The sequence below is a fragment of the Natrinema sp. CGMCC1.2065 genome (genome assembly GCF_051225675.1).
GTDB lineage: Archaea > Halobacteriota > Halobacteria > Halobacteriales > Natrialbaceae > Natrinema > Natrinema thermotolerans.
In genome coordinates, this window is record NZ_JBPJSJ010000009.1 from 1 (window position 1) to 55,391 (window position 55,391).

51 protein-coding genes and 1 pseudogene (1 of these 52 running past the window's edge) are annotated in these 55,391 nt (G+C 66.7%); 18 read left to right on the forward strand and 34 right to left on the reverse strand.

The features are described from left to right. Positions 1-1,360, reverse strand: a 1,360-nt coding sequence (locus ACSBP4_RS10810) for a M23 family metallopeptidase (protein ID WP_435552204.1), incomplete at its 3' end; no start/stop codon positions are given. Between the two features lie 125 nt (positions 1,361-1,485). Between ACSBP4_RS10810 and ACSBP4_RS10815 the strand changes: the two genes are divergently transcribed. The 3 genes from ACSBP4_RS10815 (at position 1,486) to ACSBP4_RS10825 (ending at position 3,743) form a co-directional block, all read left to right on the forward strand. Continuing rightward, entirely contained in the window at positions 1,486-2,352 is an 867-nt protein-coding gene (locus tag ACSBP4_RS10815) for a winged helix-turn-helix domain-containing protein (RefSeq protein ID WP_435552205.1), read from the forward strand. A 105-nt stretch (positions 2,353-2,457) separates the two neighbouring features. Continuing rightward, positions 2,458-3,282 (forward strand): PspA/IM30 family protein, encoded by an 825-nt coding sequence (locus ACSBP4_RS10820; protein ID WP_049964854.1) that lies wholly within the window; start codon positions 2,458-2,460, stop codon positions 3,280-3,282. A gap of 113 nt (positions 3,283-3,395) precedes the next feature. Continuing rightward, positions 3,396-3,743 carry a hypothetical protein gene (locus tag ACSBP4_RS10825; protein WP_435552206.1) on the forward strand — a complete coding sequence of 116 codons (348 nt, stop codon included), beginning with the start codon at positions 3,396-3,398 and terminating at the stop codon, positions 3,741-3,743. Positions 3,744-3,792: 49 nt separating this feature from the next. Here the strand turns inward: ACSBP4_RS10825 and ACSBP4_RS10830 are convergent, their stop codons facing one another. Continuing rightward, entirely contained in the window at positions 3,793-4,302 is a 510-nt protein-coding gene (locus ACSBP4_RS10830; protein ID WP_435552207.1) for an FxLYD domain-containing protein, read from the reverse strand. A gap of 151 nt (positions 4,303-4,453) precedes the next feature. Here ACSBP4_RS10830 and ACSBP4_RS10835 point away from each other — a divergent pair, with 151 nt between their 5' ends. Together ACSBP4_RS10835 and ACSBP4_RS10840 are read left to right on the forward strand one after the other, a co-directional pair. Next, entirely contained in the window at positions 4,454-5,506 is a 1,053-nt protein-coding gene (locus tag ACSBP4_RS10835) for a hypothetical protein (RefSeq protein ID WP_373631271.1), read from the forward strand. 204 nt (positions 5,507-5,710) lie between these two features. After that, a pseudogene (locus ACSBP4_RS10840) lies at positions 5,711-6,156 on the forward strand (AAA family ATPase). A gap of 25 nt (positions 6,157-6,181) precedes the next feature. Here the strand turns inward: ACSBP4_RS10840 and ACSBP4_RS10845 are convergent. From ACSBP4_RS10845 to ACSBP4_RS10855, 3 genes are all read right to left on the reverse strand, one after another. Further along, complete coding sequence (locus ACSBP4_RS10845; protein ID WP_435552208.1) at positions 6,182-7,075, reverse strand: hypothetical protein; 894 nt, start codon at positions 7,073-7,075, stop codon at positions 6,182-6,184. 372 nt (positions 7,076-7,447) lie between these two features. Further along, entirely contained in the window at positions 7,448-8,494 is a 1,047-nt protein-coding gene (locus ACSBP4_RS10850; protein ID WP_006650248.1) for a dipeptide epimerase, read from the reverse strand. After that, positions 8,491-9,510 carry a DUF1611 domain-containing protein gene (locus ACSBP4_RS10855; RefSeq protein WP_049964849.1) on the reverse strand — a complete coding sequence of 340 codons (1,020 nt, stop codon included), beginning with the start codon at positions 9,508-9,510 and terminating at the stop codon, positions 8,491-8,493. Before ACSBP4_RS10855 ends, ACSBP4_RS10850 begins: the two co-directional genes overlap by 4 nt. A 192-nt stretch (positions 9,511-9,702) precedes the next feature. Here ACSBP4_RS10855 and ACSBP4_RS10860 point away from each other — a divergent pair, with 192 nt between their 5' ends. Further along, positions 9,703-9,888 carry a hypothetical protein gene (locus ACSBP4_RS10860; protein WP_006181288.1) on the forward strand — a complete coding sequence of 62 codons (186 nt, stop codon included), beginning with the start codon at positions 9,703-9,705 and terminating at the stop codon, positions 9,886-9,888. Between the two features lie 54 nt (positions 9,889-9,942). On the opposite strand, the gene ACSBP4_RS10865 is transcribed toward ACSBP4_RS10860, so the two are convergent. Both ACSBP4_RS10865 and ACSBP4_RS10870 read right to left on the reverse strand, forming a co-directional pair. Next, complete coding sequence (locus ACSBP4_RS10865) at positions 9,943-10,863, reverse strand: Vms1/Ankzf1 family peptidyl-tRNA hydrolase (protein WP_435552209.1); 921 nt, start codon at positions 10,861-10,863, stop codon at positions 9,943-9,945. A 29-nt stretch (positions 10,864-10,892) separates the two neighbouring features. Continuing rightward, a complete protein-coding gene (locus tag ACSBP4_RS10870) occupies positions 10,893-11,276 on the reverse strand; it encodes a DUF5802 family protein (protein ID WP_006181286.1) in 384 nt (127 codons plus the stop codon). 353 nt (positions 11,277-11,629) lie between these two features. On the opposite strand from ACSBP4_RS10870, the gene ACSBP4_RS10875 reads away from it, so the two are divergent. Both ACSBP4_RS10875 and ACSBP4_RS10880 read left to right on the forward strand, forming a co-directional pair. Further along, positions 11,630-12,460 (forward strand): hypothetical protein, encoded by an 831-nt coding sequence (locus ACSBP4_RS10875; protein WP_435552210.1) that lies wholly within the window; start codon positions 11,630-11,632, stop codon positions 12,458-12,460. Between the two features lie 85 nt (positions 12,461-12,545). Beyond that, entirely contained in the window at positions 12,546-13,205 is a 660-nt protein-coding gene (locus ACSBP4_RS10880) for an ArsR/SmtB family transcription factor (protein ID WP_049964847.1), read from the forward strand. Here ACSBP4_RS10880 and ACSBP4_RS10885 read toward each other — a convergent pair. Both ACSBP4_RS10885 and ppsA read right to left on the reverse strand, forming a co-directional pair. Beyond that, positions 13,202-13,828: a DUF456 domain-containing protein gene (locus ACSBP4_RS10885; protein ID WP_435552211.1), complete on the reverse strand. Its 627-nt coding sequence runs from the start codon at positions 13,826-13,828 to the stop codon at positions 13,202-13,204. The genes ACSBP4_RS10880 and ACSBP4_RS10885 overlap by 4 nt on opposite strands. Positions 13,829-14,079: 251 nt before the next feature. Next, complete coding sequence (gene ppsA / locus ACSBP4_RS10890) at positions 14,080-16,416, reverse strand: phosphoenolpyruvate synthase (protein WP_049964846.1); 2,337 nt, start codon at positions 16,414-16,416, stop codon at positions 14,080-14,082. Positions 16,417-16,619: 203 nt separating this feature from the next. Here ppsA and ACSBP4_RS10895 point away from each other — a divergent pair, with 203 nt between their 5' ends. Beyond that, entirely contained in the window at positions 16,620-17,255 is a 636-nt protein-coding gene (locus ACSBP4_RS10895; protein ID WP_211249091.1) for a hypothetical protein, read from the forward strand. Here ACSBP4_RS10895 and ACSBP4_RS10900 read toward each other — a convergent pair whose 3' ends face one another. The 3 genes from ACSBP4_RS10900 to thiC form a co-directional block, all read right to left on the reverse strand. After that, on the reverse strand, positions 17,256-18,155 hold the full coding sequence (locus ACSBP4_RS10900; RefSeq protein WP_049964845.1) for a PhzF family phenazine biosynthesis protein: 900 nt from the start codon (positions 18,153-18,155) through the stop codon (positions 17,256-17,258). 48 nt (positions 18,156-18,203) lie between these two features. Beyond that, the gene (locus ACSBP4_RS10905; RefSeq protein ID WP_435552212.1) at positions 18,204-19,538 is read right to left on the reverse strand and encodes an alpha/beta hydrolase family protein; all 1,335 of its coding nucleotides are present in this window, start codon (positions 19,536-19,538) and stop codon (positions 18,204-18,206) included. 74 nt (positions 19,539-19,612) lie between these two features. After that, complete coding sequence (thiC, locus tag ACSBP4_RS10910) at positions 19,613-21,058, reverse strand: phosphomethylpyrimidine synthase ThiC (protein ID WP_435552213.1); 1,446 nt, start codon at positions 21,056-21,058, stop codon at positions 19,613-19,615. Positions 21,059-21,295: 237 nt separating this feature from the next. Here thiC and ACSBP4_RS10915 point away from each other — a divergent pair, with 237 nt between their 5' ends. Continuing rightward, positions 21,296-21,994, forward strand: coding sequence for a phosphoribosyltransferase (locus ACSBP4_RS10915; RefSeq protein WP_435552214.1), 699 nt, complete (start codon positions 21,296-21,298; stop codon positions 21,992-21,994). A 103-nt stretch (positions 21,995-22,097) separates the two neighbouring features. After that, a complete protein-coding gene (locus ACSBP4_RS10920; RefSeq protein WP_006650260.1) occupies positions 22,098-22,826 on the forward strand; it encodes a sporulation protein in 729 nt (242 codons plus the stop codon). 62 nt (positions 22,827-22,888) lie between these two features. Here the strand turns inward: ACSBP4_RS10920 and ACSBP4_RS10925 are convergent, their stop codons facing one another. From ACSBP4_RS10925 to ACSBP4_RS10935, 3 genes are all read right to left on the reverse strand, one after another. Continuing rightward, a complete protein-coding gene (locus tag ACSBP4_RS10925) occupies positions 22,889-24,043 on the reverse strand; it encodes a segregation/condensation protein A (RefSeq protein ID WP_435552215.1) in 1,155 nt (384 codons plus the stop codon). Beyond that, positions 24,036-27,626, reverse strand: a complete 3,591-nt coding sequence (gene smc / locus ACSBP4_RS10930) for a chromosome segregation protein SMC (RefSeq protein WP_435552216.1) — start codon at positions 27,624-27,626, stop codon at positions 24,036-24,038. Before smc ends, ACSBP4_RS10925 begins: the two co-directional genes overlap by 8 nt. A gap of 76 nt (positions 27,627-27,702) precedes the next feature. Next, a complete protein-coding gene (locus ACSBP4_RS10935) occupies positions 27,703-28,011 on the reverse strand; it encodes a DUF7518 family protein (RefSeq protein WP_006650263.1) in 309 nt (102 codons plus the stop codon). 147 nt (positions 28,012-28,158) lie between these two features. Here ACSBP4_RS10935 and ACSBP4_RS10940 point away from each other — a divergent pair, with 147 nt between their 5' ends. Next, positions 28,159-29,292 carry a M48 family metallopeptidase gene (locus tag ACSBP4_RS10940; protein WP_435552217.1) on the forward strand — a complete coding sequence of 378 codons (1,134 nt, stop codon included), beginning with the start codon at positions 28,159-28,161 and terminating at the stop codon, positions 29,290-29,292. 5 nt (positions 29,293-29,297) lie between these two features. Here the strand turns inward: ACSBP4_RS10940 and ACSBP4_RS10945 are convergent, their stop codons facing one another. After that, positions 29,298-32,330, reverse strand: coding sequence for a PAS domain-containing sensor histidine kinase (locus tag ACSBP4_RS10945; protein WP_435552218.1), 3,033 nt, complete (start codon positions 32,328-32,330; stop codon positions 29,298-29,300). A gap of 111 nt (positions 32,331-32,441) precedes the next feature. Here ACSBP4_RS10945 and ACSBP4_RS10950 point away from each other — a divergent pair, with 111 nt between their 5' ends. Continuing rightward, complete coding sequence (locus ACSBP4_RS10950) at positions 32,442-33,299, forward strand: SDR family NAD(P)-dependent oxidoreductase (protein ID WP_435552219.1); 858 nt, start codon at positions 32,442-32,444, stop codon at positions 33,297-33,299. A gap of 2 nt (positions 33,300-33,301) precedes the next feature. Continuing rightward, on the forward strand, positions 33,302-35,326 hold the full coding sequence (locus ACSBP4_RS10955) for an AMP-binding protein (protein ID WP_435552220.1): 2,025 nt from the start codon (positions 33,302-33,304) through the stop codon (positions 35,324-35,326). Here the strand turns inward: ACSBP4_RS10955 and ACSBP4_RS10960 are convergent, their stop codons facing one another. Both ACSBP4_RS10960 and ACSBP4_RS10965 read right to left on the reverse strand, forming a co-directional pair. Continuing rightward, positions 35,327-35,761: a type II toxin-antitoxin system VapC family toxin gene (locus ACSBP4_RS10960; protein ID WP_435552221.1), complete on the reverse strand. Its 435-nt coding sequence runs from the start codon at positions 35,759-35,761 to the stop codon at positions 35,327-35,329. After that, positions 35,762-36,007 (reverse strand): AbrB/MazE/SpoVT family DNA-binding domain-containing protein, encoded by a 246-nt coding sequence (locus tag ACSBP4_RS10965; protein ID WP_049964837.1) that lies wholly within the window; start codon positions 36,005-36,007, stop codon positions 35,762-35,764. It abuts the gene before it with no gap. A gap of 113 nt (positions 36,008-36,120) precedes the next feature. Here ACSBP4_RS10965 and gatB point away from each other — a divergent pair, with 113 nt between their 5' ends. Continuing rightward, positions 36,121-37,617 (forward strand): Asp-tRNA(Asn)/Glu-tRNA(Gln) amidotransferase subunit GatB, encoded by a 1,497-nt coding sequence (gene gatB / locus ACSBP4_RS10970; RefSeq protein WP_435552222.1) that lies wholly within the window; start codon positions 36,121-36,123, stop codon positions 37,615-37,617. 8 nt (positions 37,618-37,625) lie between these two features. On the opposite strand, the gene ACSBP4_RS10975 is transcribed toward gatB, so the two are convergent. The 16 genes from ACSBP4_RS10975 to ACSBP4_RS11050 all read right to left on the reverse strand — a co-directional run bounded on the left by ACSBP4_RS10975 (position 37,626) and on the right by ACSBP4_RS11050 (position 53,089). Beyond that, positions 37,626-38,453: a CBS domain-containing protein gene (locus tag ACSBP4_RS10975; protein ID WP_006650271.1), complete on the reverse strand. Its 828-nt coding sequence runs from the start codon at positions 38,451-38,453 to the stop codon at positions 37,626-37,628. Between the two features lie 74 nt (positions 38,454-38,527). Beyond that, complete coding sequence (locus ACSBP4_RS10980) at positions 38,528-40,024, reverse strand: DHH family phosphoesterase (RefSeq protein WP_435552223.1); 1,497 nt, start codon at positions 40,022-40,024, stop codon at positions 38,528-38,530. A gap of 46 nt (positions 40,025-40,070) precedes the next feature. Further along, positions 40,071-41,597, reverse strand: coding sequence for an NADH-quinone oxidoreductase subunit N (locus ACSBP4_RS10985; RefSeq protein ID WP_049964834.1), 1,527 nt, complete (start codon positions 41,595-41,597; stop codon positions 40,071-40,073). Next, positions 41,597-43,120, reverse strand: a complete 1,524-nt coding sequence (locus ACSBP4_RS10990; RefSeq protein ID WP_435552225.1) for a complex I subunit 4 family protein — start codon at positions 43,118-43,120, stop codon at positions 41,597-41,599. The genes ACSBP4_RS10985 and ACSBP4_RS10990 overlap by 1 nt, the downstream gene beginning before the upstream one ends. After that, entirely contained in the window at positions 43,117-45,174 is a 2,058-nt protein-coding gene (nuoL, locus tag ACSBP4_RS10995) for an NADH-quinone oxidoreductase subunit L (RefSeq protein WP_049964832.1), read from the reverse strand. The genes ACSBP4_RS10990 and nuoL overlap by 4 nt, the downstream gene beginning before the upstream one ends. A gap of 1 nt (position 45,175) precedes the next feature. After that, positions 45,176-45,481 carry an NADH-quinone oxidoreductase subunit NuoK gene (gene nuoK / locus ACSBP4_RS11000; RefSeq protein ID WP_006181260.1) on the reverse strand — a complete coding sequence of 102 codons (306 nt, stop codon included), beginning with the start codon at positions 45,479-45,481 and terminating at the stop codon, positions 45,176-45,178. Continuing rightward, positions 45,478-45,873, reverse strand: a complete 396-nt coding sequence (locus ACSBP4_RS11005) for a hypothetical protein (protein WP_049964831.1) — start codon at positions 45,871-45,873, stop codon at positions 45,478-45,480. Before ACSBP4_RS11005 ends, nuoK begins: the two co-directional genes overlap by 4 nt. After that, the gene (locus ACSBP4_RS11010) at positions 45,870-46,142 is read right to left on the reverse strand and encodes an NADH-quinone oxidoreductase subunit J (RefSeq protein ID WP_006650277.1); all 273 of its coding nucleotides are present in this window, start codon (positions 46,140-46,142) and stop codon (positions 45,870-45,872) included. The genes ACSBP4_RS11005 and ACSBP4_RS11010 overlap by 4 nt, the downstream gene beginning before the upstream one ends. A 41-nt stretch (positions 46,143-46,183) precedes the next feature. Then, the gene (locus tag ACSBP4_RS11015) at positions 46,184-46,645 is read right to left on the reverse strand and encodes a NuoI/complex I 23 kDa subunit family protein (RefSeq protein ID WP_006181257.1); all 462 of its coding nucleotides are present in this window, start codon (positions 46,643-46,645) and stop codon (positions 46,184-46,186) included. Then, positions 46,642-47,739, reverse strand: a complete 1,098-nt coding sequence (locus ACSBP4_RS11020; protein ID WP_006650278.1) for a complex I subunit 1/NuoH family protein — start codon at positions 47,737-47,739, stop codon at positions 46,642-46,644. The genes ACSBP4_RS11015 and ACSBP4_RS11020 overlap by 4 nt, the downstream gene beginning before the upstream one ends. A gap of 1 nt (position 47,740) precedes the next feature. Next, entirely contained in the window at positions 47,741-49,396 is a 1,656-nt protein-coding gene (locus tag ACSBP4_RS11025; RefSeq protein ID WP_049964830.1) for an NADH-quinone oxidoreductase subunit D, read from the reverse strand. Next, positions 49,393-50,100 (reverse strand): NADH-quinone oxidoreductase subunit B, encoded by a 708-nt coding sequence (locus tag ACSBP4_RS11030; protein WP_006650280.1) that lies wholly within the window; start codon positions 50,098-50,100, stop codon positions 49,393-49,395. Before ACSBP4_RS11030 ends, ACSBP4_RS11025 begins: the two co-directional genes overlap by 4 nt. Beyond that, positions 50,097-50,504: an NADH-quinone oxidoreductase subunit A gene (locus tag ACSBP4_RS11035; protein WP_006650281.1), complete on the reverse strand. Its 408-nt coding sequence runs from the start codon at positions 50,502-50,504 to the stop codon at positions 50,097-50,099. Before ACSBP4_RS11035 ends, ACSBP4_RS11030 begins: the two co-directional genes overlap by 4 nt. 274 nt (positions 50,505-50,778) lie before the next feature. Further along, positions 50,779-51,420 (reverse strand): AIR carboxylase family protein, encoded by a 642-nt coding sequence (locus tag ACSBP4_RS11040; RefSeq protein ID WP_049964829.1) that lies wholly within the window; start codon positions 51,418-51,420, stop codon positions 50,779-50,781. Positions 51,421-51,472: 52 nt separating this feature from the next. Further along, a complete protein-coding gene (locus tag ACSBP4_RS11045) occupies positions 51,473-51,784 on the reverse strand; it encodes a hypothetical protein (RefSeq protein WP_006650283.1) in 312 nt (103 codons plus the stop codon). Positions 51,785-51,886: 102 nt separating this feature from the next. Continuing rightward, positions 51,887-53,089: a 5-(carboxyamino)imidazole ribonucleotide synthase gene (locus ACSBP4_RS11050; protein ID WP_435552226.1), complete on the reverse strand. Its 1,203-nt coding sequence runs from the start codon at positions 53,087-53,089 to the stop codon at positions 51,887-51,889. A gap of 155 nt (positions 53,090-53,244) precedes the next feature. Between ACSBP4_RS11050 and ACSBP4_RS11055 the strand changes: the two genes are divergently transcribed. The 3 genes from ACSBP4_RS11055 to ACSBP4_RS11065 all read left to right on the forward strand — a co-directional run. Next, positions 53,245-54,078, forward strand: coding sequence for a DUF4097 family beta strand repeat-containing protein (locus ACSBP4_RS11055; protein WP_435552227.1), 834 nt, complete (start codon positions 53,245-53,247; stop codon positions 54,076-54,078). Between the two features lie 100 nt (positions 54,079-54,178). Further along, positions 54,179-54,601: a 6,7-dimethyl-8-ribityllumazine synthase gene (gene ribH / locus ACSBP4_RS11060; protein WP_006650286.1), complete on the forward strand. Its 423-nt coding sequence runs from the start codon at positions 54,179-54,181 to the stop codon at positions 54,599-54,601. Next, a protein-coding gene (locus tag ACSBP4_RS11065; RefSeq protein WP_049964826.1) for a pyridoxal phosphate-dependent aminotransferase crosses the window boundary here: on the forward strand, positions 54,598-55,391 show its 5' portion. 352 nt of this gene lie beyond the right edge of the window; the window shows 794 of its 1,146 coding nt (coding positions 1-794); it begins with the start codon at positions 54,598-54,600; its stop codon lies off the right edge, out of view. Before ribH ends, ACSBP4_RS11065 begins: the two co-directional genes overlap by 4 nt.

The following is a 55,391-nucleotide window of genomic DNA, read 5'->3' on the forward strand; positions in this document are numbered from 1 at the left end:
GGCGCTCGGCGGCGGTCCGTCGGACCGCGACCCAGCCGTGCCAGCCCGCCGCGAGCGCGACCCCGGCGCCCAGCAGGAGCGCGACGGCGGTCCGTGAAACGACGATCGGCCCCAGAACGGCGACGGCGCCGCCGACGCAGGTCCCGAACGCGGCGCGTCGCACCGCGGCGAGTCGCCCGTCGCTCCCGGCCGATTGCCCTGCGTCGCTCTCGGCCGTGCTCTCGATCGTTTCCCGCTCTGGACTCGCGGACCCGTCGGTCGGCTCGTCGGCCCCCGCGACGTGTGCGACGCGTTGGCCGGCCGTGAGATACGTGCGGTCGACGTCGGTGGCGTCCTCGAGCGGGTCGGTGGTGGCGTCGCCGGCCCCGCCGGATCGGGGCTCGTCGATCGCCGCCTTCGCGCCCGGCCACTCGGCGTCAGCGTCGTCGAAGGCGATCGGGAGCCCCGCCGCGAGTTCGAAGCGGGGGTGGTCCTGCAGCTGGAAGTGGAGGTGTGGCTCCGAGGAGTTCCCGGAGTGGCCACAGCGACCGACCTCCTGCCCGCGCTCGACGCGGTCTCCGGGGGAGACCGTCAGGCTGCCGGGGACCAGATGGGCGAGACAGCTGTACTCGTCGGAGGCGTGCTGGATCACGACGTAGCACCCGCGGATGTCCCGCTTTAGCGGATGGGAGAGGCCGCCGCCGCGGGGGGACTCGAAGTCGGTGTCGAAGACGTCGACGACGACCCCGTCAGCGGGAGCGAGGATCGGCTCGTCGTAGCAGTAGTACGAGTCCACTGCCGACCCGGACTCGGTGGGGGCAGTATGGCCGTCCGCGTCGGTGATCACGAAGTCGTAGGCGTATCGCTGGGTGGCAGGGAGCCACGAGTGGGAGTAATCGTGGTCGTAGCTGCCGTTGACGACGGTCCAGGTCCCGTCGAACGGGAGCCGGTAGGCGGTTTGCTGGTCGTAGTTCTCGGGGTCGGGGAACGCACCGCGGTGGCGGACGAACGCCACGCCGGTGCCGAGCCACTGCGAGAGGTCCTGTGCCAGTACGAGCGGATTGACGAACGTCAGCGGCATCGTCAGGAACCACGCCGCGTACGCCCGCCAGTTCCCCATGTGGAGCCAGTCGGTCGGCTCCGCGCGCTCCTCGTCGGCCCCGCGTCGCAGCACCAGATCCAACAGCGGCGAGACGAACGGCCAGAGGAAAAAGAGGAAGAAGAGTTCGAAGACCTCGAGGACGGCCAGCGAGTCGAAGACGTAGCTGGGAACCGCCAGCAGACCGAGCAGGGCCAGGTACAGCGGTTCGAACGATCGCAGCCGACGCCGGACTCGCGCGGCGATCGTCGTCGATTCGGCGGTTCGGATCCCCTCTGTCATGGGGTAATGGTGGTGCCGAGAACACGTAATCACTTTGTGAACTGAAATTCACGAGGGCGGTTGTCACGGCAGGTTTCGGCGGCACAGCCGGAACGGTCAATGGGGCGTCGAGACAACGTCGGCACATGAGTCCGGACGACGAGTCGGCGGCCGCGGTTCGGGACGCCTTCTCCCTGCTCGGTCACGAGATCCGCCTCGAGATCCTGCTCGCCTTGCTCGAGGACTGGCACGCGGTCTACACGGAGCCGCGGTCGTACGCGGAGCTGATGGATGCGGTGGGCATGCGCGACAGCGGAAAGTTCAATTACCACCTCGACAAGCTTCGAGGGATCTATGTCCGCAAGGTCGAGGACGGCTACGTCCCGACGGCGGCCGTGACAGCGCTGTACCGTGCCGTCCTCGCTCACCGGCCGGCCGAAGGGGTCAGGGACTGGACACCGTCCGAGCCGACGCCGATCGACTCCGAGTGCCCGGATTGCGGTACGGGGGCGGTCCTGCGGTACGAACGGGGGTTCGTCACCGTCGCGTGTTCGGCCTGCGAGGAGTGGTCCGGCTTCACCTATCCGTTCCCAGCGAACGGCTTCGCCGGACGGAGCGCGGACGACGTCGCACGCGAAACCGCACGTCGTGCCCGCTTTCACGTCGGACTGGCCCGCACCGGTCAGTGTCCCTTCTGTGCCGGGACGACGACCGCCGACCTGCGTCTCGAACGCGAAGGCGAGGACATCGTCGAGATCACGTGTGACACCTGTACGTTTCTCGTCGGCGTGGAGCCGCTCTCGGCGCTGCTGAGTGACGGTCGCGTCGCCGCGGCGCTTTCCGACGTCGGAATCGACCTCGAGCGTCCGGACTGGGAACTCCCCGCGCCGACGACCAGGGTCGAGTCCCGGGACCCAGTCCGGATCCACCTCGAGGTTGCGGGCGACGCCGGCACGGCGACGATCGTCGTCGACGACTCGCTTGCCGTCCGATCGGTCGAGACCGACCGCTAGTCCGCGGTGTGTTCCGCCGTCGGCAGCGCCACCGGCCCCGCGCTCGCGAACATTGGATATTCCTGAAGTGACATTTTTAAGGCCCGCGAGCAATACGTAGCGAGTATGGGCATCCTCTCTCGGGCTTCCTACGTCATCCGGTCGAAACTCAACTCGGTGCTCAACCGGGCCGAGGATCCGACCGAGACGCTCGACTACTCCTACGAGCAGATGCGTGACCAGCTCCAGCAGGTCAAACGCGGCATCGCCGATCTCACCACGCAGAAAAAGCGCCTCGAGATGCAGAAACGCCGCCTCGAGGAGAACGTCGAGAAACACAACGATCAGGCCCGCACTGCGGTCCAGCAGGGTCGGGAGGATCTGGCGCGACGCGCACTCGAGAAGAAGAAGACGAAGATGAACCAGATCGAGGATCTGGAGCGCCAGATCTCGGACCTGCAGAACCAGCAGGACCGGCTGATCGACCAGAAAAACGAACTCCAGAGCCGCATCGAGGAGTTCCGCACGAAAAAGGAGACGATGAAGGCCCGCCACGAGGCCGCCAAGGCAAGCTCCACGGTATCGGAAGCGATGACCGCGACCGGCGAGGAGTTCGAGGACGTCGGCCGCGCCATCGAACGTGCCGAGGAACAGACCGAGGACATGGAGGCCCGGGCCGCCGCGATGGACGAACTCCACGAGTCGGGCGCGTTCGACGACGTCCTCTCGGACAAGGACAACATCGACCGCGAACTCGAGCAGCTCTCGACCGACAGCGGCGTCGAGGCCGAACTCGAGACGCTGAAATCCGACGTCGGTGCCGACGACGCGGAGTCGGCGCCCGAGCAGACCGGCGAGGCCGACGAGGCGGAGCTGACCGACCTCGAAGGCGAGGACCAGGACGAGGTCGAGGCCGAACTCGCGGAACTGCAGGACGAAGAGAGCGCCTGAGCCACCGACGGATCGACTGCGTCACAGCGACCGCGAGCGTCTCGAGCCGACGCTCGGTCTCCGCTGCTGTAGTCGGGAGAAACTGTTACCATTGTTCACGGTCAAGGGGTAGTATGAGCAACGTCTCGCGGTTCGACTCGATTTCCCTGACCAATCAGGCCGTCCTGCTGGGGCTCGCCGATCTCGCTGGCGAGGGGGAGACGCCGGTTCAGACCCACGACGTGAGACGGCACTGCAAACAGCGGCTCTCGGATGTCGATACGGAGGTCGTCGGGACGATCTCCGAGGCCGACGTCATCCGATCGCTCTACCGGCTCGAGGAGGAGGAGTTAGTCGAGGAGGTCCCGCCCGCGGAGACGTCGCCGACGGGGAAGGGGCGACCGGCCTACGCCCTCGCCGTCGAGTCCGACGCGGTCTACGACGGCGTCGTCGACGAACTGGTCGCAGGGACGCGGGACTGACGCCGCGGATCGGGGGAACGATGGTCTCGATCGCCGGTTCCGACGCCGGTCACGAGGGCGTTCCGAGTACCGTGATGTCGTAGTCGGCCACGTCGCTGGGTGCCTCGAGGATGACGACCTGAAACTCCCAGGCGTCGCCGGCCCCGAGGTCGCCGGTGCTGGCGAGATACCGGCCGAGGAGGTTGCCGGCGTCGTTGTAAATTCGGGTCCGGACCTCGACGATCTGGAGCCGGTCCGCTCCCGTGTTGGTCACGGTTCCTTGCACTGTCGAGCCGAGGTAGCCGTCCTCGAGGACGAACTCGTGTTCGACCAGCTCGAGGGAATCGAGCGGCGTCACCGAGTTGGTCGGTTGCTGTTGGGCCAGCGACGAGGCCGTGGACATCTCGCTTGCGTTCCTGCTCGAGGCGTTGCTGGCGTTTATCGGGCCGACGTTACCGCTCTCATAGCTGGGGTCGCCGCCGAGCGCGTCGCTGCCGGTACAGCCGGCGGCCGCGGTCGCCATCCCGACGCCGAGCGACGCGAGCAGTCGTCGTCTGCTCGTCGTCTCCGAGCGCGTCATCGGGACCTGCCCGTCGTCCGCGAGTCGATTCCGGTGCCGAGCATGTCTTCGGGAACACCGCCGACGCATTTCAGTGTAGGCCCTGAAGCGACAGCGCTCGGCGGTGTATGCAACGCAGGCCCTTATTGTCGGGTCGATTGAACGTGTCGCCATGTCCTCCGAGACCGACGAGACGCTCGAGTCCTACGGGGCCGACGTGGGCGGGCCGGAGGGGCCGCTGACGCGGTTCCACGAGTGGGTGCTGATTCAGGGGAACCGATTGGTCGTCGCGGCGTTGCTCTCGGCGGTCATCTTCGCGCTTATCGTCGGCCTGTACGAACTCGGCGTGATCAACTTCGTCAACGGGAGTTCCGTGACGAGCGTGGCAAGCGGCATGATCGCGGGCACGTTCTCGCTGGTGACGCTCGTCGTCTCGGTCAACCAGCTCATCCTCTCCCAGGAGTTCGGCGCGGCGGGGAAGGCCCGCGACCGGTTCGAGGGCGTCGTGGCGTTCCGCGAGGACGTCGCCGAGACGGCGGCCGTTTCCGCGACGCCGACCGCGCCGATGAGTGTCCTCGAACTGCTCATCGAGTCGGTCCGACGCGACGCGGCCGAACTCGCCGACATCGTCGCCGATCACGACGACGAGGTGCGGGAGACGGTCGTTCGGTACACAAACAGCGTCAGGGAGCGGGCCGACCGGGTCGACGAGACGCTCGAGCGCTCGGACTCCGACGCCGACACCTTTGCGGCCGTCTGGGCGGCAATCAACTACGACGAGGCCTGGCAGCTGTACGTCGCGACCCAGTTGCGCAACGACTACAACGAGTCGCTGTCGCCGACGGCGAAAGAGCAGTTCGACGACCTGATCGGTACGTTGAAACTGTTCAGGGTGGCCCGCGAGCAGTTCAAGACGACCTATCTGCAACGGGAACTCACCCGGTTCTCGCAGCTGACGGTCTACTGCGGCGTCCCGTCGATCCTGTCGGCGATCGTCGTCGGCCTCCTCTACGCCGACTTCGCCGGGCCGAGTCTCAGCGTCGTTGCGCTCCCCTACGTCGTCGCTGCCCTGATCGTCGTCGTCCTCTCGCCGCTGTCCCTGCTGGTCTCCTACATCCTCCGGATCACGACCATTACCCGCCGGACCGCGTCGGTCGGTCCGTTCGTCCCCCAGAAGGATCCCGACGAGGGACCGTTCGACGTGACCGCCGGCGAGGACCGCTGATCACTCCCGGTCCGCGTCGGCTCCACGACCGGTCTCCCGGCGGATGAACGGCCCGATCGCCGCGTCCACTTCGCGAGGTGGGGAACCGGGAATATGCGACGGGACGATCGCGAACGGTGTCACGGAGCGCGAAGGCAATACCGACGACCACTAGTCCGTGGTCGATCCCCGGGGTTCGTATCCCCTCGGCGGCTACCGGCGACCGTGATCGTCGTCATCTGCGGGCCGCCGGGCACGGGCAAGTCAACCGTGACGGCCCGCGTTCGGGACCGCCTCGAGACGCGCTCGATTCCCGTCCGGACCGTCCACTCCGACGACTTCTCGAGTCGGACCGACGAGCAGTTGGCCGAGCGGGTCGCCGACGCGCCCGCGACGGGCGTGACGCTGGTCGATGGGACGTTCTATCGGCGACCTGGCAGACCCGGTTTCGGACGCTTGGCGATGTCCGGTTCGTCCGCCTGACCGCGAGCCTCGAGACCTGCCTCGAGCGCAATCGCGCTCGTCCCGACTCGATCGACGAACGGGGCGTCCACGTGGTCTACCGGGAGTTCGACGCGCCCGACGCCGCCCTCGAGATCGATACCGACCGCTGCGGCCCCGACGCGGCGGCCGATCGGGTCGCGGCCGCGATCGAGGGCTGGCTCGAGTGACGTTCCGCGAGTCGTTCCGGAGCGATCACGGCCCCAAATCGATGCCGAACGGGTCGAATCCGGACGGGTCGAACGGGGCGAGATCGGCGGGTAGTTCGTCGGGGACGACAGCCTCCGGGAGCGCCGCCCAGCCGAGGTCGTCCTCGCCGGGAACCGCGTCGGTGTCGAACGTCGGTTCGTCGGCGGGGTCGACGTCGCGGTCCTCCCGGGGCGGCGCGTCGTGGGCGTAGACGCTCTCGGGATGGTCGACGGTCCAGACGTGGAGCATACAGGGGGTCCGACAGGGGAACTCGAGGTCGCCGTCCGCGGCCGCTCCCTCGTAGGTCTGCCGGTAGAACCACCACGCGAACCGACCGGGGAGGCCGGTGTGGGCGTGCCACGGCGAACACAGTTCGGCGTCGGCGTCCTCGCCGTACACCGCCGGCGGCGCGACGGCCGTGCCGTCCTGCGTCGCGATGAACATGACGCCGATCGAGCGCCACGTTTCGTTGTCGACCAGCACCGATTCCGGTCGCTCGGGCTCGAGGAGGTCGCCGTCGCCGATGAACGCCGGGTTGAGCCAGTGCGACCAGCTGTCGTCGCCGGTCTCGAGCGTATCGAAGTACGGTTTGTAGCCCGCCTCGAGCAGTGCATCGACGTCCGGGTACCGGCGCTCGAGGGCGTCCGTGACCGCGGACTGCAGGGCGACCGTCGTCGGGTGGTCGTCCGCACACCCCTCCATGCTCGCACCCTCGCAGTGGGCCATACTGGGCTCGATCGTCGCGTCGGGACAGTCACGATCGAACCGTCGGACGAGGTCGTCCCGCTCGTTGCCGTCGTCGGCGCGGGCGCTCCCGATGGCCGAGAGTGCGGCCGTTCCGGCCGAGGCCCGCAGGAGCGTTCGTCGGGACACGGTTCGATCGTCGTCGCTATCGGACATACCACACGTTCCACACCGACGATCGGTATGAAACCCCGTTGGGAGTTGTCCAGACAGTCGCCGACAGTGGTGTGATGCGCGCGCAGTTGAACGCTGACTCGAGGACGGCTTCACCGTCGCGACCGAGTGGGCGATGTCGATCCGGACGCGAACCGGCAGTGGCCGGATCGATGGGCATGCGTCGCAGTCTCGCACTCTCGATACCGCTTGCTTGCCACTGTCCGACTCGGAACGCAAACACCTCTAATTGTACGTTCATTTTCCGGTGATGGACCATCGAGCGAACGCAGCCGCCGGTCCGGCTGGGTGCCATCGAAGGAGCGCCGCTGCCGATTCGGGGACGGTCCGGCCGTCGGCGGGACGGTCCCGTGATCAGGACGAACCGAAGCCGGCACCCGTCCCGGACCGCTCGAGGGCGGCGAGGTCGATCCGACCGTCCGCAAGGGGGACGCCGTCGACGGGGTCGTCGGCGAGCAACAGCGAGCCGTCGAGGTCGGCGTAGTCGAGCAACGGCGCGAGGTGACAGGCCGCGGCGATCGAGGCGTTCGACTCGTTCATACAGCCACACATGACCTCGAGGCCGTGGGCCCGGGCGGCGCTGATCAGCCGTCTCGCCTCCCGGAGCCCGCCGCATTTCATCAGTTTCAGGTTCGCGATGTCACAGCGGTCCGCGATACGGGGGATGTCCGCGAGCGTTCGACAGGACTCGTCGGCGGCGATCGGCAGCGCCGAGCGCTCGGAGACGAACTGCAGCCCTTCGGGGTCCTCGGCGGCGACCGGCTGCTCGACGAACGCGAGGTCGAACTCGGCGAGCCGGTCGATCTTTCGGACCGCCTCGCGGGGGGTCCAGGCCTCGTTGGCGTCGACGAACAGCCGCACGTCGGGTGCGACCGATCGAATCGTTCGGACGATCTCGAGGTCGCGGTCGGTCCCGAGTTTGACCTTCAGGGTGTCGAACCCGCGCTCGAGGGCCGTCTCGGTCTTCTCCCGCATCCGATCCGTGTCGTCGAGCCCGATCGTGTACGAGGTCGAGAGCGTCTCGGCCGGGTCGAGTCCCCAGTAGCGATAGAGGGGCACCTCGAGTCGCTTCGTGACGAGGTCGTGGAGCGCGATGCTCACTGCGGCGCGGGCGGCCGGGTTCTTCCGGACCGTCTCGCGCATGCGGCGTTCGATCCGCTCGAGTTGGTGGGGATCGCCGACCGATTCGACGACTGCGAGCAGGTCGGGCAGGACGGCCGCAACGGTGGCCGCGGTCTCGCCGTAGTGTGTCGACGGGGCGGCGGCCCCGAGACCGGTCGTCCCGTCGTCGTCCTCGATCCGGACGTAGACGACCTCGGTCTCGGTCGTCGTGCCGCGGGAGATTCCGAACGGGTACTCCAGCGGCAGCGAGCGCCGCTCGAACGATGTCTCGAGGCTCATAGCAGCGCCTCGAGGACGTCGTCGGTTCCGAACCGGATGACGTCGTCGGCCGGCGCGCCGAGGGCGTCGGCGTATTCGGCGACTGCGTCGCTGGCGGCCGCGTCGTCCGCCAGCCCGGACGTGTTGAGCGCGCCGGCGACGACCTGCCCGTCCGCGACCGGCGCGGCGACGCTCTCGTAGAGGTCGATGTACGTCGGGATCGACGGCAGCGCGAACGACTCGTAGCCGTGGATCGCCTCCCGGCCGGCCTCGTGACAGAGGACGAGTTTATCGGCCATCGAACCGTGGAGAATGCCGAGCGTGACCGGCGAGTACGCCGGATGGACGATGCTGCCCTGCCCCTCGACGAAGAGGTAGTCGTGGTCGTCGCCGATCTCGAGGATCATCTCCTCGACCGCGCCGGCGGTGAAGTCGCTGACGACGCGGTCGATCGGGGTGCCCCAGCCCTCGATCATGATGCCGGTCTGGCCGGTCGGGACGACGGCGGCGTCGTGGCCGGCCGCGCGGGCGTCCCGGGCCAACTCCATCGTCGTCGTCATCTTGCCGACCGAACAGTCCGTGCCGACGGTGAGGATCACTTCGGCGTCGACCTCGTCGGCGACGCCCTCGGCCACCGTGAGGCCCTCGGGCGGCTTCCGGACGTCGCGCAGTTCGCAGTCGTTTTCCGCCGCCAATCGGGCGAACTCCTCGTCATCGGACAGGAAAGAGTGCAGCCCCGAGATCACGTCATAGCCGTTCTCGAGCGCGACTCGAATATCGTCACGCCAGCTTTCCTCGAGATCGCCGCCGATCGGTGCGATCCCGATCAGTAAGGCGTCGACGGCGTCGGCCTCGAGGTCGTCCATGCCTTCGACGATCGGTGCGTCCTGGACGTCCGGAACGAAGTCCGACACTCGTCGGCCGGCGCTGTCACGGTCGAGGACGGCGATGATGTCGTGGTCGGCGTATCGGAGAACCCCGAGCGCGGTCTTGGCTCGGTCGGGAAACTGTTCGTGGGCAAGAATTGCGACGCGCATATCGGGACCTAGACGGGTGGTGATTAAAGTGGTGCGATCGGAATCGGCATCGGGGCGGTCCGGCGGTCGCCCCCGTAAGCCCTTCTTTCGGTCACGGTCCCGTTCACGGACCCACCGTTTCGGTTCCCGGATCGATCGATCGATCAGCAACGGTCGGTAGACTTATGGCCGTGCGGCGTGGCACCATGCGTCATGAATGGTGTCCTCAACGAGACGACGAACAAGATCCACAAGCACGAACACGGTCGTTCGGACTTTCAGACGACTTGTGGCGCGACCGCCCACGTCGCCCACGAGGATCTCCGACTGATCCCCGTCGAACAGGCCGACGACGCGAACCGCTGTGGCCGCTGCTTCGAGGACGGCGGCGGCTACTGACCCAGACGTACTATTGGCACCGGTTTCCGGTAACCCGCAGGACGGCGGCGGCTACTAGAGGACTCGCAGTTCCGTCGTCCAGAACGACCGATAGGCGTCCTCGAGCGCGGATTCGGGATCGCCGGTCGCGTCGACCGCGGCGGTTCCCGCCGGCTCGAGGCCGACTTCAGCGACGAGCGTGTCGACGACGCCGCGCTGGCCGACGACGAACAGTCGATCCACGTCGCCACGGCGTGTCGCGACGGCCTCGCGACAGCGCTCGAGGTGGTCGTCGATCTGTTCGTCACGGATCCGTTCGAACCGGGCCTGTGAGAACCCGCCCTTCGAGTGGGTGCCCTTGACGTCGCTTTCGAACCCGCGGTAGTCGATCCGCTCGTTGCCATCGTAAACCCCGAGCGCGAACAGGTCCGTCCGGACCAGCGCGAGGGCGTGGCGGCCGGTCGGCAGGAAGGTCTCGCGGTCGATGGCGAACCCGTCGTCCCACGTCGGCTCGAGCGTCGGCTCGACCGGCGGCGACAGGGCCACCGCGATCAGGCCGGCGTCGTCGACACAGCACAGACACGGTGCGGCGTCCTCGAGCAGCGCAACTCGGTCGCCGAGCGGCTCCTCGAGGGTCGACCGGACCGATTCGGGTAGCCCCGACTCATCGACCGCGACGGTCAACGCGCCCTCCGGCCCCGTCCGGAACGAGTCCAGTCGGTCGAGGATCGCCTCGAGACGTCGTCCCCGGACCTGTGTCCGGCGACGGACGGCGACGCCGTCGTCGGCGTCGTCGACCTGCTCGAGTTCGCCCTCGAGTTGGGCGATCCGGTCCTCGAGACGGTTGACCCGCTGTTCGGCCTCCTGTCTCGCCGTGGCCGCCTCGGCCCGGCGGTCGGACTCGGCCTCGTAGCGTTCCCGTAACCGCTCGTTTTCGTCCTCGAGGTCCTCGATGCGCTCTTTGAGCGACGCACGGCCGAGCAGCTCGTCGATCATTCGGCGGAAAACGGGAAGCGAGCCTACTTCTAGGTTCCGGCGTTGGACAGGTCCGTGCCGGCCGGGTCGGGTTGCCAGCCGCCGGCGAACTCGAGCAACCGACGGGCGCAGTCGCGCCGGGCGAGAAACACCTCCCGGAGCGACGGCGGGTTCCTGATATCGGTCCCCTCGAGCATCGACTCGGGGAGCGCGAGCGTGTTCGTCGGGACGTTCTCGCCCCCGTGGACCGCGAAGTGTCGCGACTCGAGTTTCATTACGAGCGGGGTATCGAGCCGCTCGAGGCCGTCGCCGCTGGCGTAGACCTCCTCGTTGAGCCGCTCGTGTTGCTCGCTGTGCATGAGTGCGTGATCGCCCTCCGTGGGAGTCACGTAGAGTCGTCCGAGATAGTAGCTCCGCGAGAACACCTCGAACATGGTGTTTGGTGACAGGGGACGCACCGATATAACCCTTTTCGGACAGGTTTAAATCGACGCGCTAACAGACCGGTCCGTCGGAGAGGCGTGATGCGGTTCCGGGTCGCGGCCGCTCGGCGGTTCAGCAGGGAACGTCGACGCTACCGCGGACGGTTCCGCGGCCCGTGAAACGGTTCGAACGGTTGGTGACCGAACCGTTCGTGAGACCCGATCGGCGGCGACGGTCGACCGGAAACGACGACAACTCCGCCCGCCTTGAACGCTCAAACGGTACCTCGACCGACGATGAGATCGATAAAACGGTCCGAACGAAGGTCCGTCTTTTTACTATGTTCCCGCAGACAACACACACGATGACAACCACTCGGTCGGTCGCCCTCCTGGTGGCCCTCGCAGTCGGCCTCACGGTCGCGCCGCTTGCGAGCGGTGCCGTCGTGAGTCCGTTCGCCGAGCCCGCCGCTGGCCAGAACGAGTCGGTAGCGGGGAACGCCTCCGTCGGAACGCTTCTGCAGGCGAGCGCGGCCGATACGGAAAGCACAGTCGATTCCGAGCAGTTCGAAGCCGCCCTCGAGAACGCGGCCAACGAGAGCCGGTTGCTTACCGACCGGACGGCCGACCTCGAGTCGCGGTTGGCCGACCTCGAGGCCGAACGCGATCGCCTCGAGGCCGACTACGAGAACGGCACCATCACGAAGGGTGCCTATCGATCCCGGATGGCGAAGCTGACGGTCGAACTCGCCAGCCTCGAGCGGTCGATCGAACGGACCGAACGCCACGCCACCGAGGCTGGCGTCGCGGCGGACCGCCTCGCTGATCTCCGCGGAAACGCTTCTGCGGCTCGACAGAGCGCGGCGGAACGCGGTGGGCCCGGCGTCCGCGGCGTCGCTCGCGGGCTAGCCAACGGCGGTGGCCCGCCGGACGATGCCGGCCCGCCGGGCGACCGTGGCGGTTCGAACGGTCCGGCGGCCGACCCGGGCAAGGAGTCACCGGGAAACGGACCGGATAACGCCGGCTCCGGCGGGAACCCGACTGCGAACGGGTCCGGCGGTCAGTCCGCCGGGAACGGCGACGGCGGTGGACCACCCGAAACGACCCCACCGGCGTCCGGTTCGGGGGAGACTCCTGACAAAGGAGCCAACGGCGAGTCCGCAAGCGGTTCGAAGTCGACGGATTCCGACGACTGAGCGTCGTCGCTCCGCCTGAGCCGCTCGCCGTCGCGGATCCGGCAAGCAGACACGCTTTTCAGCGGTGACCACTTACCCACGCTCGATGGATTCCGCCGCGTTGTTGGACTTACTCGGGAACGAAAACCGGAGACGGATCCTTCGGTTGCTCGCCCGCAAACCGTGTTACGTGACCGAGATTTCGGAGTACATCGGCGTAAGTCCCAAGGCGGTCATCGAACACCTGCGGAAACTCGAGGAAGCGGGGTTAGTCGAGAGCCGGGTCGACGACCAGCGGCGAAAGTACTTTCATATCGCTCGGAACGTCCGGCTGGAAGTGAACGTCTCCCCGTACGGCTTCGCCAGCAAGAGCGCGTATCCGGCCAACAGTAGCTTCGATATCACGACCTGTCGACACCTCTCGATGGACGTCTCCTGGGACGATACGGACGACCTCGACGAGCTGCTCGCGGCGCTGGAGGATCTCGAACAACTGGAGAACGAACTATCACTGGCCCAGCGCTGGGTGCAGGGCCAGCTCTGTGAGGTCCTCGATCACGTGTCGGAAACCGTCGGCGCCGGCCCGGAGAGCCGGATCTACGCCGACCTGCTCGCGAGCATCCGGACCGAACCCAAGTCAGTCGGCGAACTCAGCGACGACATCGACGCTCCGCGGGAGGTCGTCGCCGAACTCCTCGAGGTGATGGCCGACAACGGCGTGGTTCGACGGACCGAACGCGGCTGGGAGCTGACGACGAACGGTTAGATATCTCGTGCGAGCCCGTCGCGCAGGTCGCGACCGAAGTAGTAGCCCACGACGGCCGCGAGTAGCCCGACGGTCGCGCCGACGGCGACCAGCGACTGGCCCGAGCCGACTGCTGCGAGAACGGCGTTGTTCAACACCGCGGCGATACCCCCGACCGAGACGCCGGCGATTCCCACCTCGAGATAGCGCCGCTTCGACGCGACGAGGCCGACGAGGAAGGCGACGCCGAACATCCCGATCAGTCGGCCGGCGACGGGCAGCACGGTCGAACCGCCCACCAGACCGACCCCCAGCAATGCGACGAGTGCGAGGTACTCCTTCGGCGAGAAGTATCGACCCAGCGAAAGCCGCGACGTGATCGGCGCGAGCCACGACCGCGAGTCGTCGCCGGCGTCGGCCGTCTGTTCGGCGTCGCGGTCGGCTCCGGTGCCGGGACCGAGCGACGAGTCGCCCAGCGGGTCGTCGATCGAGGCTGCCGGCTCGCTCCCGGCGGCATCGGCCGCCGTCCCTGCGTTACCGGCGTCCGCGCCCGAGTCCGAGAGCAGTCGGTCCGTCTCCTCGAGGAGGTCGTCGGTGGCGGCGGGGTCCCGACTCTCGGTCACCTCGTCCGAGCGATCGCTCATGCTCGAACGGAGGGCGGCCGTCGGCATGGGCCTTTCCCCGGCCACAGGCTATCGGTCGCCGGCCACCCCACTGGCCCCCGAACTGGCTCGGCCCGGCGATCGCGGTCGCGGCCCTCGGTGTCGGCCTCGAGTTTCTCGTCATCGCGGGGCAGACGCACTCGTGGTGACGGCGGCCATCGGGGACTGCGACGGAGCTACTGGAGACTACTCGAGGCGCGGGTGACCGAAAAAGAGCGTAAACGAACGGGCCGTTAGCGGACCGAATCGAGCAGGAGCTTCTGTTCGACGCGTTTGACCTCGTGTTGGACGTCGCGGACGGCGTCGATGTTCGCGGAGATCGACGTGATGCCCTCTTTGGCGAGGAACGTGACCATCTCGGGCTTGGAGCCGGCCTGCCCGCAGATGCTCGTGTCGACGCCGTGTTCGCGGCAGGTCTCGATGACGTCGCCGATCAGGCGCAAGACGGCGGGGTGGAGTTCGTCGAACCGGTCGGCGACGTTCTCGTTGTTCCGGTCGACTGCGAGCGTGTACTGGGTCAGGTCGTTCGTCCCGAAGGAGGCGAAGTCGATGCCGGCCTCGGCCAACTCCTCGACCGACAGCGCGGCCGCGGGCGTCTCGATCATCGCTCCCCACTTGCGCTTCTCGGGGTCGATGCCGGCCTCTTTCATGCACTCTTTGGCCCGATAGACGTCCTCGGCGTCGTTGACAAGCGGCAGCATGATCTCGACGTTGTCGTAGCCCATCTCGTAGAGCCGCCGGAACGCCTCGAGTTCGTGGGCGAACACGTCGGCACGATCGAGCGAGCGTCGGATGCCCCGGTAGCCCAGCATCGGGTTGTGTTCCTCGGGTTCGTCGGCGCCGCCCTCGAGCTGACGGAACTCGTCGGTGGGGGCGTCGAGGGTGCGCACGCGGACGGGTCGGGGGTAGAACTCGTCGGCGACGCCGCGGATGCCCTCGACGAGTTCCTTCGTGTAGGCGTCGGTGCCGTTTTCCTCGATGAACTTCTCGGGGGTCTGGTTCAGCGAGAGGATCATGTGTTCGGTCCGAAGGAGGCCGACGCCGTCGGCACCCGTCGCGGCCGCGCGTTCGGCCGCTTCCGGGATCGAGACGTTGACCTTCACCTCGGTCGCGGTCATCGGCTTGACCGGCGACTGCGGGCGGACCTCCTCGACCGGTTCGGTCTCCTCCTCGGGTTCGACCGCAGAGCCCTCGAGGACCGAGCCCTTGTCGCCGTCGAGGGTGACGACCTGCCCGTCCTCCAAGACGGTCGTGGCGTTGGTCGTGCCGACGATGGCGGGCACGCCCAGTTCGCGCGAGACGATGGCGGCGTGGCTGGTCATGCCGCCCTCGTCGGTGATGATTCCCGAGGCCCGCTTCATCGCGGGCACCATGTCGGGCATCGTCATCTCGGTGACGATGATGTCGCCCTCGCCGACCTTGGCCAGATCGTCGAGTTTGGTGACGATCTTCGCGGGGCCGCTGACCGTCCCCGGGCTCGAGCCGAGTCCGTCGACCAGAACCTCGCTCGAGCCGCTCGCGTCCGCGCCGGTACTCGCGCCCTCGGCGCTCTGGACGCTCCCGCTGCCGTCGGTCAGTCCGGCCGCGGCGTCGACGCCGCCGGCCGCGTCGGCTCCGTTGCTGGAACTCTCGTCGATGGTCGTGATCGGCCGGGATTGGAGCATGTAGACGTCGCCCCCGACGATGGCCCACTCGACGTCCTGGGGCTCGCCGTAGTGGTCCTCGACGCGCTCGCCTAAGTCCATTAGCGCGTCGATCTCGTCGTCGGCGAGGACCCGTTCGTTGCGCTTGTCCTGGGGTACCTCGCGCTCGACGGTCTCGCCGGTCGCCTCGTCTTTCTCGTGTTTGACCTTCTTCTCGGCGACGGTGACGTCGACGTCGCGGTCCTCGCGCTCGACGACGTAGTTGTCCGGTGACACCGCCCCGGAGACGACGGCCTCACCGAGGCCCCATGCGGCCTCGATGATCATCGTCGGCTCACCGGTCGAGGGGTGGCTCGTAAACATCACGCCGGACTTCTCGGCGTCGACCATCTGCTGGACGACGACGGCGATGTTGACCGCCGAGTGGTCGAAGCCCTGCTCCTGACGGTAGTAGATCGCCCGCTGGGTAAAGAGCGACGCCCAACACTCCCGAACCCGGTCGAGCAGGTCCTCCTCGGTGACGTTGAGGAACGTCTCCTGCTGACCGGCGAAGGAGGCGTCGGGCAGGTCCTCGGCCGTCGCCGACGACCGGACCGCGACGAACGCTTCGCCGTCGCCGACCTCGCCGTAGCTCTCGAGGATCTCCGCGCGAAGCTCGTCGGGGAAGGGCGTTTCGAGGATGAGTTCCTGTGCGCGATCGGCGGCCTCGGCCAGCGCACTCGAGTCGTCGACGTCGACGTCGACGGCCGCGAACAGTTCCTCGTCGATCTCGGCCTCTTCGATGAACGATCGATAGGTCCCGGCAGTTACGACGAATCCCGGCGGAACGGGCAGCCCCGCACCCGTCAGCTCGCCCAGAGAAGCACCTTTACCGCCGACCTTCTCGAGGTCGCCGGCACTGATCTCGTCCAGCCAGAGTACAGCCATCTCTAGTGAGTCACTCGCTGGAACCGATAAAGAAGGTTGCGAACAGTCGCGCCGGATCGCAACTCGGCCGCGAGGTAATTTACGGCACGGTTCCGTCGGTCGCCGCTGTCCGCTCCTGACTGGGTCGGTCGGAACCGCCGCTTTAGCAGTACTGGCGATCGTCTTCCCATAGCGACTATACGATTCCAGCGACTGTCATCGCTATGGGGCTTCGTAACTCGTTCAAGTGGACGATCGTCTATCGGGGAATCACCGTCGGGTCGCTGGTACTCGGGCTGGCGCTCGTCGGTGCCGGGCTGCTCGCCGGCTTCGGCTCCGCGGTCACCACGCTGTTTACCGACCCGCGCAACGCCGAGTCCGCCATCGAGCAGGCGGATCCGATCATCACCCTGCTGTTCGCGGCCGCGGGGATCGTCGTCTGGCAACTCGGCAAGACCTACGCGCTGTTCGTGACCTTGCCCCGTGCGGCGGGTCGGGCCGCCGGCCGGCAACTCGACGCGACCAAACTCGCAAGCGAGGTACAGGACGGACTCGACGACCGGCTCTCGGACCTCGAGGACGACCTCGCCGAGACGAAACGCGCCGTTCGGGCGCTGGAGAGCGACGGGCAAACGACGACCTTCGACGAGACCGACCGCCTCGAGGGCGAGACGGACCGGCCCTCGGAGCTGGAGCCGGCGACTGCGGAGACGAACCCGCCGCCGTCGAGCCCATCCGACGATCCGAGGACGGAGTCCGCGGACGATGGCCCCGCGAACGACCGGTCCGCGACGGGGCTCGACGACGATACCGAGCCGGCGGACGAAACCGGCGACGACGCGGACGACCCGCTGGCCTAATCAGGCCTCGAGGATGTCGTCCTCGTCGGCGGCGGGGACGGTGATCGAGCCGTCGAGGACGGTCACGCCGCGGCCCCCCACTTGCACGCCGTCCGCGAGCCGCACACGGACCGCGCCGGGCCGGTCGACGTAGTGGCCCTGCTCGAGCCGGAGTTCGTCCGGGAGATCGCCGTCGAACGCGCCGAACCGATCGAGGTAGGCGGCGACGGCGCCGCTCGCGGTGCCCGTGACCGGATCCTCCGGGACGCCGGCTCCCGGCGCGAACATGCGGCCATGCAGCGTCGATTCGGGCTCGAGCGCGTCGAAGGTAAAGAGGTAGACGCCGGTCGCGTCGACGTCGTCGGTCAGCGCTTCGATCGCGGCCATGTCGGGGTCCGCGTCCCCGACGTCCGAGAGGTACGTGATCGGGACGATCAGGAACGGCAATCCGGTCGAGGCGACCGCGAGCGGAATGTCCGCGCTCGCACCCTCGAGCGCGGCCCGGTCGACCCCGAGCGCGTCGGCCACCCGGTCGTAGCCCACGTCGACCTCTCGGATCGTCGGGTCGTCCTGTCGCATCCAGACCGTGCCGTCGGCCGCGAGGTCGATCTCGAGAACGCCGACGTTCGTCTCGAGGGTCGTCGTCCCGGGCTCGAGCCCCTCGTCGTGGAGGTGTGCGAACGTCCCGATCGTCGCGTGGCCACAGAGATCGACCTCCTGCGTCGGCGTAAAATACCGGACCCGGCGGTCGGCGGTCTCGCTCGAGCGCAGGAAGGCGGTCTCGCTGACTGCCATCTCCGCGGCAATTCCCTGCATCTGGTCGGCCGAGAGTTCGTCGGCGTCAGGGACGACTCCCGCCGGGTTCCCCGTGTGCGGTTCGTCGGTGAAGGCGTCGACCTGCAAGACTCGCGTCGTCTCCATACGACGTGGGTCGGGCGAGCGGCGTATGAATCCTCGGACCCACGGCGGCTACAACTCGCGAACCCACGTCGCGATGTCGTTGACGACCGCCTCGGCGACGTTGTTCCGGACGGCGTAGGCGAGCGCCACCGGCTCGCCCTCGCCGGGCATGAACAGGTGATTGCAGTCCGCGTAGGTTTCGACGGTGGTCGCGCCCGCGAACGAATCGTCCCACTGCTCGAGGTCGTCGGCGACGGACACCTGAAAGTCCCGTTCGCCCTGACACAGCAGGACCGGGACGTCGGTCTCGGCCGCGACCCCGAGGTGATCGTAGTCGCCGATGCTGTCCCAGAACGCGCCGGGTTTGCCGAGGAGCCGCTCGGCGGGTTCGTACTCGCCCGAGCGGACCCGGTCGATCTCGTCGCCCCAGGTCTCGTAGGTTGCCGTCAGGTCCGCCCACTCGTGGCTCCCGACCGAGACCTTGTACTCGAGCTGCGAGAAGGTGAACTCGGGGTAGGGCCGTGCCGGCGGTGCGAGCCCGACGACGCCGGCCAGGCTTCCGTCCTGATCGGCGATTCGAGGCGCTGCCCGGCCGCCGAGTCCGTGTCCGGCGACGACGATCCGGTCGGGATCGACGCCGTCGACGTTCCGGAGTCGCTCGATCGCGACCGCGGCGTCGTCGACGGTGACGCGATCGAGCGTGTACGCCTCGGGCGCGACTTCACAGGCCGGAACCCGCTTGTCGTATCGCAGCGTCGCGACGCCCTCCATCGCGAGTCCCTCGGCCAGATCGGCGAACGTCTTGGTGCCCCCGCGCGGGGTATCGGCCGTCATCGGCCCGTCGTCGTGGACGAGGACGACTCCCGGAACGCCGTCGCCCGCTGCGGGCGTCGTCACCGTCCCCGGCAGCGAGCAGTCGGGCACCGAGAGGGACACCGACTGCGTCGTTATCGCGTCCGGATCGACGTACGACGGCCGCTCGTACTCGTCGCTGAGCCCGTAATTTCGCACCCGCGTCTCGCCGTCAATGACGACGGTACAGTCGTGGTCGCCGCCGTCGAACGCCGCGGTCACTTCGACCGCACGTAGCTGCTGGCCCTCCGTCACTTCCGTCTCGAGGATCTCCTCGAACGAACCGCTCGTAGTCGTCAGTGCCAGCCAGAGCCGCTCGAGGCGACCGGGATCGCCGTATCTCGAGCGCTGGTCCGACCGGAACCGCTCGCTCGCGCGCTCGAACCGCCCGTCCGCGAGGTCCTCGACGAGCGCCGTCGCGACGTCGGTTGCGGCTGCCGGATCGTCCCCGTCGTCGCTCGTCTCGTCGGTGAGGAAGCCGGCACAGCCGGCCACTGCCGACGCTGTCGCAGTCGATACCGCCGCCAGTACGGTCCGTCGTCGGGGTGCCATCGATACCGAACCGACCACGGTCCGTCGGATAAGCACACTGTCGATTCTCCGTGACTGTAACGGACCCCGAAGGGTCAGTCGTCGCTCGGTTCCTCGAGCGGCTCGTTGCCCTCGTGATCGGCCATCGGCGGCAGGTCGCCCGACCGGTGGGTCCCCACGGGCGGGCGGTTGACCGCGGCGGCCGGCGAGGCCTCGAGGTCGGTGCCGTCCTCGCCCTCGATGGTTTCCATCTCACCATCCTCGCGCGCATCTTGGTCGATCCGCATCGAACAGAACTCCGCGCCACACATCGAGCAGAAACGGGCTTCCTTGTAGTTGTCGCCGGGCAGGGTCTGGTCGTGGAACGACCGGGCGCGATCCGGATCGAGCGCGAGGTCGAACTGCTCGCGCCAGTCGAAGTTGTACCGCGCCTCCGAAAGCGCGTCGTCCCAGTCGCGTGCGCCCGGCCGCTCGTTGCCCACGTCGGCGGCGTGGGCGGCGATCCGGTAGGCCGCGAGGCCGTCGCGGACATCGTCCTCCTCGGGGAGCCCGAGGTGTTCCTTGGGTGTGACGTAACACAGCATCGCGGCCCCGGCCTGTGCGGCCATCGCGGCACCGATGGCGCTCGTGATGTGGTCGTAGCCGGGTGCGATGTCAGTGACCAGCGGTCCGAGGACGTAGAAGGGCGCGCCGTCACAGACTTCCTGCTGGCGTTCGACGTTCTCCGCGACCTTGTGCATCGGGACGTGGCCCGGCCCTTCGACCATTACCTGGACGCCGTGGTCCCAGCCGACGCGGGTCAGTTCGCCCAGCGTGTCGAGTTCGGCGTACTGGGCCTCGTCGCAGGCGTCCGCCAGCGACCCCGGGCGGAGGCTGTCGCCGAGGCTGAACGTGACGTCGTGTTCGGCAAAGATCTCGCAGATCTCGGGGAAGACCTGATACAGCGGGTTCTGCTCGCCGTGTTCCTCCATCCACTTGGCCATGATGGAGCCGCCCCGCGAGACGATTCCCGTTTTCCGGCCGTCGGTCAACGGCAAGTGTTCGGCGAGGATCCCCGCGTGAATCGTCATGTAGTCGACACCCTGCTCGGCCTGTTTCTCGATGATCTCGAGCAACAGCTCCGTCGTGATCGCCTCGGGACTGCCCGCCTGCTTGACGGCCTCGTACAGCGGCACCGTCCCGATGGGTACCGGCGAGTGATCGACGTGGGCTTCCCGAATCTCGTCTAAGTCGCTTCCGGTGCCCAGATCCATCACCGTGTCCGCGCCGTAGTGGACCGCGGTGTGGAGTTTCTCGAGTTCCGTCTCGAGGTCGCTGGTCGTCTCGCTATTACCGATGTTGGCGTTGACCTTCGTCGCGAACTCGCGACCGATGATCATCGGATCGAGGGTGTCGTGGTGTCGGTTGGCCGGGATGACGGCCTGGCCCGCGGCGACCTGCTCGCGGACGTACTCCGGATCGCGGTTCTCTCGCTCAGCGACCCGCTCCATTTCGGGCGTGACCGTCCCGTCGCGGGCGGCCTGTATCTGCGTTTTCGACATCGATAACTAGGTTGTACTACTAGGTTATAAAACTCTCCCGCTCCCACGGCTCGGCGCTATCGTCTCGCTGACCGCCCGCTCGAGGGGCGGGGATACGTCGGCCCCTCACGGTCGTCGATCCGTTCGACGTCTCGCAGTGGTCCCGGCGACGGGGCCGCAATCGCTCGATCGGGGGTGAAACCAGTTTCAGCCGACTTAAGGGGCGCGGGCTCGAGGGGTCGCGTAGGTGGCCACCAGATGTCCGACTTACCGGACGATTTCGACTGTACGATAACCAACTGGGAGTACATCTACGGACTGTGTCGGGACGTCGCCGACGACGTGCGCGACGACGAGTTCGAGCCCGACGTGGTCGTCGCGCTGGCTCGCGGCGGCTGGTTCGCGGGGCGGTGTCTCTGTGACTTCCTCGGGCTCGACGACCTGACAAGTCTGAAGATGGAACACTACGTCGGTGCCGCCGAGAAGTCCGACGAGCCGAGCGTCCGCTACCCGATGCCCGAAGGCAGCGTCGAGGGCAAGGACGTGCTGATCATCGACGACATCGCCGACACCGGCGGCTCGATCAGTCGCGCGTACGACTACGTCGCCGACCGCGACGCCGGCGAGGTCCGTACCGCGACGCTGCAGTTGCTCGGCACCAGCGAGTTCCAGCCCGACTACGTCGGCGAGCGCTTGGAGGAGTGGACCTGGGTCGTCTACCCGTGGAACTTCATCGAGGACATGGTCGACCTGATCGCCGGTGCCATGGAGGCCAGCGACCGCGAGACGTTCACGGACGAGGCGATCCGCCGTGCCCTGACCGACCACCACGGCATCGAACGCATCGAGATGGAGATCGCCCAGCCCGACCGCCTCCCCGAGGTCCTCGCCGAGATGGAACGCCGCGAGGTCCTCGAGTCGGTCGGTGACGGCCAGTGGGCGCTGGCCGGCGAGTAACGCTGCCACGCTCGCGGATCGCTCCGAACCTCGCTTTCTCGCCGTCGTCTCACGCCGCTAACCTAACAAAATATTTATGCCACGGCTGCGGCCTTTCGACCGCATGAAACGAGTCCTATCGAGACTCGGCATCGGTTCGGCGACGGTCGAGACGGTCCTCCCGCCGACCCTCACGGCGGGCGAATCAGTCGACGCGCGCGTCGACGTTACCGGCGGCAACGACAGTCAGGACGTTGAGAGCATCTACGTCGCCCTGGTGACGCGGTACGAGACCGACGAGAGCCACGGAACCGCGAAGCTCGAGACGGACGCCCTCTCGAATTCGTTTACGATCGACCCCGACGAGGAACGCTCGTTTACTGTCACCATCGACATCCCCTACCACACGCCCGTCACGTCGGATCGAACCGACGTCTGGCTCGATACCGGCCTCGACATCGACTGGGCGGTCGATCCGGACGACCGTGATCCGATCGAGATCGAACCCGACCCGCTCCGCGAGACGCTGTTCGACGCCCTCGAGTCACTCGGGTTCGCCCGCAAAACGGCGACGTGCGAGGCCACGGAATCGCTGTTCGCGGACCACCGTTTCGTTCAGGAACTCGAGTTCGTTCCCCGGTCCGGCCCCTTCGTGGACGACCTCGATGAACTCGAGGTCGTCACGCTGCCCGAGGGCGACGGCTTCGATCTGCTGCTCGAGATCGACCGCCGCGGCGGCCTGCTCGCCGAACAGTTCGACGCCGACGAGCGACACGAGCGACTCTCGCTCCGGCCGGGTGACGAGTCCGACCTCGAGCGGCGACTCCGGACGGCGATCGAGCGAAGTCTCTGAGCGGCGGGCCCGAATGCCCCCGCGTCCTCACTCCCGTTTCCTCGAGCCGATCCGGCCCGCTCTCAGTCGGCGATCGCCTCGCTCGCGTCCGCGTCCACCGCTGCCTCCCTGATCCAGAGGTCGCCGAACAGCTCGTCCTGCTCGAGCGTGATCCGGCCCCGATGGGCCAGAAAGAGCAGCGCCAGATAGCTCATCACGCGCGAGCCGCCGACGGCGTCTATCTCGGCGAACAGCACCTCCTCGCGCCCGTTCTCGTAGTGGACCTCGAGTTCGCCCTCGACGTCGTCGATGACCGCCTCGATGTCCTCCTCGTGGGTGGTGTGGGTGACGTCGTCGCTGGTCGGTTCGTCGTCGACCCGGAAATCGTCGCCCGAGCGGTAGTCAAGTTCCTGCATACCGCGGTCGTACCCCGACGGCGAGTCGCTCGTGTCGTAACTGCGCGACTCCTTCCACCGGGTGTCCCGTTCGGCAGTCCGCAGTTCCCGAACGAGTTCGTCCAACGTCTCCGGCTTCCCGCGGGCGTGCTTGCGCTCGAGGCGACGCTCCATCTCCGCCTCGAGGCTCTCGACGGGATCGAATCCCGGCGGGTGGCGCTCCTCGCCCTCGGCGTCCATCGCGGGATCGTCGGCGAACGGTGCCTCCCACGGCGGGAGTTCTTCCTCCTCGGGCTCGTCGGTCGCGAACAGCTCGTCGCTTTTCATCCGCAGGAGGACGCTTGCGTAGAACAGCGCCCGGCCCGACGTCCGGAGGTCCGCGTCCTCGATCGCCTCGAGGAACTTGTCGGTGACCCGGACGACGTCGATATCCCAGGGATCGATCTCGCCCTCTTCGGCGAGCTGGACCAGCAGTTCGACGGGTTCGACCTCCTCGTCGTCTCCGGCCCCCGCGTCCACCTCGTCCTCGGAGAACTCGAGGACGGAGTCGTCGGCTCTGGGTGCGTGGCTCGCGGCGTTCGTCTCGTCGTCACCGCTCGAGTCCGCGTCCCCGGGCCGCTCGCGGTCCTCGTGGCCCGTGATATCGAGGGGGATCTCGTCGCCGCCGTCGGTATAGAACTCGTCGCGGTCCCGTTCCGTCTCCGAGCCGCATGGCGGATCGCTACCTCGCGGGTCACTTCGTTCCCCGCTCACGGATCGCTCCGCTCCCCGTTCGCTTTTCCGCGGCGCGTCGCGCCGCGCTCCGCTCAGATCATCCGAGTCGCGTGGCGACTCGCTAGTCACTCACGGGCACCTCCTCACCACCGTCGTCGCTATCGCTGAGATCGATCCCGGTCACCGCGCTGACGTTGTCCTGTTGCATCGTCACGCCGATGGCTCGCTCGGAGCGATCGAGCATGGCCGAGCGGTGGGAAACGACGACGAACTGCGCCTCGCCGGCCAGTTCTTCGACCATCTCACCGACCCGCTCGGCGTTGACCGCGTCGAGGAAGGCGTCGATCTCGTCGAGCGCGTAGAAGGGGGCGGGGTTGTGTCGCTGGATCGCGAAGATGAACGCGAGTGCGGTCAGGGACTTCTCGCCGCCGGACATCGCATCCAGCCGCTGGATGGGCTTGTCGCCCGGCTGGGCCTTCATCGTCAGTCCGCCGTCGAACGGGTCGTCCTCGTTCTCGAGATGGAGGCTCCCGGTCCCCTCCGAGAGCTGCTCGAAGATCTCGGTGAAGTGGCCGGCGATCGCCTCGTAGGCGTCCATGAACGTCCGTTTCTTCTGGGTCTCGTACTGCTCGATCCGGTCGCGGATACCCTCCGCTTCTTCGACAAGCGTCGCCTTCCCCTCCTCGAGGTCGTCGAGATCGTCCCGGACCTCGTCGTACTCCTCGATCGCGAGCATGTTGACCGGCTCCATCGCGTCCATGTCGGACTGCAACAACTCGATGGTCTCGAGGACGGTCTCGTGGTCGGGCACGTCCTCGGGGTCGTAGTCGCCGACCGCCGATTCAAGCGACTCGATTTCCCACTCGAGGCTGTCGGCCCGCTCGCGGGCATCCTCGAGTTTGCTCTCGACGGTGTTGACCCGATCCTGTTGTCGGTCGCGTTTCGTCCGCGCTTCCGAGAGTTCCTCCTTCAGGTCGCTGCGATCGGCTTTCAGCTCCGTCAGCTCCTCCTCGAGTTCCGCGACGGCCGCGCGTTTCTCCTCGAGACCCTCGCGCTTGCCCTCGATTTCGGCCTCGTACTCTTCGATTCGCTCCTCGTGGTCTGCCTTGCGGTTCTGGGCCGCCTCGATGTCGTCGTGGCGGTCATCGATCGCGTCCTCGGCGTACTCCTTCTCGAGGGTGAGTTCGTTGATCTCGCTGTCGATCTCGGTGATGCGGTCCTCGCGATCGTCGATTTCGGCCTCGAGGGCCTCGATCCGATCGGTCAGTTCGGGGATCTTCGAGTCCGCGAGTTCGGTTTCGAGATCGTCGATCTCGGCCTCGATCTCCTCGATCGCGGCCGTCTTTTCGTCGATCGTCGCCGAGATCTCGTTCATCCGCTCGTCGACCGACTCCCGCTCCTCGCGCAGGTCCGCGAGTTCGGCCTCGAGGTCGTCGATCTCGCTCTCGACCCGCTCGCGTTTCTCGTCGAGTCCCTCGAGTTCGGCCTCGATCGAGCGCACCTCGTCGGCGGCGTCGGTCTTGCGGTCGCGGGCGTCGTCGAGTCGTTCCTCGACGCCGCGCAGTTCCTCGCGCAGTTCCTCGCGTTCCTCCTGCAGTCCGGTGATCTGCTTGGCGACGCGCTCGAGTTGGCCCTCGCCGCCGCCGGTAAAGGAGTACCGGGAGCCGCCGCCGGAGCCGCCGGTCATCGCGCCGCTTTTCTCGACCAAGTCGCCATCGACGGTGACCATCCGGTAGTCGCCCATATAGGAGCGGGCGGTCTCGATGTCCTCGACGACCAGCGTGTCCCCGAGGACGTACGAGAAGACGCCGGCGTACTCCTCGTCGAAGTCGACGAGGTTGTACGCGAAGTCCACGACGCCAGGATCGCTGGGGGCGTTGGGTAGCCGGCGCTGGCTCATATCGGTCAGCGGCAGGAAGGTCGCCCGACCGGCGTTGCGCGATTTGAGGTGTTCGATACACTGCTGGCCGACCACGTCGTCGTCGACGACCACGTTCGCCAGTCGACCCCCGGCAGCGGTCTCACAGGCGACGGCGTACTCGCCGGGCACCGTGCCGAGTTGGGCGACTGCACCGTGGACGCCGTTGATCCCCGAATTGAGGATCGTCGTCACCGCACGGCCAAACGAGGAGTCGCCGCTCTCGCCGGCCTTTGCCTCGAGTTCGGCGTACTCCTGCTGTTTGGCCTGAATGTCATCGTCGAGTTCGTCGAGGTCCGACTGGAGCCGGCGTTTCTCGCCTTTCAGATCGTCGACGACGGCGGCGATGTTCGACCGGTTCTGCTCGGCCTTCTCGAGTTCCCGCTCTAAGTCGGCCCGCTGGTTCTCGATCTCGGGCAACGTCTCCTGCTTTTCCGCGATGGTCTCCTCGGTCTCCTCGATGGTGGTCGAGCGCCGCCGGGCCTCGTCGAGCAGGCGGTCCTGCTCGCGCTGAAGGTCGTTCTTCTCGGTCTTGGCGGCCTCGAGGTCGTCCTTGCGCTCGGCGAGTTCGGCCTTGAGTTCGTCGAACTCGGTGTCGACGGCTTCGATCTCGGCCTCGAGGTCGTCGCGTTCGGCCTCGCGCTCTTGAATCTCGGTCTTGATCGAGGCTTTCTCCAGCTTGTGTTCGCGGATCTCGTCTTCGAGGTCGTCGATCTGCTCTTGCTTGCGGTCGATCTCGACGAAGGCCTCGCGGCGGTCGGCCTCGGCGGCCTCGATCTCGGCCTCGCTGGATTCGATCTTGTCCTCGAGTCGCGAGATCTCGCCTTTGAGTTCCTCGATCTCGCTTTTGATCCGCAGCTGTTCGTCCTCGCCCTTGCGCTCGATCTCGTCGTTTATGTCCGCGAGGTCCTCCTCGAGCCGGACGACCTTGCCCTCGCGTTCGTGGAGTTCGCGCTGCAGTTCCCGGAGTTCGTCCTCGCGGTCGTCGATCTCCGCCGCGACCGACTCGAGGTCCGTGCGTTTCTCCTCGAGTTCGCTGGCTTTCTTGTAGCCCTCGTACTCCTCTTTCTCGCGGCGGAGCCGGCGATACCGCATCGCCTCGCGGCGCTCGTCCGCAAGCTGCTCGAGCCGGTCGCGTTTCTCCTCGATGCGGAGTTCGGCTTCGTCGATCCGTTCCTGGACCGTCTCGAGTTCCTCGAAGGCGTCTTCCTTCTTGGCATCGAACTCGGCGACGCCCGCGATTTCGTCGATGATCTCCCGGCGGGCGTGGGGAGTCATGTTGATGATTTCGGTGACGTCGCCCTGCATGACGACGTTGTACCCCTCAGGGGTAATCCCTGCCTGAGCCAACAGGTCCTGGATGTCGGAGAGGTTGACCGAGCGGTCGTTGAGATAGTAGTAGGAGTAGTAGTTGTCCTCGGTCTCTTTGACCCGGCGACGAATGCGGATCTCGTCGACGTCGCCAACGTCCTCGCTGCCCGCGGCGTTGACGACCTGCGAGCGAGTCAGCGTCCCGTCGGCGTTGTCGAGGACGACCTCGACGGTCGCCTCCCGGGAGCCGCCGGCGTCGCCGTCACCGTCCTCGTGACCGGGATTGTAGATGAGGTCGGTCAGCTTCTCCGCGCGGATCCCCCGCGTTCGGGCCAACCCGAGCGCGAACAATACGGCGTCGATGATATTTGACTTGCCGGAGCCGTTGGGCCCGGTCACGACCGTGAAGTCCTCGTAAAACGGGATCTTCGTCTTGCGGCCGAAGCTCTTGAAATCGTCGAGAACGATCGACTTGATATACATTCTTGATCCGAGCCCTCCGTCACACACGCGGCCGTCTGCCGGGTTGTCCGTTCCCCGACCGCGGCCGCCGCTGCAGTTATGCGACGATGATGTCGTCGCTACCTGAGTCTTCCGTTTCCTCGTCGGCCGTCTCCGTCTCGTCCTCGGCGTCGGCCGCCGCCTCGGCGACTTCGTCGGGTTCGGCCTCCGGCGTCTCGTCTCCCGCCACCGTTCCCGCCTCGTCGCCCCGCCGATCGGGGACCCGTGTCGGCGTTTCGGCGTCGAGTTCGGCCTCGAGGACCCGGATTCGCTCCTTGGCTTCGATGAGTTCGTCCGTCAGGCCCTCTACCGTCGACTCGAGTTCCGCGACCGTCGATTCGAGCTGCTCGACGCGATCGTTCGACATATCCACTAGGGGCCCGGCCGGCCACATAAACGTACGTCAGACTCATATCTAGAATCTCATATGTGGGCCGACCCCAGAAGCCGCCGGTCGTCCCTCGGTCCGACGACGACCGCAACACTGTTGGAAACACGGTATCGAACTGACAGTATGGCACTCTCGCCGGATCGACGGCTCCAGTTCCGGATCCTCGGTGCCCTCGCGTTGGTGGTCGGCGTCAACGTCGGCGTCCTCTCGGTTCTCGCCTGGAGCGGGCTCCGCGTGGCGGCGGCGAGCGGCTGGTCCCGCCCGGCCGTCGTCGGCGTTCCGTTCGTCGTCGGAGCGGTCCTCCTCGGTGCGGTCGGTCTCGTCGCCCTGCAGGCGCGATACGGCTCGCGATCCGCCGTCGCCGGGCTCGAGTTGACGGCGTCCGAGGGCGACGGTCCGAGAAACGTCGCCGGACGCGTCCAGCGGTTGGCGACGCAGGCGGCCGTCCCGGTGCCCTCGGTGGCCATCGCCGACCGTACCGAACCGACCTGTCTGACCGTCGGGAGCCGCCGCTCGCCGACGATCGTAGTGACGAGGGGGCTGCTCGCAGAACTCGACGACGACGAACTCGACGCGGCCCTCGCCCACGAGGTCGCACACATCGCGAACCGGGACCTCCCGGTCGTCACGGCCGTCGCCGCGACCGTCGCGATCGGCGATCGATTGCTCGAGCGCGAACGGCTGCTCCGTCGCGTCCTCGAGAACGCGGTGATGCTCGGTCTCTTCACCGGGGTCGGTATTTTCATCCTCGCGGTGCCGATCCTCGTGACCGGGGTCGTGTACCTCGTCGTGAGCGCGGTCGCACGGGCGCTGCTCGGCGTGAACGCGATCGCACTCGGCCTGTTTGCGAAGACTCGCGAGTACGCCGCCGACCGCGGCGCGAGTCAACTCATCGGCGACCCGGCCGCGCTGGCGAGCGCCCTCGAGACGCTCGCGGACTCGCGCCCGAAACGGGACGCCCGACTGCACGCGAGCGCGACGCTGGGGATCGTGTCGCGGCCATTGCCCGTCTCAGCGGACGATGACGACGGCGAGGACCACTGGGTCGAACGGTTTCTGCCGCCGGTCTCGCTCGAGGGGCCGGCCGATCCCCGCGGACTGAACCGGGGGCTGGTCTGGCTCCACGTGCGCGTCGTCCGCCCGGCGGTCGCAGCCGTTCGTCGGCTGCTCGGATGGCGGCCCGCGACGCATCCGTCGACCGAGGCCCGGATCGAGCAGTTACGGACGCTCGAGCGGCGGCGGGCGGACGCAAGCTGAGTCGCTCACTCGGCGTCCGCCGCGGGCAACACGACCGAAAACGTTGCCCCTTCGCCCGGCACGGAATCGACGCGGATCTCGCCGCCGTGGCGTTCGACGATGCGCTGACAGAGCGCGAGCCCGATCCCGGTGCCGGCGTGGGCCTCGCGACCGTGCAGCCGTTCGAAGACCTCGAAGATGCGGTCCTGATCGTCCGGGTCGATCCCGATCCCCTCGTCGTGGACCGAGACCACCCAGTCCTCGCCGCGGCGCTCGGCGTCGACGCGGACGCGGGGCGGCTCGTCGCCGCTGTACTCGAGGGCGTTACTCAGGAGGTTCTGGAACACCTGCCGGAGCTGGCTGGCATCGCCCTCGACGCGGGGCAACTCCCCGACCTCGAGCGCCGCGTCGGTCTCCTCGAGCCGTAACTGCAGGTCTTCGAGGACGTCGTCGAAGACGGTTTCGAGGGCGACGGGCTCGAGCGGCTCGCCCTGGGTTTCGACCCGCGAGTAGGCAAGCAGCCCGTCGATCATGTCGCGCATCCGTTCGGCCCCGTCGACGGCGTACTCGAGGAACTCCCGTCCGTCCGAGTCGAGGGCATTGGCATAGCGGCCCTCGATCAGCTGGAGGTAGCTCGAGACCATCCGCAGGGGTTCCTGTAAGTCGTGTGAGGCGGCGTAGGCGAACTGCTCGAGGCGTTTGTTCGACTCCTCGAGTCGATCGACGGTCTCCTCGAGTCTACGCTGGTACTCCTTGCGCTCGGTGATGTCGTGGGCCATCGTCACGCCGGCGAAGACGTCGCCGCGGGTATCGGTGATCGGGACCGTGTAGACGACCCACTCGCGGTCGGCGTACTCGAGTTCGACTGCCCCTTGCTCGCCCTCGAGTGCGCCCCGAAGCGCCGGCTCGAGCGCGTCGCTGGTCGCCGCGTCCCAGGCATCCCTGTAGTGGTTACCCTCGATGTCGGCCGGATCGACCGGGATCTTCTCGAAGCCCTGGCCCGCCGCCAGCGTGTACTCGAGGTCGTGGTCGAACAGCGTGACGACGCCGTTCGGGAAGTTCTCGGCCAGGGTGCGATAGCGCTGTTCGGACTCCTCGAGTTCGCGCTCGCGTTTCTTGCGCTCCGTGATGTCCCGGTCCGAGACGACGATCGAGACGACGTCGCCGTCGTCGTTCGTGACCGGCCGGAAGACACCATTCAGGGTGTATCGCTCCCCGTCCGGTCTGGAGAGGTCGGCCTCGAAGTTGACGTACTCGCCGGCGGCGGCTCGTTCGGTCCACTCCCTGACGTCCTCTCGAACGTCCGCGGACTCCCCGCCCCACCACGGCGTCTCACAGAACTGCTCGCCGATCACGTCCGTCAGCTCCGCGTCGACGTACTCCATGGCGGTTCCGTTGACGTCGATCACCGTCCCGTCGGGCTCGAGCAGTCCAACGAGGATGTTCGGGTCCTCGAAGATAGCCTCGAAGCGCCGCTCGGTCCGCTCGAGTTCGCGTTCCCGTTCCCGCCGTTCGGTAACGTCCCGGAAGTAGACCGAGATCCCGGTCTCGGAAGGATAGAGGTTCGCCTCGACCCGGAAATCGAGCGTGTCGTAGTAGAGTTCGTAGCTGGTGGGCTCCTGGGACTCCAGGGCCGTATGGAAGGCGTCCCAGACCTCGTCGATCTCGTTGAGGTCGGGAAACACGTCCCAGAGGCGTTCCCCGAGGAGTTCCTCCTCGGAGCGTTCCAGCAGCTCCGCCGCACGATCGTTGACGTGGGTGAACCTGAACTCGTCGTCGACCGCATAGAAAGCGTCGGAGATCCGCCCGAGGATACGCTGCAGTTCGCTCTCGAGTTCGCGCTCGCGCTCCCAGCGGTCCGTCATGTCGCGGGTCACCTTCAGATAGCCCCGATGGGTGCCGTCGTCGTCCCGGACCGACGTGATCGTGACGTTCGCCCAGAACCGCGTCCCGTCCGCGCGAACGCGCCACCCCTCGTCCTCGACGGAGCCGTTCTCGAGGGCCCGCTCGAGGTTCCGTGCGGGAACGCCCGCGGCCCGGTCCGCGTCGGTGTAAAACTGCGAGAAGTGTTCGCTCAGGATCTCCGCGCGCTCGTAGCCCTTGATCTGGCGCGCCCCCTCGTTCCAGCTGACGACGTGTCCGTCGGTATCGAGCCGGAAAATGGCGTACTCCTCGACGGCGTCGACCAGCGACCGGAACGCCGCTTCGCTCTCCCGGAGCGCACCCTTCGACTCCTTCTGATCGGTGATATCGTAGTAGAACTCGACCCGTCCGCCGGCGAACTCCCCCGATTCGATCGGTTTGCTCTGGTAGGACAGCCAGCGGCCCTCGCGGTCGTCGTCGCCGGTGATCCGACACTCGAACCCGTCGACGTAGCGCTCGTCGTCGTACGACGACAGGACGGTCGCCGCGAACGAGTCGGGATCGTCGACCCGGTGTTTGAGGACTTCGTCGACGACCGTCCGGGTGTCCCGTCCGATGAGGCTCGCGCGATCGAGGCCGAAGTACTCCTCGACGGACTCGTCGGCCCACTCGATCTCACACTGCTCGTTGAGGACGATGGCGCCGATGTCGGCCCCGTCGATGACGCTCGTGATCGACTCGTAGGAGGCGATCGCCGACGCGAGCGTGTCCTGTCGACGGCGCTTCTCGGAGCGGTCGCGGGCGACGCCGATGGTCCCCCGGAACTCGCCGTCCTCGAGCAGCAGGTTGACGCGGAGTTCGAAGGGGATCGCGTCGCCGTCGGCAGTTCGGACGGCGAGTTCGAAGGTCGCGATCTCGTCGTCGTTCGCGACGATCCGGGTCGTGATCTCGCGTTCGACGCGGGCCACGTCGTCGTCGGCGAGGACGAGCGAGACGTGTTCGCCGAGGAGGTCCTCGCGGGCGTAGCCGGTCGCCTCGACGATGACGTCGTTGACCGCGACGAAGCGACCGTCGGTGTCGAGCTGGTAGATCGCGTCGTCGATCGTGTTGACGAGCGTCCGATAGCGCTCGAGCGCGACGTCGTCGGTGGCGTCGCCCCAGAAGGCACCCTCGTCGGTCCCGGCTCGGGTACTCATGCTACGTCGAACGCCGTAGAACGGCAAAAGACGTTCGCCGGCGCGAGCGGCCAGCGAACCGCGGCCGCGGATACTTTTATGCCCGTCCGCGGTGAGTGGCAGACGGAAAACATGTCCCAGACGAAAGTCACGGCACCGACGGTCGACGACGACGAGATCTACCGGTTCCCCGATGATTCGTTTACCGACCGCAACGTCTGTCTCGTGACTGGCGGAGCCTCCGGTATCGGCCGAGCGACCGCACTGGCCGCCGCCGGTAACGGCCTCACGGTCGCGGCGACCGACGTCGACGAAGACGGCCTCGACGGGACGGTGGCTCGCGGCGAGGACCTCGGTCTCGAGGGCGAGATCGAGCCGGTGCCCGGCGATCTCACGGTCGACGACGACATCGAGCGGATCGTCGACGAGGCCGCACAGCTGGGCGATCTCAAGTACCTCGCGAACGTCGCCGGGATGCAACACATCGACCCCATCGACGAGTTCCCGATGGAGACCTACGACCTGATGCATCGAATCATGCTCCGGGCCCCGCTGTATCTCTCGAAACTGTGTCTCCCACACTTCCGAGAGACCGACGACGGCCAGGGGTGTGTCGGCAACATGGCGTCTGTCCACGGTCATTACGTCACGAGCGACAAGGTCGCGTACAACGTCTCGAAGTTCGGCCTGCAGGGACTGACCCAGTCGATCGCCGCCGAGGGCGAGGGGCAGATCCGGGCGTTCTCGCTCAGCACCGGCTACGTGAAGACGCCGCTGGTGACCGCCCAACTCGAGGATACCGCCGAACAGCGCGGCATCTCGGTCGACGAGGTGATCGAGGACGTGATGCTCGGTCAGTCTCGAGTCACGGAGATGATGGAACCGATCGACGTCGCCAACCTCTTTTTGCTCGGCTTCTCGGATCTCGGCCGGCACCTGGACGGCGGCGACCTGTTGTTTGATGGTGGCATGACGCTAACCTACGAGTGACAATGTCCGGGAACACGAGCCCAAGCCTTGAGGACATCGACGAGATCGCCCACGAACCGAGCCAGGAGTTCGTCGAGTCGACGAACGTCGCCGAGTTCATGGAGACCTACGGGATCGACGACTACGAGGAACTCATCGAGCGGACGACGACCGATCTCGAGGGCGAACCCGACAGCGGCGTCGAGTGGTTCTGGGACGAACTGGTCGACTACCTCGATATCGAGTTCTACGAGGAGTACGACGAAATCCGAGACGACAGCGAGGGCCCGCAGTTCACCGACTGGTACCCCGGCGGCGAACTGAACATCGCCCACAACGTCGTCGACCGCCACGCCGCCCTCGACGAGGAGCGCCGAAACAAGGTCGCCACGATCTGGGAAGGCGAACACGGCGAGGTCCGCGAAGTCACGTACCACGAACTCCATCGGGGAGCGAATCAGGTCGCCAACGCGCTCGAGGAACGCGGCATCGGCACCGGCGACACGGTCGGGCTCTACATGCCGATGGTGCCGGAGGTCGTCTCGATCCTCTATGGCTGTTTCAAGGTCGGCGCGATCGCAGTACCGATCTTCTCGGGTTTCGGCGTCGACGCGGCCGCGACCCGGATCGCGGATTCGGAGTGTTCGGTCCTCTTTACCGGCGACGGCTTCTACCGGCGCGGCGATCCGGTCTTCCTCAAGTCCGTCGCCGACGAGGCGATCGCGGAGGCCGGCCACGTCGAGTCCACCATCGTCTTCGATCGACTGGGCTCGAGCGACGAGCGGAACGAACGGCAAGTCCCCTGGGACGACGACCGCGACGAGTGGTGGGCCGACGCCGTCGAAACCGCCGCCGACGACTACGAGACGAAATCGCTGCCCTCGAGTCAGGAGTCGATGCTGCTGTATTCGTCGGGCACGACGGGCAAACCGAAGGGGATCGTTCACACCCACGCGGGCGTCCAGGTCCAGTGTCCCAAGGAGGTCCACTTCGGGATGGATCTCAAGCCCGCGGACCGGTTCTTCTGGGTCTCCGACATCGGCTGGATGATGGGCCCCTGGAGCCTGATCGGGACCCACACCTTCGGCGGCACCGTCTTCATGTACGAGGGCGCGCCGGACTACCCCGAGCCCGACCGGTTCTGGGGGATGATCGACCGCCACAAACTCACCCAGTTCGGCATCTCGCCGACCGCCATTCGGGCGCTGCGCAAGCACGGGGACGAGTGGCTCGAGGGCCACGACCTCTCCTCGTTGCGAATTCTGGGCTCGACGGGCGAGCCGTGGGATCCCGAGTCCTGGCACTGGTTCCACGAGAACGTGGGCGGCGGCGAGGCCCCGATCATCAACATCTCCGGCGGCACCGAGATCTGTGGCTGTTTCCTGATGCCGATGCCGACCGAGTCGCTCAAGCCCTGTACGCTCGGCGGGCCCGGCCTCGGGATGGACATCGACGTCGTCGACCGCGAGGGCAATTCGGTCAAGGAGGACAACGAACGCGGCTACCTCGTCGCGCGTGACTCCTGTCCCTCGATGACCAAATCGCTGTGGTCGGGCGACGAGCGCTACCTGCACGAGTACTGGTCGACCTTCGAGGACATGTGGGACCACGGCGACTGGGCCCAGAAGGACGCGGACGGCTTCTGGTTCCTCCACGGCCGGGCCGACGACACCCTCAACGTGGCCGGCCGGAAGGTCGGCCCCGCGGAGGTCGAAGGCGCGCTCATCGATCACGCGGCGGTCAATCAGGCCGCCGCCATCGGCGCGCCCGACGACACCACCGGCACCGCCGTCGTCGCCTACGTCGTCCTCGAGGACGGCTACGAGGAGACCGACGACCTCCGCGAGGAACTGCGCGCCCAGGTCGGCGAGGAACTTGGCAAACCGTTCCGCCCGCGCGAGGTGCTGTTCGTCGACGAGTTCCCGAAGACCCAGTCGGGCAAGATCATCCGCCGAGCCATCCAGGCCACCTACACCGGCGAGGACCTGGGCGACATGAGCAGTATCGAGAACCCGGCGGCGCTCGAGGAACTCGAGGACGCGCGGTAGTCAGCCCGGATCGTACGGATTCGTCGCGGTCCCGAGTCGAGTGATCTCGTCGACGCGATCGAAATCGTCGTCGAACGCGTACAGGCATTCGACATCGTTGGCTTGCATATACGCGACAATACAAACGTCGACGAACGAAAGGCCGCTATGCCGGCGAAACAGCGATTTCGCTGTCGCCAACGTATCAGCTGATATCGAAACGAGGTGAAATCTGGCGTTTTCTTCTATACGGTCGAGAAAATCGACGGCCGGCTCGTAACCAGCGTGTGTCGTCAGTCCATTGAGCGTCTCCGCGAGAACGTAATCGAGGACGATCGCCTCGGGCAGGGACTGATCGTCGATCCCGCGAAGAATCGGAAGTGCGGCTTCGTGTGCCCCGTCTCGGCGGTAACTCGCGGCAAACAGCACCGACGTATCGACGACCGCACGCGGCATCTATTCGACTCCCCAGGCGTCGTGATCCGTCGTTGCGTCGGTCTCCTCGTCACCGTCGTATCCGGTGAAATCAGCGAACGAGCCACCGCGGCGGTGAACGACCTCCACTCGGATCGTTCCGTCATCTCCGACGTGCCACCGAAGTCGATCACCGTCATCGATATCGAGTTGTCGACGGATTCGCGCGGGAATATTGGCCTGATTCCCGGAGACCTTGCTTTCGGCGTCGACCCGATCGGTACTCATACTCGATGTTAGTCGCTGAAGGCACAAATATAGTGTGGTGGCACACTACTTGAGCGGCGACGAAACGAGCGCGTCCCGTTACGTTTTACCCCTGTGGGGCCGAATCGCCTCTAATGACTGCCCAGACCGTCCAGCAGGGCGACCTCGTGACCGTCATCGGGCTCGAGGTCCACGTCCAGCTGGAGACCGACACGAAGATTTTCTGTGGCTGTTCGACCGAGCCGACCGACGAGCCCAACGAGAACGTCTGCCCGGTCTGTCTCGGCCTGCCGGGGGCGCTGCCGGTGCTGAACGAGGGGGCCGTCGAGGCCGCCGTCAAGATCGGGAAGGCGATCGACGCCGACATTCCGGAGGAGACCCGGTTCCACCGGAAGAACTACTACTACCCCGACCTCCCCAAGAACTTCCAGATCACCCAGTACGACGAGCCGATCTGTCAGGACGGCGACCTCGAGATCGCCGTCGAGGGCCAGCGCCGGACCGTCGCGATCGAACGGGCCCACCTCGAGGAGGACCCCGGTAGCCTCCAGCACGTCGGTGGCGGTGGCGGCATCGACTCCGCGGAGTACACCCTCGTCGACTACAACCGCGCCGGGACGCCGCTGATGGAGATCGTCACCGCGCCGGACTTCCGCAGCCCCGGCGAAGTCCGGGCCTTCCTCGCGGAACTCGAGGAGGTCCTCGAGTACCTAGGCGTCTTCGACGCCGAGCGCGACGGCAGCCTGCGGATCGACGCCAACCTCTCGATCATTCCCGAGGAAGACATCGAGGGCGACGACACCGACGAGATCGGGATCGACGCACTCGAGTCGGCTAACCGAACCGAGGTCAAGAACATCTCGAGCCACAAGGGCGCCGAGAAGGCCCTGGCCTACGAGGAGACCCGCCAGAAAAACGCCATCCAACGGGGCCGCGCGGTCGAGCAGGAGACGCGTCACTGGGACGAGTCCCGCGGTATTACGGTCTCGATGCGCTCGAAAGAGGAGGAGAAGGACTACCGCTACTTCGAGGAGGCCGACCTGCCGCCGCTGCGGGTCTCGGACTGGAAAGACGAGATCGCGATCCCGGAACTTCCCTCGGCCCGCCGCGAGCGGTTCCAGGCGGAGTACGGCCTGAGCGAGGAGGCCGCTTCCAAACTCACCTCCACGAAGCAGGTCGCGGACTTCTACGAGGACGTCGCCGGCGAGTTCGACCCCGATCTGGCGGCGACGTGGGTCGCGGACAACCTGCTGGGTGAACTCAACTACCGCGACATCGAAATTACGGAGATCGAGGGCCGCCTCGAGGAGATCAAACGCCTGGTCGAACTCGTCGCCGAGGACGAGATCACGGCGAAAAACGCCCGCGAGACCGTCCTGCGGTCGATGCTCGACGACGGCCGAACCCCCGACGAGGTCGTCGCCGAGGAGGGACTTGGCAAGACCGGCGAGGACGAAGTCCAGCAAGCGGTCGTCGAGGCCATCGACGAGAACCCCGACGCCGTCGACGACTACGAGAGCGGTGACGACGGCGCGATCAACTTCCTGGTCGGGCAGGTCATGCAGAAGACCGGCGGGAGTGCGGATCCGGGCGACGTGAACCAGCTGCTGCGGGCCGAACTCGAGGGCTAAGTCCCGCGCTATTGCTCGTCGTCCGTTCCGCTGCCGTCGGACTGGAGTCGCTTCGTCGTCTGGACGAGCGGGTGACGCGCGTAGTCGACGACGTCGATGTCGTCGATCCGTTCCAAGTCTTCCTTTTCCGCCGTGCGGGCCATTCCCAGATCGATCTCGTGATCGATGACGATGACGTAGGCGTCCATTTCGTCGATGTCCAGCCGGTCGGCCGCCAGCACGCGGTGGTGGCCATCGGCCAGCAGGAGCGTGCCACCGTTGTCGATGACCACCAGCGGCTCGGCCAGCCCCCGCTCGAGTTCGTACCGGCGGCCCTCGAGTTCGTCGGCGTAGACCCGACCCTGGGTGGGTGTGAGGTCGGCGAGGGCGACCGTACGCCGTTCCTCGGCCAGTTCGATCTCGTGGATCTGCTCTAAGGTCCGCTTGAGTTTGCCGACCTTCTCCGGAGTGGCCCGCTCGATCTGGCTGCGGATGACGTCGGCGTTGGAGATGATCCCCACGAGGTTGCCCGCGTCGTCGACGACGGGGAGCTTCTGGATGCCCGACCGGAGGATGACCCGCGCGGCGTCGGTCACCTTCATGTCGGGGTGGGCGACGAGCAGATCGGTCGCCATCACGGTGAAGATCGGATCGTCGTCGTCGGCCAGCAGCAGGTCGCGGGCGCTGATGAAGCCCTCGACGCGGCGGCGCTCACAGACCGGAAAGCCGCTGTGTTCGTCGCTCTCCGCGATCCGGGCCGAGACCTCGCCGACGGTTTCGTCCGGCGATACCGTCGCGACGTCGCGCGTCATGTAGTCTTTGACCTTGGGCTTCGTTCGGTCCGACACGACCTCCATACGCGGACCGACGGCGGCCGCGCGCAAAAGTACTGTCACTGACGCCTCATCGCGGCCGCCCACCCGTCACGCGCTCACGCGGATTCGCCGCCGTCCGGCTCGCCACGTTTCGTGAACAGCCACTCGCTGGTCTGGGTGTAGGCCCCGACCGGGACCCCCGGCCGCGTCTCGATCGCCTCGAAGAAGCGGTTGGTGATCACCTCCTCGACGACGCTGACGATCGACTCGATCTCCGCCTCGTCGTCGGCGCTGCCCAGAATGCCGATCTCGAGCTGTGCGCCGGCCATGTCGGCGTGGCCCCCGGCGCTGCCGATCCGGTCGAACGCGTCCCGGAGCGTCTCGCCGAGATCGACGTCGGCGGCCCGTGAGCGGGCCGACACGTAAACCATCTGGTCGTTGAAGCCGAAGACAAGCGTCGTCTCGACGCCCTCCATCGCGAGCAGCTGGTCGGCGGCTTGGGGCAGCGCGTCCCGGTCGCCGATCCGGCCGACGCTGGCCACCGCGACCGAGTCGCGCTGGATCCGGTTCTTGATCGCCCGCGCGATCGTCTCGAGGGTGTCGCCCTCGAGCGACGGCTGCTCGATCTGGCGCAGGACCGACGCGTCCGCGTGGGGTGACAGCACCGACGCAGCCCGGAAGTCGGCGGGGGAGACCTCGCGGGTGAAGTCGTTCGTGTCGACACGGATGCCGTACAACAGTGCCGTCGCCGTCGACGGATCGAATCCCAGATCGAACCGCTCTATGTACTCGGTCAGGACGGTACTGGTCGCGCCCGCACCCTGACGGAGGTCGACGAACTCGCCAGGCACCGGCCCGCGCGGCGGGTGATGATCGATGACGATGTCGACGTGCAGTTCCGTGGGGAGCTGGTCGTTGACCCCCGGCCGGGAGTGGTCGACCAGCGCGAAGGCCGAATACTCCTCGAGCGACTCCGTGGGTCCGAGGTTCCGCAGGTCCAACTCGAGTAAGTTGACCATCGCCCGGTTCTCCTGATGGGAGATGTCGCCGAAGTAGCAGGCGTCGGCCGGGACGCCGACGGACTCGGCGATGTCGGCCAGCGCGACCGCGCTGGCGATCGCGTCGGGATCGGGGTTGTCGTGGGCCATGACCGCGAGCCGGCCGTCGATCCCGGCAAGCTGGTCTCGGAGTTCGATCGCCGACTCGGCCGACGGGCTCGCCGCTTCCGCGAGGACCCACTCCGACAGCGCGCTCGCGGGGCCGACGACTCTGTCCGCGAGGGCGTCGAAGCGCTCTCGATCCGCGGCCGTCGCGTTGCCGCCCAGATAGGCCACGATCGCGGCCCCGGGGAACCGATCGCGTGCGGCCTCGAGCGCGGCCCGGTTGACGTCGGTGCGGTCGCTGCCGACGAAGATCACGTCCGGTTGGTCGACGGCGGCGACGGTCGCTGGATCGCTCGGATCACCGTCTCGAGCCGGGATGCTCTCGTCTCGCAGCGTTTCGACGACGCCCGCGTCGTCGGTGATGACGAGCAGTCGGCCGTCGCGCTCGGCGAGATGATCGATGACTCCCCGACAGACGGAGCCGCAGCCGAGCACGAGCCGGAAACACATTTGTCGCGGCTTGCGACCCCGGCGGGTAAAAGCTACCGGGTGCGGCTCAGCCGACGACCGTCGCGGCCGCCTCGGTCGCGACGTCGGCGATCGGACCGAAGGCCGCGAGGATGACCGCGGTCACGACGGCGGCGGCGACGATCGCCGCGTAGAGGCCGGTCGGTTTCGCGAGCGTGTCCCGCTCGCGGAGCGGCTCCTCGATCCACAGCGCCTTGACCAGCCGGGAGTAGTAGTACAGCGAGAGCGTGCTGTTGATCACGAGCGCCGCGGCGGCGGCGAGCAGCGCCGTGTTCTCGGTGGCTGCCTCGATCGTGTGGCTGAACAGGAGGTACTTGCTCCCGAACCCGCCGAAGGGCGGGATACCCGCGAGGCTGAACATGAAGACGGCCATCGCGGCGCAGGCGACCGGTGCCTGGGTCGCGAGCCCGTTGTAGTCCTCGAAGGTACGGCCGACGCCCCAGTATTCGGCCAGCCCCACGAACAGGAACGCGCCCGTGTTCATGAAGCCATAGACCAGCAGGTGGATCATCGCCGCGCCCATGACGAGGTCGCCGGAGGACGTCGAGAGCGCCGCCAGTCCGATCAGCACGTAGCCCGCGTGGCCGATCGAGGAGTAAGCGAGCATCCGCTTGACGTTCTCCTGGGTCGCCGCCGCGAAGTTGCCGAGCGTCATCGTGACGATCGCCAGGATGACGAACGCCCACGTCCAGTCGACGCCGATCACCGCCGTCGTCGCCTCGAGCGGGAACGCGGTCGTGAACACGCGGAAGGCGAGTACGAAGCCGGCGGCCTTCGAGGCCGAGGAGAGGAAGGCGGAGATCGGTGCGGGCGCGCCCTCGTAGGCCTCGGGGGCCCAGAAGTGGAAGGGCACGCTCGCGGTCTTGAACGCGATGCCGCCGATCAACATGAGGATGCCCAGTCCGAGCAGACCGCCCATTTCACCGGCCGCGTCGAGGTTCGCCGCGATCGCCTCGAGCTGCAAGGAGCCGGTCGCGCCGTAGACCAGGCTGACGCCGTAGACGAAGATCGCCGACGACAGCGCGCCGATCAGGAAGTACTTCAGGCCGGCTTCGACGCTGCCACGGTTGTCCTTCAAGATCGCAACCAGGGCGTACGACGGCAGGCTCGTCAGCTCGAGTGCGATGAAGACCGTCACGAGGCTGTTCGAGACGGCCATCATCGACATTCCGGTTGCCGCGAGGACCAGCAGCGAGTAGTACTCGGCCTGGTAGGTGTGGTCCTGCAGGTAGTCGTGGCTCGCGACCGCGACTAAGGCGGTGACGATCGCCACGACGATCATGAAGAACAGCGCTAGCTGGTCGACGACGAACTGGCCGTCCATGATGTCGATGACGCCGTAGTTCTCGATCCCCGTCGCACCGACGCCCGCGGCGGCGTACCAGACGGCGACGGCCAGCGAGGCCAACGCGCCGATAACGGTCGTCCCGGAGAGGACGGTTCGGTTCGTCGAGTGCGGGTTGATGCTGTCGAATACGAACAGCACGAGCGCCGTCGCGGCGAGTATCAGTGCCGGTGCGAGCGCCAGCCACTGGGGGAGGTCGATGACCGCCATCAGAGGTCACCTCCCTGGACGATCGGATCGATTGCGTCGGTTATCATGTCGAAGATCAGGTCGGGGGCCACGCCAAGCAGGACGACGAGTCCGAGCAACACGAGCAGCGACGCGACGTCGTGAACCGGGGCGCGGCCGACCTCATAGTCGGTTTCGAGTCGATACGGGCCGAAGACGGTCCGCTGGAGCGCAAACAGGAGATAGCCCGCGACGATGACGATGCCGAACATCGCCAGCGAGGTAAACAGCGCCGAGTACGACAGCAGCTCGGAGCCGAAGGAGCCGAAGAAGATGAAGTACTCGGCGGCGAAGCCGCTCATCAGCGGGAGTCCCATGTAGCCGAACGCGCCGGCGATCAGCACGCCGACCGCGATCGGCATCCGGTCTGCCAGCCCGGACATGTCGGTGACCATCCGGGTGTGGGTCGCGTTGTAGATGACCCCGACGGCCATGAACATCAGTCCGGAGATCAGCCCGTGGGAGATCATCTGGAAGGTCGCCCCGCCGACCCCGAACTGGGTGTACGCGACCAGCCCGAGGATGACATAGCCCATCGACGAGACCGACGAGTAGGCGACGATCCGCTTTAAGTCGGTCTGGGCCAGCGCCAGCATCGCGCCGTAGATGACGCTGATGACGGCGATCGCCGCGATCGGCACCGCGTAGGCCTCGACCTGGTCGGGGAACATCGTGAAGTTGAACCGCAACAGCGCGTAGGTCCCCATCTTCAGCAGGACGCCGGCCAGCAGGATCGAGGCCGGCGTCGGTGCCTCGACGTGGGCGTCGGGCAGCCACGTGTGGAACGGCACGATCGGCACCTTCACCGCGAAGCCGAGGAACAGGCCGATGAAGACGACCGACGCGAGGGTCGTTCCGCTGAGACCGAACAGGCCGTCGGGCCCGCCCTCGAGCATCGCGGTCGCGACCTCCGGCAGCGCGAAGGAGGTCACGTCGCCCAGTCCGAAGACCAGCGCGACGAAGGAGCCGAACATGACCAGCGACGCCACGTTCGTGTAGACGAAGAACTTGATCGCGGCGTACTTCCGGCGCGGGCCGCCCCAGATCCCGATCAGCAGGTACATCGGGATCAGGACCGCCTCCCAGAAGACGAACCAGAGGAAGAAGTCAAGCGCCGAGAAGACGCCGATCAGCATCGCCTCGATGAACAGGATCAGTCCGTAGAACTGCGACTGGCGTTCGTCGATCGGGGTCCACGAGCTGACGATCGCGAGCGTACAGAGGATCGTCGTCAGGACGACCAGCGGGAGGCTGATCCCGTCGAGGCCGACGAACCACGAGATCGAGTAGTCGCCGATCTCGAGCCAGGCCGCCTGTGATTCGAAGGCGAGTTCGCCGCCCCGGAGGGCGTTCCCGCTGCCGTCGAAGGTCCCGAACAGCCACAGCGATAGGGCCGCCGGCACGAGGCTGATCGCGAAGGCCAGCTTGCCGGCGATGCGATTCGGCGCGACGAACGTAACGAGCGCGCCGATCAGTGCGACCGCGATCAGTGCTTCGATCATCATGCGAACCACCCTCCGAGATAGCCGAGGACGAGCAGTAAGGCGATGAACCCGCCCACCAACAGCGCCGCGTAGTTAGTCACGATACCCGTCTGGATCCGTTTCACCCAGTCGCTGCCGAACAGGCTGATCTGTGAAGTGCCGTTGACCACGCCGTCGATGACGGTCTGGTCGAACCGGTCGGCTGCCCGCGCCAGCGGCAGGGTGAAGCCTTCGGCGAGCCAGACCTGATACTCGTCCTGGTAGTAGTTGCTTTTGAGGACGCTGTAGGCGCCGCCGAGTTTCGTCGTGTGGCGGTCCGGGTCGGGCACGTTGTACAGCGTGTGTGCCGTGAACGCGCCGGCAAGTGCGAGCCCAAGCGAGAGCCCAGCACTCAGCAGCATCGTCGTCGTCTCGGAGCCGATGTAGGATTCTTCGAAGGCCATCTCGGCGACCGTCTCGTGGTAGTGGTGGTAGGTCAGTCCCTCGACGTAGCCGTACTCGCCGTCGAGCCAGAACTCGAGGAACGTGATGTCGACCCCCGCGAGCTTCGCGATCGGGGCCATGTTCACGAGGCCAGCGACGGCGGCAAGGGTCCCGAGCGCGAGCAGCGGGACCTTGACCGCCCACCCAACCGGGTGGGGGTCCTCGGCGGTGTCGGACCGGGGTTCGCCGTGGAAGGTCAGGAAGACCATCCGGAACGTGTAGAAGCCGGTGAAGAACACGGCCACCAGTCCCATCGCGTAGGCCGCGAGGATGACTGGTTCGGAGAGGCCGACGGCCAGCGCGTCGAACAGTACCTCGTCTTTCGACCAGAAGCCGGAGAACGGGACGATCCCCGCGAGCGCGAGCGCGCCAGCGAGGAACGTGTAGTAGACGACGGGCGCTTTGTCTTTCAGGCCGCCCATCTCCCACATGTCCTGTTCGTGGTGCATCAGAATGATGACCGCACCAGCACCGAGGAACAGTAAGGCCTTGAAGAAGGCGTGGTTCATCAGGTGGAAGACGCCGGCGACGTAGCCGCCGACGCCCAGCCCGAGCATCATGTAGCCGTACTGGCTAATCGTCGAGTAGGCAAGCACCTGCTTGACGTCGTCTTTGACGACGGCCATCGTCGCCGCGAACAGGGCGGTGAAGCCGCCGACGAAGGCGATGATCGACAGCGCGGTCGGCGAGAGCGCGTAGTAGCCGAACATCCGGGCGACCAGGTAGACCCCGGCCGCGACCATCGTCGCCGCGTGGATGAGCGCGGAGACGGTGGTCGGACCCTCCATCGCGTCGGGCAGCCAGGTGTGGAAGGGGAACTGCGCGGACTTGCCCAGCACGCCGCCCAGTACGAGCAGCCCGGTGATCGTCACCCACGTCTGGGCGTCGAAGCCGAACAGCGTCGCGCCGTCCTCGATCGCCGTCTCGGCGGCCGTGACGAACGACCCCTCGCCGGCGAAGCCGACCGTGCCGAACGTCGCCGCGATGGCGACGACCCCGATCAGGAAGAAGTAGTCACCGAAGCGGGTGACCAGGAACGCCTTCTTCGCGGCCGAAGGGGCCGATTCCGTGCGGAACCAGAATCCGATCAGCAGGTACGAACAGAGGCCGACGAGTTCGAAGAACATGAACGCCATCAGCAGATTGTCCGCGAAGACGAACGCGAGCATGCTGAAGGTAAAGAGCCCGAGTTCGGCGTAGTACCGCCGCAGCCCGGCCTCCCCTTCGGCGTTCATGTAGCCGAGGCTGAAGACGTGGACGAGCAGGGCGACCAGCGAGACGATCACCAGCATGAGCGCCGAGAGCGGATCGATCAGGATCCCGAACGTAAAGGCGATCGTCTCCGCGCCGGTTTCGCTCGCCGCTGCGCCGGCCGTCCACTCGTACAGTTCCGTGTGATGTGCGTCGCCGCCCGCGACGGCCGCGGCCATCACCAGCGAGACGACGAGCGACCCGCCGGTCGCGATGATGCCCGGCAGCGCGCCCTTCTTCGGCAGTTGCCTGCCGAACAGGAGCGTGATCACGAACGCTACGAGCGGGAACACTGCGATCGCCGGTGCGAATCCGAACGGATCTGCTGCTATCGTGGCCATCTTACCACCTCATCGTCGTCGGTACCGTGACGTCGACGTCACGGAAGTTGCGATACAGCACCAGAATGATCCCGAGCCCGACGGCCACCTCGGCAGCGGCCAGCGCCATCGTAAACAGCGCGAACAGCTGGCCGGTGAGGTTGCCGTGATAGAACGCGAACGCGATCAGATTGATGTTGGCCGCGTTCAGCATCAACTCGACGGACATCAGGAACAACAGTGCGTTACGACGCGTCAGGACGCCGAAGAGACCGATACAGAACACCGCCATCGACAACAGCACGTAGTACTGTACGTCGACGGTCATCGGTCGTCACCTCCGGTCTCCGTGCCACCGTCGGCGACGGCCGGCTCCGGCGTCTCGCTCGAGGCCTCGTCCGCACTCGAGAGCGCGGCGACGGGTTCGCCCCCTTCCTCGCGTTTCGCGAGGACGAGCGAGGCGTCGAGCGCGGCATCGAGCGCGACGGCGACGAGCAAGACGGCGGCGAGGAACGGTTCGGTCCCGCCGACCGTTTGCAGTTCGTCGTAGCCAAAGAGTGCGTAGCCGAGTTCGGCCGTAACCGAGATCCCCTCGGGGAACCCTTCCATGCCGCCGAACGAGGCGTTGAGTGTAATCAACGCCATCACGGCGAACAGTCCGACGGCGAGTAGCCCCGGGACCAGCGTCTTTCCGAGTCGGAGTTTCGGGCCGGTCGTCATGCCTGTACCACCTCGTCCGTCTCGGTGTCGTCGCGCTGGGTCAGCATGACGGCGAACGTGATGAGGACGAGGACCCCGCCGACGTAGACGAGGACCTGCATCATGGCGACGAACTCGGCCGCCAGCATCACGTAGTGGACCGCCACGCTGAGCAGCGCCACGCCCAGCAGGAGCGCCGAATGCCACGGGTCCTGCATGAGCACGACACCCACCGCGCTGGCCAGCGTCACCCCGGCGAACAGCGCGAACGCGATCAGCTCGTAGTTCATGGTTGTGTTGATAGTGCCCGTTTACGGGACGGGCGGACCCGTTACTGGTAGTCGACCTCCCCCTCGCCTTCACCGACCCACGCGCCGCGATCAGGTTCGCGGGAGGCGAGCGGGTCGATGTCCTTGTACCACGGGACGGCCTTCAACTGCTCTTTGTTGTAGACGAAGTCGTGTTTCGTGTCCGCGGTGAACTCGAAGTTCTCCGTCAGGAGGATGGCGTCGACGGGGCAGACTTCCTCACAGAGCCGACAGTAGATACACTGTCCGATATGGAGGTTGTACTGTTCGCCCTGTCGCTGATCGTTCGTCACGATCTGAATCGTGTCGTTCGGGCAGACGTTCTCACACTGGCGACACCAGATACACCGCTCCTGACTGAACTTGTGTACGCCGCGAAAGCGCGGCGAGACGTCCGGTGCGGTCTCCGGGTACTCCACCGTGAATGTGGAGCCGTCCAGTGCGTGTTTCATCGTCGTTGCCATCGATTTGAGTATCCCGATCATGCTATCAGCCCCACGATTACCGCGGTCAAGACGAGATTGGCGAAGGCCAACACGAGCAGGCCCTTCCAGCCGATCTCGATCAGTTGGTCGATTCGAACCCGTGGCACCGCCGAGCGCAGCCACTGGGTCGCGAAGAACACCGCCCAGATCTTGATGATGAACCAGACGATGCCCGGCAGGACGGGGCCGGCCGGGCCGCCGAGGAAGATCGTCGCGATGATCGCCCCGCCGAGGAAGATGTGGAGGAACTCCCCGAGGTAGATCAGCACGAAGTAGACCGAGGAGTACTCGGTCTGGTAGCCGGCGACGATCTCGGTCGGTGCCTCCGGCGTGTCGAAGGGGTTGCGACCGACCTCCGCGAAGTTCGCCACCAGAAAGAGGACGAACGCGAAGGGGTTGATCAGCGCGTACCACGTCGGGATGTCGATCCCGGCGATCGTCACGAGCGTTTCGTGTTGCTCGGCGACGATCGTCCCCATCTGCAGCGACCCCGAAAAGATCACGACCGACATCCCGGTGATGACAAGCGGGATCTCGTAGGCGACGTTCTGTGCCACCGCCCGGAGCCCGCCGAGCATCGAGTACTTGTTCGCCGACGCGTAGCCGGCCATCACCAGGCCCAGACTCGCGATCCCCGAGACGGCGAAGACGTACGCCAGTCCGACTTCGGGGTCCGCGAGGTGGATCCCGTTGCCCATCGGGATCACAGCGAAGCCAAGCAGCGCCGACGACGCGACGACGATCGGCGCGAGGTCGTAGGCCGGGCGGTCGGCGTTCTCCGGGATGACCAGTTCCTTCGACAGGAGCCGGACGGCGTCGGCGACGATGATGAAGAGGCCGGCCGGCCCGAGCCGGTTGACCGCGATCCGGTCGGTGAATGCGGCGGTGATCTTTCGCTTCGCCCACGGCCCCGCGACGCCGGTCATCGCCAGCATCAGGTTCCCGATGAGGAAGGCTGCGAGGAAGGCCGCGAGCAACTCGCCGCCGAGCCCGAATCCGTCGAGGCCGGTCAGCTCGCCGATCCGTTCGGGGAGCAAGACCGTGTCCTGCAGCGGCAGCGCCGGCGTCGCGGTCGCTGTCTGTGTGCCGGGCATACTAGCGGTCCACCTCCCCGAGGACGATATCGAGGCTGCCAAGCGACGCGATCAGGTCCGGGATGTACTCGCCTTCGGACATCTCGGGCAGCGCCGAGAGGTTGTGGAAACACGGACTCCGGATCTTGAACCGGCCCGGCTTGTCGGTCCCGTCCGAGCGGATGTAGATCCCGAGTTCTCCCTTCGCGCCCTCGACGCTGCGATAGATTTCCGTGTCCGCGTCCGGCTTCAGCGTCCGCGGCACGTTACTCTGGACAGTGCGTTCGTCCTCCGGCCAGTCCTCGAGCAGGTCGAGACACTGCTCGATGATCTTCGCGGATTCCTCGACCTCCTGCATGCGAACGAGGACCCGAGAGTAGTTGTCACAGCCGTCCTCGGTGACGACGTCCCACTCGAGGTTGTCGTAGTAGCCGTAGGGGTCGTCTCGCCGGAGGTCGTAGTCGATGCCGGAGCCGCGGGCGACAGGGCCGGTACAGCCGTACTGTTTGGCCACTTCCGGTTCCAGGATTCCGGTGTCGTGGGTCCGGACCTGAAAGATCTCGTTGCCGGTCAGCAGGTCGTGGTACTCGTCGACCTTCGCGGGCAGTCCGTCGAGGAAGTCGCGGGTCTTTTCGATGAACTCCTCGCGGGGTTCGGGCAGGTCCCAGGCGACTCCGCCCAACCGGAAGTAGTTGAACATGAGCCGCTGGCCGGTCAGATCCTCGAGGATGTCCTGGACGACCTCGCGGTCGCGCATGCCGTACTGGAAGATGGCGGTAAAGTCGCCGTAGACGTCGAGTGCGAAGGTCGCGAGCGCGAGCATGTGCGAGGCGATCCGGCACAGCTCCGCGCCCATCGTCCGGATGACCTGTGCGTACTCCGGGACGTCGATGTCCGCGAGGTCCTCGGCCGTGCGCGCGTAGGCCCACTCGTTGAGGAGGCCGGCCGAGACGTAGTCCCAGCGGTCGGGGTAGGGCATGATCTGGTGCCGGTAGGTCCCCTGCTGGCACATCTGTTCCTCGCAGCGGTGCAGGTAGCCGATGTCGGGGTCGACGTCGACGACCGTCTCGCCGTCCAGGACCGTCTCGATGTGGAGGACCCCGTGGGTCGCCGGGTGGTGGGGACCGATGTTGAGAAACATCGTGTCCGACTCGTCGTCGTGGTGGTCCGGCTGGACCGGGTTGGCGTGTTCGCTCAGGGTCACCAACTGCGGCTTCTCCTGGTTGTAGTCCTCGGAGAGCGGATGGCCCTGCCAGGTCTCGGGCAGGAGGATCCGTCGCGGATCGGGGTGGCCCTCGTAGTCGATCCCGACGAGGTCGAAGGCCTCCCGCTCGTGCCAGTCGGCGGTCCGAAAGACCGGCTCGGCGCTCTGGCTGACCGGATCGTCGGTGGTCGTCGGGACGACGACCGACACCTCCTGGGTCGGGTCGGCGTACTTCCGGAGGTGGTAGATCGACTCGTACCGGTCGGCGTACTGCTGGGCCGTGAGGTTCGCGAGGTGGTCGAAGCCGGCCTCGTCACGCAGGTCCGAGAGGACCGATTGGACGTCGTCCGGCCGGACGACGAACCCCGGCGCGTTCAGGTGGTCGTCGCGCGCGAGCGCGCGATCACCGATCAGCGCCTCGAGGTCGTCCTCCGATACCTCGATCGCCGGGTCGCGCTCGAGTCCCGTACTCATGGCGAATCAGCCCAGTTGTAACGCATGACCAGATCCTCCTCGTCGATGTCGTCGGCGAGTTTCTGGACGAGTTCGTCCTGTGGCAGGTCGCCGAACTCCTCGAGTTCGTAGGGCTTGACCACGACGGGCGTGGACTCGCCGTTGCGGATCCGTTCCTGGAGCTTCGCGATGCCGTAGACGAGCGCCTCCGGCCGGGGCGGGCAGCCGGGGACGTGGATGTCGATGGGGATGATCTCCTCGGCGCCCTTGACGACGTTGTACCCCTCCTGGAAGGGGCCCCCGGAGATGGTACACGAGCCCATGCCGACGACGAACTTGGGTTCGGGCATCTGGTCGTAGACCCGCTTCATGCGGGGGCCGAACTTCGAGACGATCGTCCCGGGGACGATCATCACGTCGGCCTGTCGGGGCGAGGCCCGCGGCACGCCGGCCCCGAAGCGGTCCAGGTCGTGTTTGATCGCGTAGGTGTGCATCATCTCGATGCTGCAACACGCGATCCCGAACTGGAGCATGAACATGGAGTTGCCCCGCACCCAGTTCATGAACTTGTCGAACTTCGTGAGGATGAACGGCGTGGAGCCGAAGGCCTCCCGAAGCTTGGAGTTGAAGCGGTCGTCGGCACCCTCACCGATCCGCGAGTCGCGGGTGTCCGTCGACGGTGCGGTGCTGTCGTAGATCGACTGGCGTGGTTGGTCGCTGCTCATTGTCTGTCAGCCTTCAGTTGTTCGGCCGTCCGGGCCCACTGTACTGCGCCTGTGCGCCACGCCCACGCGAGTCCGACCAGCAGGATACCGACGAACAGCAGCATCGGTCCGAGCGCGCGGACGAGCGAGATTTCCGGCGACGCGAGGGCATCCTGGTAGGCAACCGCCCACGGGAACAACAGGACGGTCTCGATATCGAAGACGACGAACAGAAGCGCAACCATGTAGTACTGAATGTTGAACCGGATGCGCGTGCCGCCGGTCGGAATCTCGCCACTCTCGTAGGTGGCGCGTTTGCTCGTTTCGGGCACGGTGGGTCGCAGGAGAGACGATACCGACATCATCCCGAGCGGTATCAGTACCCCGACGAGTGCCAGCGCCCCGATGGCGATCCAATCATTCATCTCCGTAACGTTCGGGGCTTCAAACCGCACGCACATAAGGGTTGATTCTTCGTTTTTCGGGGAAACACGGGCCGAGACGCGACTTCAGCGAACGCGGAACCCTCGTAATTAATCACCTTATACTATATGTGTCCCTATGAATAGCGAACGAACCGGTAACAGGCTATTACTCACGGCCGAAAACGGCCGGTTTAACGGCGCTATGGCGGTAATATCTTCCTGCCGAATCCGTTCGGATGACCGAACGGTCACTGCCGTCGGCAGGCGACGGCGACTACTCCTCTCGATCCCGGAACGCCGGCGTCCCCCGGTCGTGGAGGTCTCGAGAGACGTCGCCGACGCCCGCCCGCAGGTCCTCGTGGTAGGCGACCAGCCGATCGCGGACCGCGTCGTGTTGCCGGGCGAGGATCTGGGCGGCCGAGAGCGCGGCGTTGAACGACTTGCCGGCGTCGACCGCGACCAACGGCGCGCCCGTCGGCATCCCGATGACGCTGTCGACGGACTTCTCCTGGACCGGAACGCCGATCACCGGCAGCGGGTACGCGATGGAGGCGGTCATGTTCGGGAGGTCCGCCGACTTCCCGCCGGCCCCGGCGATGATCACCTCGAGCCCGCGCTCCTCGGCCGTCTCGGCGTAAGCCGTCATTAAGTCCGGCGTCCGGTGGGCCGAGGTGACGTAGGTCTCGAAGGTAAACCGCTCGTCGGGTGGGCTCTCGAAGTCGGTCTGCTCGGCGAACCCGAGTTCCTCGACGAAGGCATCGTAGGCCCCTCGGCGCTTCCCGCCGGTCATCATCGTCTCGAGGTCGGAATCGCTGCCCATGACGATTCCCACGTCGGGCGTCTCCGCAGTCGGTCGATCCTGGGTCGCTTCCTCGTGTAGCCGGTCGATTAGGTCCTCGACTGCCGATGCGGTCATACGCCGGGGTTTCGTCCCAGCCGCAATGAAAGGAACGGCTTCGCGGTCCGTGTCAGCGCGACCCCTTACAGCCGCCGCGGAGCCGGCTACACTCGGAGCGACGCGTGCGAAGGCAGAGATCGGTCCCCTCGTACTCCTCGGCCAGGACGTCTTCGAGAAGGCTCAGTTCGCGCTGCCCGTAGCCGTCGTTTGCGATGAAGTACGGGACGAGCCGTTGCTCGGCGACCCGCCGGCCACACAGCCCGTCGGCTTTGAACGCCTGGACGACATCACGGAGGTCCGCTCTCGTCGGCTCGGGATCGAGGTCGATGCCCGATCCGCGGCCCTCCGAAAGCCGCTCGAAGACGCGTTCGCTATCTATCATGTCCACGCAATAACAGAGCGATCGGTAAAACGCTTTCTACGGTACGGCGCTCGAGACCGTCGTTTCGGGCGAACACGTTCGTAACGACTCCGCGTGGCGTCGCTATTCGAACGTGACGGACTCGCGGAGTGACACCGCCCGCTCCAGCAATTCGTTGACGCCCTCGTCGTCCCGTCCGGTCACCGTCACGTGTCCCATCTTCCGGAGCGGTCTGGCCTCCCGTTTCCCGTACCAGTGGAGGTTCGCACCGGGCGTCTCGAGGATCTCGTCGAGGTCGCTCAGTTGCGCGGACCGTTCCTCCTCTACGTCGCCGAGCAGGTTCGTCATCACGGTCGGCGAGCGCAGCGCGGTCGAGCCCAGCGGCCAGCCCAGCACGGCCCGGACGTGTTGTTCGAACTGTGAGGTCTGTGCGCCCTCGATCGTCCAGTGGCCGGAGTTGTGCGGGCGCGGGGCGATCTCGTTGAGCAGGACCTCGCCGTCCGAAGCTTCGAAAAATTCGATCCCGTAGACGCCGCGCCCGTCCATCACGTCGAGTACGTCGCGCGCGATCGCGTGGGCGCGTTCGGTGACGGCCTCGCTCGATCGAGCGGGGACGATCGTCTCCCGAAGGATCTCCGCCTCGTGGACGTTCTCGCCGATCGGGAACGTCGCGATTTCGTTGTCGTTGCGAGGTCCGTCCTCGCGGTTCGCCGAACTCCGTTCGGCGGCTCCCTTGACCGCGATGACCGAGATCTCGCGCTCGAAATCGACGAACGACTCGACCATCGCGGGGCCGGCGACCGACTCGAGGGCGGCCTCCGCATCTGACTTCGACTCGACGGGGACGTTCCCCCGGCCGTCGTAGCCACCGGTCCGGGCTTTGAGCATCACCGGCGCCCCGTAGTCGTCGATCGCCGCTCGGACGTCATCGGCGTCGGAGACCGCGCGGAACGGCGGGACCGGGACGCCCGTGGCCTCGAGTTCGCGTTTCTGGACGAGTTTGTCGTGGATCGTCTCGAGCGTCGCGGGGTCGGGGTGGACGGGGGTCCCCGTCTCCTCGCTGACGCGGTCGAGAACCTGCTGGTCGGCCAGTTCGATCTCGAACGTGAGGACATCGGCCCGCGTCGCGAGGTCGCGGATCGCCGCCTCGTCGTCGAACGCGGCGACGATCTGCTCGCGGGCCACGGGTGCCGCCGGACAGTCCGGCGTCGGATCGAGGACGATCACCTCGACGCCCAGCGGCGCGGCCGCCTCGGCGAGCATTCGTCCGAGCTGTCCGCCACCGACCACGCCGACCGTCGGGCCCGGCGTTCGGAGCGTCGTCATTACGCCCCGGTTCTCGTCGCCCGCGCTTAAGAATTCTCAAACGCCCCCGCTCGCAGCGTCCGGGGCCCGGTCTCCTATAAAAACTCCCGGGGAGACCACCCCGGTCGGAAGCCCGAGGGGAGTATATATAGAGCTGGCAACGCACAGACACGGGCATGCAACGACGAGTCTCCCGACGCCGGCTACTCGCCGGGGGCGGCCTCGGCGCGCTCGCGTCGCTGGCGGGCTGTCTCGCGACCGGGCGAGGGGAAACGGAAACCGTCACCGAAACGTTCGACACCGAGGGGATACGCGAGGTGTCGCTCGACACCGAGAACGGCTCGGTCACCGTCGAGGGAGCCACGAACGACGCGACCGCGCTCGAGGTCCGCGGCCACAAGGCCGCCCCCACCGAGGGGACCCTCGAGTCGCTGACCCTCGAGAGCGAGCGCAGCGACGACCGGCTCACGGTCGAGACCGTCAGCGAGGACGTCCCGTTCCTGATCGGTCCCGATCCGAAATTCGACCTCGAGGCGACGGTGCCGGCCGAGGTGGGCGTGATCCGAGGCGAGACGACCAACGGCGACGTCACCGTCCGGGACGCGACCGGCGAGGTGGTCGCTGAGACGACCAACGGCGATATCGACATCGAAGGGGTCGACGGTGATCTGACCAGCCAAAACACCAACGGTTCGATAACGGTCTCCGAGGTCAGCGGCGACGTTCTGGCGGAGACGACGAACGGCGACATCGACGTAACCCTCGCAGCGGACGGCGGGGACTTGACCGCCGAGACCACCAACGATTCGATCACCGTCCGTACCCCGCCGTCGATCGACGCGACCGTCACCGCATCGGCGACGAACGGTGAAGTGTCGTTCGAGGGGTTCGACGGCGTGACGGCCGACGACGGGGACGACGCGACGGTAACGCTCGGCGACGGCAGCCGGCGGCTCCGTCTCGAGACGACCAACGGCTCCGTGACGGTGCAACGCGAGGCCGACGACTAGTCACGCAGCCGCCGTCGCGGCGGCTCCGTTCGCCATTGGGCGGCCCCGTCGACCGCCGGAGAACGGTACCTCTTTTACCCGCCCTCCCTACCGCTCGCGTATGATCACGCTCGGACTGGTGGTCGCGCAGTTCAACCGCCCGATCACCGAGCAGATGGAGCAGGAGGCCCTCGAAGCGGCCACCGCCGCTGGTGCCGAGGTGTACGAGACGGTCCAGGTCCCCGGCGCGTACGACGCGCCGCTTGCAGCCGACCGGCTCGCGCGCCGTGACGCCGTCGACGCCGTCGCCGTCGTCGGGACCGTCATCACCGGTGACACGGACCACGATCAGGTAATCACCGACGCCACCGCCCAGCGACTCTCCGACGTGAGTCTCGAGCGTGACACGCCCGTGACCCTCGGCGTGACCGGGCCAGGAATGTCCGCCGCGGAGGCCCGCGAACGCGTCGAGAACGCGGCCACAGCCGTCGAGGGGGCGCTCGATCTCGTCGACGAACTACCGGCTTCCGATTCCCAACAATGACGATGGAATTCACCGACCGCGTATCCCGAGTCGAACCGTCCGCAACGCTTGCCATCTCCGCACTCGCGACCGAACTCGAGAACGAGGGCGCAGACGTCGTCGACCTCTCGGTCGGCGAACCCGACTTCCCCACGCCCGAGAACATCGTCGAGGCGGGGAAGGCGGCGATGGACGCCGGCCACACCGGCTACACCACCTCCGCCGGCATCCTCGAACTGCGCGAAGCGATCGCCGACAAGCTGGCCGCCGACGGCCTCGAACACACGACCGACGAGATCATCGTCACGCCCGGCGCGAAGCAGGCGCTGTACGAGATCGTCCAGGCCCTCGTCGAGGACGGCGACGAGGTCGTCCTGTTAGACCCCGCGTGGGTTTCCTACGAGGCCATGGTCAAGATGGCCGGCGGCGACCTCACCCGCGTCGACCTCGCCGAAACCGACTTCCAGCTCGAGCCCGCCCTCGACGATCTCGCGGCCGCCGTCTCCGACGAGACCGAACTGCTCGTCGTCAACTCCCCCTCGAACCCCACCGGCGCGGTCTACTCCGACGCCGCGCTCGAGGGCGTTCGCGATCTCGCCGTCGAACACGATATCACCGTCATCTCCGACGAGATCTACAAGGAGATCACCTACGGCGTCGAACCGACGAGCCTCGGCACCCTCGAGGGGATGGCCGACCGCACAGTCACCGTCAACGGCTTCTCGAAAGCCTACTCGATGACCGGCTGGCGGCTCGGCTACTTCGCCGGCCCCGAGGAGCTGATCGACCAGGCCGGCAAGCTCCACAGCCA

What these genes read in the sequence shown, in the direction of transcription:
- ACSBP4_RS10815 (WP_435552205.1), top strand. Translation starts at nt 1,486, where the DNA reads ATGAGTCCGGACGACGAGTCGGCGGCCGCGGTTCGGGACGCCTTCTCC.
- ACSBP4_RS10820 (WP_049964854.1), top strand. Translation starts at nt 2,458, where the DNA reads ATGGGCATCCTCTCTCGGGCTTCCTACGTCATCCGGTCGAAACTCAAC.
- ACSBP4_RS10825 (WP_435552206.1), top strand. Translation starts at nt 3,396, where the DNA reads ATGAGCAACGTCTCGCGGTTCGACTCGATTTCCCTGACCAATCAGGCC.
- ACSBP4_RS10830 (WP_435552207.1), bottom strand. Translation starts at nt 4,302, where the DNA reads ATGACGCGCTCGGAGACGACGAGCAGACGACGACTGCTCGCGTCGCTC.
- ACSBP4_RS10835 (WP_373631271.1), top strand. Translation starts at nt 4,454, where the DNA reads ATGTCCTCCGAGACCGACGAGACGCTCGAGTCCTACGGGGCCGACGTG.
- ACSBP4_RS10845 (WP_435552208.1), bottom strand. Translation starts at nt 7,075, where the DNA reads ATGTCCGATAGCGACGACGATCGAACCGTGTCCCGACGAACGCTCCTG.
- ACSBP4_RS10850 (WP_006650248.1), bottom strand. Translation starts at nt 8,494, where the DNA reads ATGAGCCTCGAGACATCGTTCGAGCGGCGCTCGCTGCCGCTGGAGTAC.
- ACSBP4_RS10855 (WP_049964849.1), bottom strand. Translation starts at nt 9,510, where the DNA reads ATGCGCGTCGCAATTCTTGCCCACGAACAGTTTCCCGACCGAGCCAAG.
- ACSBP4_RS10860 (WP_006181288.1), top strand. Translation starts at nt 9,703, where the DNA reads ATGAATGGTGTCCTCAACGAGACGACGAACAAGATCCACAAGCACGAA.
- ACSBP4_RS10865 (WP_435552209.1), bottom strand. Translation starts at nt 10,863, where the DNA reads ATGATCGACGAGCTGCTCGGCCGTGCGTCGCTCAAAGAGCGCATCGAG.
- ACSBP4_RS10870 (WP_006181286.1), bottom strand. Translation starts at nt 11,276, where the DNA reads ATGTTCGAGGTGTTCTCGCGGAGCTACTATCTCGGACGACTCTACGTG.
- ACSBP4_RS10875 (WP_435552210.1), top strand. Translation starts at nt 11,630, where the DNA reads ATGACAACCACTCGGTCGGTCGCCCTCCTGGTGGCCCTCGCAGTCGGC.
- ACSBP4_RS10880 (WP_049964847.1), top strand. Translation starts at nt 12,546, where the DNA reads ATGGATTCCGCCGCGTTGTTGGACTTACTCGGGAACGAAAACCGGAGA.
- ACSBP4_RS10885 (WP_435552211.1), bottom strand. Translation starts at nt 13,828, where the DNA reads ATGAGCGATCGCTCGGACGAGGTGACCGAGAGTCGGGACCCCGCCGCC.
- ppsA (WP_049964846.1), bottom strand. Translation starts at nt 16,416, where the DNA reads ATGGCTGTACTCTGGCTGGACGAGATCAGTGCCGGCGACCTCGAGAAG.
- ACSBP4_RS10895 (WP_211249091.1), top strand. Translation starts at nt 16,620, where the DNA reads ATGGGGCTTCGTAACTCGTTCAAGTGGACGATCGTCTATCGGGGAATC.
- ACSBP4_RS10900 (WP_049964845.1), bottom strand. Translation starts at nt 18,155, where the DNA reads ATGGAGACGACGCGAGTCTTGCAGGTCGACGCCTTCACCGACGAACCG.
- ACSBP4_RS10905 (WP_435552212.1), bottom strand. Translation starts at nt 19,538, where the DNA reads ATGGCACCCCGACGACGGACCGTACTGGCGGCGGTATCGACTGCGACA.
- thiC (WP_435552213.1), bottom strand. Translation starts at nt 21,058, where the DNA reads ATGTCGAAAACGCAGATACAGGCCGCCCGCGACGGGACGGTCACGCCC.
- ACSBP4_RS10915 (WP_435552214.1), top strand. Translation starts at nt 21,296, where the DNA reads ATGTCCGACTTACCGGACGATTTCGACTGTACGATAACCAACTGGGAG.
- ACSBP4_RS10920 (WP_006650260.1), top strand. Translation starts at nt 22,098, where the DNA reads ATGAAACGAGTCCTATCGAGACTCGGCATCGGTTCGGCGACGGTCGAG.
- smc (WP_435552216.1), bottom strand. Translation starts at nt 27,626, where the DNA reads ATGTATATCAAGTCGATCGTTCTCGACGATTTCAAGAGCTTCGGCCGC.
- ACSBP4_RS10935 (WP_006650263.1), bottom strand. Translation starts at nt 28,011, where the DNA reads ATGTCGAACGATCGCGTCGAGCAGCTCGAATCGACGGTCGCGGAACTC.
- ACSBP4_RS10940 (WP_435552217.1), top strand. Translation starts at nt 28,159, where the DNA reads ATGGCACTCTCGCCGGATCGACGGCTCCAGTTCCGGATCCTCGGTGCC.
- ACSBP4_RS10945 (WP_435552218.1), bottom strand. Translation starts at nt 32,330, where the DNA reads ATGAGTACCCGAGCCGGGACCGACGAGGGTGCCTTCTGGGGCGACGCC.
- ACSBP4_RS10950 (WP_435552219.1), top strand. Translation starts at nt 32,442, where the DNA reads ATGTCCCAGACGAAAGTCACGGCACCGACGGTCGACGACGACGAGATC.
- ACSBP4_RS10955 (WP_435552220.1), top strand. Translation starts at nt 33,302, where the DNA reads ATGTCCGGGAACACGAGCCCAAGCCTTGAGGACATCGACGAGATCGCC.
- ACSBP4_RS10960 (WP_435552221.1), bottom strand. Translation starts at nt 35,761, where the DNA reads ATGCCGCGTGCGGTCGTCGATACGTCGGTGCTGTTTGCCGCGAGTTAC.
- ACSBP4_RS10965 (WP_049964837.1), bottom strand. Translation starts at nt 36,007, where the DNA reads ATGAGTACCGATCGGGTCGACGCCGAAAGCAAGGTCTCCGGGAATCAG.
- gatB (WP_435552222.1), top strand. Translation starts at nt 36,121, where the DNA reads ATGACTGCCCAGACCGTCCAGCAGGGCGACCTCGTGACCGTCATCGGG.
- ACSBP4_RS10975 (WP_006650271.1), bottom strand. Translation starts at nt 38,453, where the DNA reads ATGGAGGTCGTGTCGGACCGAACGAAGCCCAAGGTCAAAGACTACATG.
- ACSBP4_RS10980 (WP_435552223.1), bottom strand. Translation starts at nt 40,024, where the DNA reads ATGTGTTTCCGGCTCGTGCTCGGCTGCGGCTCCGTCTGTCGGGGAGTC.
- ACSBP4_RS10985 (WP_049964834.1), bottom strand. Translation starts at nt 41,597, where the DNA reads ATGGCGGTCATCGACCTCCCCCAGTGGCTGGCGCTCGCACCGGCACTG.
- ACSBP4_RS10990 (WP_435552225.1), bottom strand. Translation starts at nt 43,120, where the DNA reads ATGATGATCGAAGCACTGATCGCGGTCGCACTGATCGGCGCGCTCGTT.
- nuoL (WP_049964832.1), bottom strand. Translation starts at nt 45,174, where the DNA reads ATGGCCACGATAGCAGCAGATCCGTTCGGATTCGCACCGGCGATCGCA.
- nuoK (WP_006181260.1), bottom strand. Translation starts at nt 45,481, where the DNA reads ATGACCGTCGACGTACAGTACTACGTGCTGTTGTCGATGGCGGTGTTC.
- ACSBP4_RS11005 (WP_049964831.1), bottom strand. Translation starts at nt 45,873, where the DNA reads ATGACGACCGGCCCGAAACTCCGACTCGGAAAGACGCTGGTCCCGGGG.
- ACSBP4_RS11010 (WP_006650277.1), bottom strand. Translation starts at nt 46,142, where the DNA reads ATGAACTACGAGCTGATCGCGTTCGCGCTGTTCGCCGGGGTGACGCTG.
- ACSBP4_RS11015 (WP_006181257.1), bottom strand. Translation starts at nt 46,645, where the DNA reads ATGATCGGGATACTCAAATCGATGGCAACGACGATGAAACACGCACTG.
- ACSBP4_RS11020 (WP_006650278.1), bottom strand. Translation starts at nt 47,739, where the DNA reads ATGCCCGGCACACAGACAGCGACCGCGACGCCGGCGCTGCCGCTGCAG.
- ACSBP4_RS11025 (WP_049964830.1), bottom strand. Translation starts at nt 49,396, where the DNA reads ATGAGTACGGGACTCGAGCGCGACCCGGCGATCGAGGTATCGGAGGAC.
- ACSBP4_RS11030 (WP_006650280.1), bottom strand. Translation starts at nt 50,100, where the DNA reads ATGAGCAGCGACCAACCACGCCAGTCGATCTACGACAGCACCGCACCG.
- ACSBP4_RS11035 (WP_006650281.1), bottom strand. Translation starts at nt 50,504, where the DNA reads ATGAATGATTGGATCGCCATCGGGGCGCTGGCACTCGTCGGGGTACTG.
- ACSBP4_RS11040 (WP_049964829.1), bottom strand. Translation starts at nt 51,420, where the DNA reads ATGACCGCATCGGCAGTCGAGGACCTAATCGACCGGCTACACGAGGAA.
- ACSBP4_RS11045 (WP_006650283.1), bottom strand. Translation starts at nt 51,784, where the DNA reads ATGATAGATAGCGAACGCGTCTTCGAGCGGCTTTCGGAGGGCCGCGGA.
- ACSBP4_RS11050 (WP_435552226.1), bottom strand. Translation starts at nt 53,089, where the DNA reads ATGACGACGCTCCGAACGCCGGGCCCGACGGTCGGCGTGGTCGGTGGC.
- ACSBP4_RS11055 (WP_435552227.1), top strand. Translation starts at nt 53,245, where the DNA reads ATGCAACGACGAGTCTCCCGACGCCGGCTACTCGCCGGGGGCGGCCTC.
- ribH (WP_006650286.1), top strand. Translation starts at nt 54,179, where the DNA reads ATGATCACGCTCGGACTGGTGGTCGCGCAGTTCAACCGCCCGATCACC.